The 57,671-nt window shown below is 67.7% G+C and carries 39 protein-coding genes and 2 pseudogenes (1 of these 41 running past the window's edge); 23 read left to right on the top strand and 18 right to left on the bottom strand.

Features of this window, described 5'->3' with window-relative positions; all coding sequences use genetic code 11:
• Positions 1-782, top strand: the 3' portion of a protein-coding gene (gene chrA / locus ACTMTI_RS44480; protein WP_441126877.1) for a chromate efflux transporter. The gene continues 574 nt to the left of window position 1, outside the view; only the last 782 of its 1,356 coding nucleotides appear in the window; the start codon falls outside the window, past its left edge; the stop codon is at positions 780-782.
• A 431-nt stretch (positions 783-1,213) separates the two neighbouring features.
• Positions 1,214-2,308, top strand: a complete 1,095-nt coding sequence (locus ACTMTI_RS44475; RefSeq protein WP_441126876.1) for a YeiH family protein — start codon at positions 1,214-1,216, stop codon at positions 2,306-2,308.
• Positions 2,309-2,357: 49 nt separating this feature from the next.
• On the opposite strand, the gene ACTMTI_RS44470 is transcribed toward ACTMTI_RS44475, so the two are convergent.
• On the bottom strand, positions 2,358-2,744 hold the full coding sequence (locus ACTMTI_RS44470) for a hypothetical protein (protein ID WP_441126875.1): 387 nt from the start codon (positions 2,742-2,744) through the stop codon (positions 2,358-2,360).
• 352 nt (positions 2,745-3,096) lie between these two features.
• On the opposite strand from ACTMTI_RS44470, the gene ACTMTI_RS44465 reads away from it, so the two are divergent.
• The 3 genes from ACTMTI_RS44465 (at position 3,097) to ACTMTI_RS44455 (ending at position 5,506) form a co-directional block, all read left to right on the top strand.
• Positions 3,097-3,837, top strand: a complete 741-nt coding sequence (locus ACTMTI_RS44465; RefSeq protein WP_441126874.1) for a MerR family transcriptional regulator — start codon at positions 3,097-3,099, stop codon at positions 3,835-3,837.
• A gap of 323 nt (positions 3,838-4,160) precedes the next feature.
• Positions 4,161-5,063, top strand: coding sequence for a cation diffusion facilitator family transporter (locus ACTMTI_RS44460; protein WP_441126873.1), 903 nt, complete (start codon positions 4,161-4,163; stop codon positions 5,061-5,063).
• 98 nt (positions 5,064-5,161) lie between these two features.
• Positions 5,162-5,506: a hypothetical protein gene (locus ACTMTI_RS44455; RefSeq protein WP_441126872.1), complete on the top strand. Its 345-nt coding sequence runs from the start codon at positions 5,162-5,164 to the stop codon at positions 5,504-5,506.
• Between the two features lies 1 nt (position 5,507).
• Here ACTMTI_RS44455 and ACTMTI_RS44450 read toward each other — a convergent pair whose 3' ends face one another.
• The 3 genes from ACTMTI_RS44450 to ACTMTI_RS44440 all read right to left on the bottom strand — a co-directional run bounded on the left by ACTMTI_RS44450 (position 5,508) and on the right by ACTMTI_RS44440 (position 8,166).
• Positions 5,508-6,737: an MDR family MFS transporter gene (locus ACTMTI_RS44450; protein ID WP_441126871.1), complete on the bottom strand. Its 1,230-nt coding sequence runs from the start codon at positions 6,735-6,737 to the stop codon at positions 5,508-5,510.
• Positions 6,737-7,774, bottom strand: a complete 1,038-nt coding sequence (locus tag ACTMTI_RS44445) for a PLP-dependent cysteine synthase family protein (protein ID WP_441126869.1) — start codon at positions 7,772-7,774, stop codon at positions 6,737-6,739. The genes ACTMTI_RS44450 and ACTMTI_RS44445 overlap by 1 nt, the downstream gene beginning before the upstream one ends.
• A 71-nt stretch (positions 7,775-7,845) precedes the next feature.
• Positions 7,846-8,166, bottom strand: coding sequence for a hypothetical protein (locus ACTMTI_RS44440; protein ID WP_441126868.1), 321 nt, complete (start codon positions 8,164-8,166; stop codon positions 7,846-7,848).
• 108 nt (positions 8,167-8,274) lie between these two features.
• Here ACTMTI_RS44440 and ACTMTI_RS44435 point away from each other — a divergent pair, with 108 nt between their 5' ends.
• The 4 genes from ACTMTI_RS44435 to ACTMTI_RS44420 all read left to right on the top strand — a co-directional run bounded on the left by ACTMTI_RS44435 (position 8,275) and on the right by ACTMTI_RS44420 (position 12,400).
• Positions 8,275-8,409 (top strand): hypothetical protein, encoded by a 135-nt coding sequence (locus tag ACTMTI_RS44435; protein WP_441126867.1) that lies wholly within the window; start codon positions 8,275-8,277, stop codon positions 8,407-8,409.
• Positions 8,410-8,793: 384 nt separating this feature from the next.
• Complete coding sequence (locus ACTMTI_RS44430) at positions 8,794-9,306, top strand: TetR/AcrR family transcriptional regulator (protein ID WP_441126866.1); 513 nt, start codon at positions 8,794-8,796, stop codon at positions 9,304-9,306.
• A gap of 116 nt (positions 9,307-9,422) precedes the next feature.
• Complete coding sequence (locus tag ACTMTI_RS44425; protein ID WP_441126865.1) at positions 9,423-10,100, top strand: ABC transporter ATP-binding protein; 678 nt, start codon at positions 9,423-9,425, stop codon at positions 10,098-10,100.
• Positions 10,101-10,153: 53 nt separating this feature from the next.
• Entirely contained in the window at positions 10,154-12,400 is a 2,247-nt protein-coding gene (locus tag ACTMTI_RS44420) for an FtsX-like permease family protein (protein ID WP_441126864.1), read from the top strand.
• 130 nt (positions 12,401-12,530) lie between these two features.
• Here ACTMTI_RS44420 and ACTMTI_RS44415 read toward each other — a convergent pair whose 3' ends face one another.
• The 3 genes from ACTMTI_RS44415 to ACTMTI_RS44405 form a co-directional block, all read right to left on the bottom strand.
• Entirely contained in the window at positions 12,531-12,785 is a 255-nt protein-coding gene (locus ACTMTI_RS44415; RefSeq protein WP_441126862.1) for a hypothetical protein, read from the bottom strand.
• Between the two features lie 1,403 nt (positions 12,786-14,188).
• A complete protein-coding gene (locus tag ACTMTI_RS44410) occupies positions 14,189-14,416 on the bottom strand; it encodes a hypothetical protein (protein ID WP_441126861.1) in 228 nt (75 codons plus the stop codon).
• A gap of 89 nt (positions 14,417-14,505) precedes the next feature.
• On the bottom strand, positions 14,506-17,640 hold the full coding sequence (locus ACTMTI_RS44405; RefSeq protein ID WP_441126860.1) for a DEAD/DEAH box helicase: 3,135 nt from the start codon (positions 17,638-17,640) through the stop codon (positions 14,506-14,508).
• A gap of 540 nt (positions 17,641-18,180) precedes the next feature.
• Here ACTMTI_RS44405 and ACTMTI_RS44400 point away from each other — a divergent pair.
• Positions 18,181-18,684 carry a hypothetical protein gene (locus ACTMTI_RS44400; protein ID WP_441126859.1) on the top strand — a complete coding sequence of 168 codons (504 nt, stop codon included), beginning with the start codon at positions 18,181-18,183 and terminating at the stop codon, positions 18,682-18,684.
• A gap of 190 nt (positions 18,685-18,874) precedes the next feature.
• Here ACTMTI_RS44400 and ACTMTI_RS44395 read toward each other — a convergent pair whose 3' ends face one another.
• Positions 18,875-20,371, bottom strand: coding sequence for a cellulase family glycosylhydrolase (locus ACTMTI_RS44395; RefSeq protein WP_441126858.1), 1,497 nt, complete (start codon positions 20,369-20,371; stop codon positions 18,875-18,877).
• A gap of 304 nt (positions 20,372-20,675) precedes the next feature.
• On the opposite strand from ACTMTI_RS44395, the gene ACTMTI_RS44390 reads away from it, so the two are divergent.
• On the top strand, positions 20,676-21,851 hold the full coding sequence (locus ACTMTI_RS44390; protein ID WP_441126857.1) for an ROK family protein: 1,176 nt from the start codon (positions 20,676-20,678) through the stop codon (positions 21,849-21,851).
• A gap of 471 nt (positions 21,852-22,322) precedes the next feature.
• Here the strand turns inward: ACTMTI_RS44390 and ACTMTI_RS44385 are convergent, their stop codons facing one another.
• The gene (locus ACTMTI_RS44385) at positions 22,323-22,733 is read right to left on the bottom strand and encodes a hypothetical protein (protein ID WP_441126856.1); all 411 of its coding nucleotides are present in this window, start codon (positions 22,731-22,733) and stop codon (positions 22,323-22,325) included.
• 256 nt (positions 22,734-22,989) lie between these two features.
• Positions 22,990-25,518: an FG-GAP-like repeat-containing protein gene (locus ACTMTI_RS44380; RefSeq protein ID WP_441126855.1), complete on the bottom strand. Its 2,529-nt coding sequence runs from the start codon at positions 25,516-25,518 to the stop codon at positions 22,990-22,992.
• A 239-nt stretch (positions 25,519-25,757) separates the two neighbouring features.
• On the opposite strand from ACTMTI_RS44380, the gene ACTMTI_RS44375 reads away from it, so the two are divergent.
• From ACTMTI_RS44375 to istB, 6 genes and pseudogenes are all read left to right on the top strand, one after another.
• The gene (locus ACTMTI_RS44375; RefSeq protein ID WP_441126854.1) at positions 25,758-29,693 is read left to right on the top strand and encodes a hypothetical protein; all 3,936 of its coding nucleotides are present in this window, start codon (positions 25,758-25,760) and stop codon (positions 29,691-29,693) included.
• A 32-nt stretch (positions 29,694-29,725) separates the two neighbouring features.
• Positions 29,726-30,211 carry a hypothetical protein gene (locus ACTMTI_RS44370; RefSeq protein WP_441126853.1) on the top strand — a complete coding sequence of 162 codons (486 nt, stop codon included), beginning with the start codon at positions 29,726-29,728 and terminating at the stop codon, positions 30,209-30,211.
• A 513-nt stretch (positions 30,212-30,724) separates the two neighbouring features.
• The gene (locus tag ACTMTI_RS44365) at positions 30,725-30,856 is read left to right on the top strand and encodes a hypothetical protein (RefSeq protein ID WP_441126852.1); all 132 of its coding nucleotides are present in this window, start codon (positions 30,725-30,727) and stop codon (positions 30,854-30,856) included.
• Positions 30,857-31,248: 392 nt separating this feature from the next.
• Positions 31,249-35,049 carry an NACHT and WD repeat domain-containing protein gene (locus ACTMTI_RS44360; protein ID WP_441126851.1) on the top strand — a complete coding sequence of 1,267 codons (3,801 nt, stop codon included), beginning with the start codon at positions 31,249-31,251 and terminating at the stop codon, positions 35,047-35,049.
• Positions 35,050-35,629: 580 nt separating this feature from the next.
• Positions 35,630-37,255, top strand: a pseudogene (gene istA, locus ACTMTI_RS44355) (IS21 family transposase).
• Entirely contained in the window at positions 37,252-38,034 is a 783-nt protein-coding gene (istB, locus tag ACTMTI_RS44350) for an IS21-like element helper ATPase IstB (RefSeq protein ID WP_441126850.1), read from the top strand. The pseudogene istA and the gene istB overlap by 4 nt, the downstream one beginning before the upstream one ends.
• 28 nt (positions 38,035-38,062) lie before the next feature.
• Here istB and ACTMTI_RS44345 read toward each other — a convergent pair whose 3' ends face one another.
• A complete protein-coding gene (locus tag ACTMTI_RS44345) occupies positions 38,063-38,857 on the bottom strand; it encodes an integrase (protein WP_441126849.1) in 795 nt (264 codons plus the stop codon).
• 221 nt (positions 38,858-39,078) lie between these two features.
• On the bottom strand, positions 39,079-46,266 hold the full coding sequence (locus ACTMTI_RS44340) for a CHAT domain-containing protein (RefSeq protein WP_441126848.1): 7,188 nt from the start codon (positions 46,264-46,266) through the stop codon (positions 39,079-39,081).
• 82 nt (positions 46,267-46,348) lie between these two features.
• Between ACTMTI_RS44340 and ACTMTI_RS44335 the strand changes: the two genes are divergently transcribed.
• Together ACTMTI_RS44335 and ACTMTI_RS44330 are read left to right on the top strand one after the other, a co-directional pair.
• On the top strand, positions 46,349-46,747 hold the full coding sequence (locus tag ACTMTI_RS44335; RefSeq protein ID WP_441126847.1) for a hypothetical protein: 399 nt from the start codon (positions 46,349-46,351) through the stop codon (positions 46,745-46,747).
• Position 46,748: 1 nt separating this feature from the next.
• Positions 46,749-47,708 (top strand): hypothetical protein, encoded by a 960-nt coding sequence (locus tag ACTMTI_RS44330; protein WP_441126845.1) that lies wholly within the window; start codon positions 46,749-46,751, stop codon positions 47,706-47,708.
• 376 nt (positions 47,709-48,084) lie between these two features.
• On the opposite strand, the gene ACTMTI_RS44325 is transcribed toward ACTMTI_RS44330, so the two are convergent.
• A complete protein-coding gene (locus ACTMTI_RS44325; protein WP_441126844.1) occupies positions 48,085-49,374 on the bottom strand; it encodes a hypothetical protein in 1,290 nt (429 codons plus the stop codon).
• Positions 49,375-49,551: 177 nt separating this feature from the next.
• Here ACTMTI_RS44325 and ACTMTI_RS44320 point away from each other — a divergent pair.
• Positions 49,552-49,713: pseudogene (locus ACTMTI_RS44320) on the top strand (IS5/IS1182 family transposase); the annotation flags it as partial.
• A gap of 326 nt (positions 49,714-50,039) precedes the next feature.
• A complete protein-coding gene (locus ACTMTI_RS44315) occupies positions 50,040-52,916 on the top strand; it encodes a hypothetical protein (protein WP_441126843.1) in 2,877 nt (958 codons plus the stop codon).
• 213 nt (positions 52,917-53,129) lie between these two features.
• Here ACTMTI_RS44315 and ACTMTI_RS44310 read toward each other — a convergent pair whose 3' ends face one another.
• Together ACTMTI_RS44310 and ACTMTI_RS44305 are read right to left on the bottom strand one after the other, a co-directional pair.
• Positions 53,130-53,339 (bottom strand): hypothetical protein, encoded by a 210-nt coding sequence (locus tag ACTMTI_RS44310; RefSeq protein WP_441126842.1) that lies wholly within the window; start codon positions 53,337-53,339, stop codon positions 53,130-53,132.
• Positions 53,336-53,740, bottom strand: coding sequence for a DUF4259 domain-containing protein (locus tag ACTMTI_RS44305; RefSeq protein WP_441126841.1), 405 nt, complete (start codon positions 53,738-53,740; stop codon positions 53,336-53,338). Before ACTMTI_RS44305 ends, ACTMTI_RS44310 begins: the two co-directional genes overlap by 4 nt.
• Before the next feature lie 126 nt (positions 53,741-53,866).
• Here ACTMTI_RS44305 and ACTMTI_RS44300 point away from each other — a divergent pair, with 126 nt between their 5' ends.
• Positions 53,867-54,304 (top strand): Appr-1-p processing protein, encoded by a 438-nt coding sequence (locus ACTMTI_RS44300; protein WP_441126840.1) that lies wholly within the window; start codon positions 53,867-53,869, stop codon positions 54,302-54,304.
• A 54-nt stretch (positions 54,305-54,358) separates the two neighbouring features.
• Here the strand turns inward: ACTMTI_RS44300 and ACTMTI_RS44295 are convergent, their stop codons facing one another.
• Complete coding sequence (locus tag ACTMTI_RS44295; protein WP_441126839.1) at positions 54,359-54,772, bottom strand: RNA-binding S4 domain-containing protein; 414 nt, start codon at positions 54,770-54,772, stop codon at positions 54,359-54,361.
• Positions 54,773-55,354: 582 nt separating this feature from the next.
• Between ACTMTI_RS44295 and ACTMTI_RS44290 the strand changes: the two genes are divergently transcribed.
• Positions 55,355-55,918: a DUF2637 domain-containing protein gene (locus ACTMTI_RS44290; RefSeq protein ID WP_441126838.1), complete on the top strand. Its 564-nt coding sequence runs from the start codon at positions 55,355-55,357 to the stop codon at positions 55,916-55,918.
• A gap of 87 nt (positions 55,919-56,005) precedes the next feature.
• Here the strand turns inward: ACTMTI_RS44290 and ACTMTI_RS44285 are convergent, their stop codons facing one another.
• Positions 56,006-57,178: an IS701 family transposase gene (locus ACTMTI_RS44285; RefSeq protein ID WP_441126837.1), complete on the bottom strand. Its 1,173-nt coding sequence runs from the start codon at positions 57,176-57,178 to the stop codon at positions 56,006-56,008.
• Positions 57,179-57,279: 101 nt separating this feature from the next.
• Positions 57,280-57,618 carry an integrase core domain-containing protein gene (locus ACTMTI_RS44280; RefSeq protein ID WP_441126836.1) on the bottom strand — a complete coding sequence of 113 codons (339 nt, stop codon included), beginning with the start codon at positions 57,616-57,618 and terminating at the stop codon, positions 57,280-57,282.
• Positions 57,619-57,671: the final 53 nt, after the last annotated feature.

Genomic DNA, 57,671 nt, shown 5'->3' with positions numbered 1-57,671 from the left:
ACGGGCACGGTGGCGACGGCGGCCCGGCCCCGCTGATTCCCGATGACGCCCTGCACCACGCCCAGCCCAGCTGGCGCTCCGCCGGCAAGATCCTTGCGGTGGGGCTGGTCGCCTGGTGGCTGCCGGTGGCCGCGGTCGCGCTGCTGCTCGGCACCGACAGCGTCTTCACCACCCAGGGCCTGTTCTTCTCCGGCACCGCCCTGGTGACCTTCGGCGGCGCGTACGCCGTGCTCGCCTTCGTCGCCCAGCGCGCTGTGGAAACCTACGCCTGGCTCACCCCCGGCGAGATGGTCCGCGGGCTGGCTTTGGCTGAGACCACCCCCGGCCCGCTCATCATGGTGGTGCAGTTCGTCGCCTTCCTCGGCGCCTACCGCGACCCCGGCGTCCTGACCCCATGGGCCGGCGCGCTGCTCGGAGCCCTGCTGACCACCTGGGTCACCTTCGTCCCCTGCTTCCTGTTCATCTTCCTCGGCGCCCCCTACGTCGAGCGGCTGCGCCACAACACCGCCATCAGCGCCGCCCTGACCGGCATCACCGCCGCCGTCGTCGGCGTCATCGCCAACCTCGCCCTCTACTTCGCCGAGCACACCCTCTTCGGCTCCACCTTCACCTGGGACTGGGGCCCGTTCAGCATCCAGCTCCCCGAACTGGGCACGGTCAGCCCCATCGCCCTCGCGATCACCGTGGCCGCGCTCGTCATGACCTTCGTCCTGAAATGGCCGATGCTGCGCATCCTGGGCATCTGCGCTCTGCTGGGCATGGGCACCGTCCTGCTGCCGTGAGCCATGGCCGAGATCGGCCGTGTCCTCATGCGCTGCCGACCTCGGCCTGGACCCCGGTAGACCATGTGCTGACGGCGATCGGCAGTTCTGCTCGCGGTCAGCGCGGCCATCGGCATGGTGCTGTATCTGCCCTCCATCGACAAGTGGCTGGCCTCTCGCGCTTGCCGACAGACAACGCCGACGACTCCAACGTCATGGTGTGATCACCGTCGACCGTTATGCCACATTCCATGGTTTCCCTATTGCTTTCATCGGGATTTTCGCGGAGGATCCACACAAAGACGTGATGTCGCAGAAAGGCATCCCATGAGCGCGCACGAACCCCCCGAGAGCCGCACTGCGTTCAACGAGGACTGGGCCGCTACCATTCTCGGCCTGGTCTTACTCGTCCTCGTCCTCACTGGCGTCATTCCGCCTGGGCTGGTGCCGTGATGACCGCCGAGACCTCCACCGCGCCCCGGACGTGGCAGTGGAACGCACTCGGCGTCCTGACCGTCCTGCTGCTCGCCGCCGCCACGAGGTTCTTGGAGCAGGGCGTCCCGTCCTGGTTCGAGGGGAACGCGCTGGCCAAGGCCATCGAGTTCCCGGTGTATGCGATCGCGCTCGGCCTGCTCGGCAACGCCGTCCTGACCGCCACGGGGCTGCGGGATCGGCTGGCCGGCGGCTTCCGCACCGAGTTCTTCATCAAGACGGGACTGGTCCTGCTGGGCGCGTCGATCAACCTCAAAGTGATCGTGACCGCCGCCGGGCCGGCCATCGTCCAAGGCATCGTGCTGATCAGCACGGTGTTCCTGTTCACCTGGTGGCTGGGCGGCAAACTCGGGCTGGACGACAAGCTGCGCGCCTTGCTGTCGGCCGCCGTGTCGATCTGCGGGGTCAGCGCCGCCATCGCCGCGGCCGGGGCCGTGCAGGCCAAGCGCGAGCAGCTCGCCTACAGCGCCAGCCTGGTGATCGCCTTCGCGCTGCCGTCCATCTTCATCCTGCCGGCGCTGGCCTCCCTGCTCGGATTGAGCCCTGAGGTGGCCGGCGCGTGGATCGGCGGCAACATCGACACGACGGCCGCGGTGACCGCGGCGGGCACGATCGTCGGCGAGGACGCCCTGGCCATCGCGACCATCGTCAAGGTCACCCAGAACGCGCTCATCGGCGTCGTCGTGGTGGCGCTGACCGCCTGGTTCGCCTTCCGGATCGAGCGGCGGCCCGACGCGCCCCGTCCCGGCCTGGCCGAGCTGTGGCGGCGCTTCCCGAAGTTCGTGCTCGGGTTCGTGGCCGCCTCGGTGCTCGCGACCTGGTACCTGACCACGGTCTCCGCGGCGCACGGCAAGGAGGTCATCGGGGCCGCCAATGACCTGCGCACCTGGTTCCTCATCCTCGCCTTCGTGAGCATCGGCCTGGAGTTCCGCGTCTCGTCGCTGCGGGAGGCGGGCTGGCGGCCGATCGGCGTGTTCGCCGTGGCGACAGTGGTCAACGTGCTGGTCGCACTCGCCCTGGCAATCGCATTGTTCTCGGGGTTCTCCGCAGCCTGATTGGCCGACGGTGGGCACCCGAGCAGCTTGCGCAGGCCGGATGGTTCTGTCACACGGGGAGTAGGAACAGGCTGAGCGGTGTGCTCACCACGGTCAGGGCGACCGCCAGGATCAGGATCCGCACCGACCATGACGTGCGGGACGGCACCGTAAGGCGGACGATGCGGGCGTCGAGGTCGTGACCGGTTCCGCTGAGCGTGCCGGGCGGTGAGGCGAGGCGATCGCAGGTGCGGAAGCGGTGGAGCGCGGTGGCCAAGGTCAGGTGGTCGTTCTCATGGGCGGCTCGGTCGTCGGCGCGCATCTCAACCAGCAGCGCGACCGCGTCCAGCATGGCGCGGACGTGGCGGCTGGCGGGGAAGGCGCGATGGAGGGCGGCGAACGGCAGGACCACCAAGTCGTGGCGCTCGCGGGCGTGCGCGCGCTCGTGGGCCAGCACTGCGCGCCGGCTGACAGGGCCACCAGTGAGAGCCCCGTCGCACCCAGCCCGACCGCGACCACCACCCGCGGCGACAGCCGATCCAGCAGCAGCGCCCCACCCCACCGGGAGATCAGCGCCGCCACCACGAAGACCGCAAGCGCGACGGGAGCGAGCTCGGGACCGGCGAACACGGCGAGGAACGCCAGCGCGTACGCACCTAGCTGGTTGAGGATCCGCACCCACAACAACGCCTTGGCCGATCTCGGCGCCCTTTGCTCCCATCGTCGAAGTGAACACCTCAGGGTGCCATGTGCCGAGGGCTTGTACCTGACGCGACGTCACGGCATAGCGTCCTCGACAGGTGATCGATATGACCGAACAACGCTGGAAGATCGGCGAGCTGGCCGCCGCGACCGGACTGACGGTGCGGACATTGCACCACTTCCACCAGATTGGGCTGCTGTGCCCGGCCGAACGCTCGGCCGCCGGCCATCGCCTCTACATCGGCGATGACGTACACCGCCTGTACCGCATCCTGGCGCTGCGCGAGCTGGGGCTGCCGCTCGGCGAGATCGCGGACTCCCTGGACGGCGACGGCGCCGATCTGCGGGCGGCCATCGAGCGGCAACTCGACCAGGCGGAACGCCGGCTGGCCGTGCACCGCACACTGCACCGGCGACTGCAGAACCTGGCCCAGGTCCTGCGCGAGGCCCGCGAGCCGACGATCGATCAGCTCATCCAAACGATGGAGGCGATGATGCAGGCCAAACACTTCACGGCTGAGCAGTTCACCCGGCTCAGGCAACGGCACGAGGACGTCGGCGAAGAGGGGTTCGCCCGCTGGCGACAGCGGATGGCGGTCCTGGCCGAACGAGCTGCCGACCACGCCGAGCGCGCCACCGACCCTGCCGATCCGAGGGTCCAGGAGCTCGCAGAGGAGTGGCACGCGACAGTCACGGAGATGACCGGAGACGACAGAGGCGTGCTGTCCGCCCTCTACGCCAAGATCGACCGTAAGGGACCTGAAGCGGCAACGAAAGGAATCCTCACCGCCCCGGCATGGGAGTACCTGAAGCGCGCCTTCGCCGTCGGCTTCAGGGGAACGGGATGAGCGTCCGCCAAGCCCTCGACTCGTCTGGAGCAGGAGTTGCACCTGCGAGTGGTTGGTACATGATCCGTTGTCGCGTGCGTACATGACTACATATACTGCGCAGCCTGGTCTTTGTGCGGATAAGGAGTGATATGTCCAACCAGCAGGACCAACCCCAGCACGAACACGGACACGGTCATGGGCATGGACACGGTCATGGTCATGGACACGGGCATGGGTCCGATGCGGCGGGTAAGGCCGGTCGGTTGCGTGGTCTGCTTGCCCGCGCAGGACATGCCTTCACTCCGCACAGCCACGACAGCGCCGACAAGACGGACGCCGCGTTGGAATCCAGTAGCCGCGGCATGCGGGTCCTGGCGATCTCGTTCGCGATGTTGATGGTGACGGCGCTGGCCCAATCGGTCGTCGTGGCGTTCTCGGGATCGGTGGCCCTGCTGGGCGACACCTTGCACAATTTCGCCGACGCCCTGACGGCGGTGCCGCTGGCCATCGCGTTCTGGATCGGCAGACGGGCGGCGACGCGGCGCTTCACCTACGGCTATGGCCGCGCCGAGGATCTGGCCGGGATCGTGATCGTGGTCATCATCGCCGCGTCGGCTGGCCTCGCCGGGTACGAAGCCGTCAAGCGGCTGATCGACCCGCAGGATGTAGCGGCTCTGGGCTGGGTTGCGGCGGCGGGCCTGGTCGGGTTCGCAGGCAACGAGTGGGTGGCCCGCTACCGGATCAAAGTCGGGCGCGAGATCGGCTCGGCAGCACTGGTGGCGGACGGCCTGCACGCCCGCACCGACGGCTTCACCTCACTCGCGGTGCTGCTCGGCGCCGGCGGCGCGGCGCTGGGCTTCCCCATCGCCGACCCCATCATCGGATTGCTGATCACTTTGGCCATCTGCTTCGTCCTGCGCGACGCCGCCCGCGAGATCTACCACCGCCTGATGGACGCCGTCGATCCGGCGCTCGTGGACCAGGCCGAGCACATCCTGCGCGCCACCCCGGGTGTACTGAACGTGGGTGCGGTACGGCTGCGCTGGGTCGGCCACGCCCTCCACGCCGAGGTCGACATCATGGTCAGCCACGAAGAGACCCTGGTCGGCGCCCACGCGATAGCGGTGGAGGCCGAGCACCGGCTCATCCACGACCTTCCCCGCCTACGCGCGGCCACCGTGCACACCGACCCGGCGATCATCGAAGGGGTCGATCACCACGCGGTACTGGCGACACATCGCTGACCGAAGACGCGGCGGCAACCCGGCCGGCGGCGGCCTGGCGTTGCATGGTGAGCGCGACGACCACGCAGGCCAACGCGACCACGGCGACAATGCCCGCCGTGACGGCTCCGATCCGCTGGCTGGCGACCAGGTCCGTGGCCAGCGGTGGCGCCGTGAGGAAGAACCAGTCCTCCGCCATGATCGGCCCGATGAGCAACAGCAGCCCGCAGGCCTCGATGGCGGAGAAGGTGGACGTCGTCGAGAACGGCGAGTTCAACGAGCTCATGGTGGAGGCCTTCGCCAACGACGAGCGCTTTCGCAGGATGGATGGCAGCGTGGAAACCGTGAGCATCGTTTCCCCGGCGGAGGCCGAGGTCGTCTACTCCCTTTCTCGCAACGACATGGTCGTGCTGCCGGGCGGGCAGGTCCGGGCGGTGCTCCAGGACGGCGTCTGGAAGATCTAGTTCAAGACCGTGTGCTCGTGGACGAAATACGGCGCGGACGTGCCCAAAGCCGGCACGTGCCAGCCTCCGGGTCGCGGTCGAGCAGCCGCACGGCCAGCGCGCCCACCGCTCCCGTGAAGGCGAGCGCGCCCCAGGCCCAGACCGGCCCGAGGTCGAGCAGCCGGCCCACCGCCAGGTTGCCGGCGGCGACGCCGATGCCGGCGACCGTGTTGTAGAAGCCGTAGTGGGTGGCCACCCGGTGACCGCCCGACAGGGTCACGACGGTGTCCATCTCGAACGGGTAGGTGAGCACCGTCCCCAGCGTGAGCAGCACCGTGCAGGCCAGCACGGCCTCGAGGGGCGCCGCCGCTCCCACGATCCCGTACGGGATCAGCGGCACGAAGGCGAGCGCCATCAGCGCGAGGCCGCGCACGATGGCCTGCGCGGCCGTCCACCGCCCGCGCGCCCAGTCGGTGATGCGCACCTGCCCGAGCAGGGCCACCAGCGCCGACACGGCGAACAGCGCGCTGACCGCACCGTCGTCGCCCAACTCCAGCGGCAGCGCCAGATAGATCTGGAACGACAGCACGTACGAGCCGACCATGGCCAGCGCGAACATCACGAATGGCCGGTTGGTCACGACGCTGCGCCAGTCCGCCAGCACTCCGGTGCTTTCTGGTGTCTCGTTGCGGCACGGCGGCAGGGCGGACAGCTGCACCACGGTGAGGACGGCGAAGACGGCCGCGGCCACCACGCAGACCAGCCGGAAATCGACCGCGAGCAGCGCCACGCCGATCAGCGGGCCGAGCAGGATCCCTGCCTGGTAGAAGACATTGAACAACGCGAACGCCTCCACCCTGCGCTCACCCGCGCCGTGCGCGACGTAGGCGCGGACCGCCGGGTTGAACAGCGCCCCGGCGAACCCGGTCATGGCCGAGGCGACGAGCAGCGCGGGCAGGGCGTCCACGAACCCCAGCAGGCCGAAGCCCGCCGTGCGCAGCAGGCAGCCGGCGATGATGACAGGCCGGTAGCCGAGGCGGTCGGCGAGTGTCCCGCCCAGCAGGAACAGGCCCTGCTGGCTGAGATTGCGCATCCCCAGCACCAGCCCCACGGTCCAGGCGGCCAGGTGCAGCCCGCCGGACAGGTGGCCGGCGAGGTAGGGCATCAGCATGTAGAAGCCGATGTTGATGGCGAGTTGGTTGACCATGAGCAGTTGGACGCTGCGGTCGAAGGAGCGGAAGCGGTGCCACATCAGCGCATCACCATGCGGGTCCACCCGGTGACCTCGGCCTCGCCGGGGTGCTTGATCTCGTCGGGTTCGCCGGCAGGTGGCCGGTCGAGCAGCTGGTGTTCGGCGCAGTAGGCGTCGTCGAAGACGGTCGTGTAGTAGCGGGCGGGACCGTCTGGGAAGATCGCGGCTATGCGGGTGCCGGACGGGCTGGTCCTGGCGTACCAGGAGGCCACGACGGTGACCGCCCCGACGCTCCACCCACCCGTCGCGTAGTGCGTCTGGGCGAGGGTGCGGCTGGCCCACACCGCCTCGTGCGGTGCCACCCAGTGCACCTCGTCGAAGGCGTCATGGGCGACGTTACGCGGATGAATGCTGCTGCCCAGCCCTCTCATCAGCCGGGGCCGCGCCGGCTGCCCGAAGATCGTGGAGCCGACCGAGTCCACTCCGACCAGGCGCAACGCCGGGTGATGAAGGCGCAGACGCCTGGCGATCCCGGCTGAATGCCCGCCGGTGCCGACACTGCACACCAGCACGTCGATCCGGCCGAGCTTCGCGACCAGCTCGTCGGCCAGGCCAGCGTAGGCCTCGACGTTGTCCGGGTTGTTGTACTGGTCCGGGCAGCAGGCGCCGGGGTCGTCCGCGAGCAGGCGGGCGACCCGGTCCAGGCGGGCCTGCTGCCAGCCGCCACGCGGGTGAGGATCGGCGACGGTCTCGACCCGGACGCCGTACGACACGAGCAGGGTTTCGATGATCGCTTCCATGCCGGGGTCGGTGACCACGGTGACCGGATGGCCGTAGGCGATGCCGGCCAGCGCCAGCCCGAGGCCGAAGGTTCCCGACGTGGACTCGACGATCGCCGCGCCGGGAGCGAGCTCTCCACGGGCCCTGGCCTGTTGCACGATGTGCAGGGCGGCGCGATCTTTCAGCCCGCCGGGATTGGCGCCTTCGAGTTTGGCCCAGAAACCATGGCCGCGCGGGGCGAACGGCTCCCCGATCCAGCAAAGAGGAGTGTGCCCCACCAGGTGCGTCATGGTGAGTTCGGTAACGAAAGGAGACATGGTGAACGCTCATTTCGGCGCATGCTGCGCCAGGTCGCTGACTGCAGAGGACGGTGACGTACACGTCCTCGTCAGCAGCGGCACACCTCGAGCGTTCGGGTGAGCGTGGCCCGCCCGCGGTGGTCACGCGGCGGCGCACGCCCTGTCGGGACAGGAGCGAGATCCCGCTCGGCATCCCTGGGCTGGATCGCCACGGCAGCCCACTGGCTTTGACGATGTGGGGCGCCGCTCACGAGGGAGGTCACGAACAGATGGGAATGCGCCTCCTCGCCCTGATCATCATGCTCTGGTTCGCTGTGGCTCGCGGCCATGAGCATGTCCGCGCCCACATGGTCGGAGATCTGAATGGCGTGAGACCACAGATGCGCGACCGTGAGCAGCCCGAGCAGCACAATGAACCACGCGTACTTGCGTGGCCATGAGGGAAGCCGTCGCGACTGTATGAACATGATTGACTACATATAGTAACGAGAGCATTTCGGGCGCTCTCCTGCGGCCCCTTGTTCCTTCTGCGCGCACGGCGGCAGGATGGCCAGGTGAAGCCTTGGGTGAAGGGCGTCGGGATGGCACTGTTCTATGTGCTCGCCGCCGTGGCGCTCATATGGGTGCTCAGCGTGTTGGTCAATGAGCTGTGAGTGCGGGGAAGGCGTCCGACGAGCCGGCATCCATGCTCAGCCCGGCGACGAAGAGATGGTGGAATCCGGGCCGACCGTTCACGACGCTGATTTCCGACGCGGGTTCCCGACCTGCCCACCTGCGGCTTCACCCGCACCAGTCCGGGTGTCGTCCGAGATCCAGATAGGGGAGTGCCCGGTCAGCGGTCGGGCGTGAGGATGGGCTTGACGTCCAGGATCGGAGTCGCGTCGAGGGCTTTGAGGTTGCGGACGTGGATGCGCGGGCCGGCGATGGACAGGATGCGGATTGGTACTGAATACAGTGTTCGGAATCTGGAGGGCTCGGTGCCGGCAGCCGCGGACCGCAGGGTGAGGCGGACCAGGGAACTCGTCCGCCGCGCCCTCGTGGAGCTGATCCTGGAAAAGGGCTACGACCGGATCACCGTGCAGGACATCATCGACCGCGCAGACATTGGCCGCTCGACCTTCTACGCGCACTACACCGACAAGGACGATCTGCTGCTCGGCAACCTGGAGGAGTTGGCGGCGGCGTTCGAGGAGCACATGGAGCGCCACTTCGCCAGTCGTGCCGAGCCGAATCCGGTGCTGGCCGCGTTCCAGCACGCCGACCGGCAGCGGGACCTGTACAAGGCGCTGGCCGGCAAGCGGGGCGCTGAGGTGATGCGGGCGGGGCTGCGCCGCAGGATCAAGGAAGTCATGGCACGGCGGATGCCAGAGTTCCTGCCGCACCGGGACGGCGCGGTGCCGGTGGAGGTCACCATGGAATTTCTGCTGACTTCGTTGCTCGGCCTGCTGGTGTGGTGGCTCGACAACGACGTGCCCTACACGGCCGAGGAGATGGCCGAGATGTACATGCGTCTCATCGTGCCCGGTGTGCAGGCCGCCTACGGAATCTGAACAATTCCGCTGATCTGTTCATTACCGCACTGAACTGCGGTTTCGTCGATTGACCCGGCCTGTCCATACCAAACATCGTGTTCTGTAACTGACTCGATGTTCCGATAGGAGGCTCGGTGCCCGTCATCGACGTACGCGAGGTCACCAAGACCTACGACACCCCACAGGGCCCGTTCATCGCACTCCGTGGCGTGTCGCTGCAGACCGGCCCCGGCGAGTTCCTGGCCGTGGTCGGCCGGTCCGGCAGCGGCAAGTCCACCCTGATCAACATGATCACCGGGATCGACCGGCCGACCAGCGGCGAGGTGCACGTGGCCGGGGCTGCCGTACATGAATTGGACCAGCGTGCGCTGGCCGTCTGGCGGGGCCGCAACGTAGGCGTGGTGTTCCAGTTCTTCCAACTGTTGCCCACGTTGACCGTCGCGGAGAACGTCATGCTGCCGATGGACTTCTGCGACACCTATCCGCGCGCCGAGCGTCGCCCCAGGGCGATAGAGCTGCTGGAGCGGGTCGGCATCGCCGAGCAGGCCGACAAACTGCCCGCCGCGCTGTCCGGCGGCCAGCAGCAGCGCGCCGCCATCGCCCGCGCGCTGGCCAACGACCCGCCGCTGCTGGTGGCCGACGAGCCGACCGGCAACCTGGACTCGGCGACCGCGATCGCGGTGCTGGAGCTGTTCTCCGCCATCGCCGCCGGAGGCACCACCGTGGTCATGGTCACGCACGGCAGCGAGGCGGCCCCGTACATCACCTCTACCGTGGAGCTGGCCGATGGGGCGGTGAGCACGCATGTCTAGGCCACGCTGGCGCAAGCTGCGCCGCGACGTGGCGCTGGCCTGGGGACGTGGTCATGATGGTCGTGGCCATCGCGACCGGGGTGACCGGGATCGGCGCGGTGCTCAGCGCGAACGCCATCGCCTCCAGCCAGATCACCCGTAACTACCTCGGCACCGCGCCGGCCGCAGCCACCCTGGAGCTGGACCGGGTCGACGCCGCGCTTGTCGAGCAGGTGCGCGCCCGCCCCGGCATCGTCGACGCCCAGGCCAGGGCCACCGTTACCGCCAGGATGCGGATGGGACCGGATGAGTGGCGAGGGCTGGTGCTGTTCGTCGTCCCCGATTTCGACCGCCTGCGCATCGCCACCTTCACCCGCGAGTCCGGCGCCTGGCCGCCGCCGTCCGGCACCATGCTCATCGAGCGATCCGCCCGCGACATGGTGCCGTCCGGCCCTGTCGAGGTACGCCTGCCCGGCGGCGAAAGCCGCTCCCTCACCGTCTCCGGCACGGTGCACGACCCCGCGCTGGCTCCCGCTTGGCAGGAGCGCGCGGGCTACGGCTACATCACCCCGCAGACGTTCGCCACGCTGGGAGGCGGCACGCTCGATGAGCTGAAGCTTCGCACCCAGGCCACCACCCAGGACGGCATCACACGAACCAGTCGCGACCTGGCGGCCTGGCTGCGCGCCCAAGGGCGTCAGGTGCACGAGATCCAAGTGCCGCCCCCGGGCAGGCACCCGCACGAGTCCCAGATGCAGGCGCTCATGCTGATGCTGCTCATCTTCGCCGTGCTCGGCCTCGTCCTGGCCGCGATCCTGGTGGCCACCGTGATCGGCGGCATGCTGGTCCAGCAGATCCGCCAGATCGGCGTGATGAAGGCCATCGGCGCCCGCACCGGCCAGATCACCGGCCTGTACGCCGTCCAGGTGCTGCTGCTCGGACTGGCCGCCGCCGCGCTCGGCATCCCTGTTGGCACGCTGGCCGGCCGCGCCTACGCCGACGTCATCGCCGACCTGCTCAACCTGACCCTGCACAGCCGTGCCGTCCCACTATGGGTGTACGCCACCCAGCTCGCGGCGGCCGTCCTGGTGCCGCTCCTGGTGGCGGCCGTGCCGATCCGCCGGGCCGCCCGCCTCACCGTACGCGAGGCGATCAGCGACTACGGCGTCCGCCCGGAAACGGTCTCGGCCCGGCTGACCGGGCTCAGCCGCACCCTCCTCATGGCCCTGCGCAACGCCTTCCGCCGGCGGGCGCGGCTCGCGCTCACCCTCGGCCTGCTGTCAACGGGCGGCGCGCTGTTCCTGTCCGGCCTGAACGTGGCCGCCGCCTGGCAACGCACCGTCGAGGACGGCATGGCCGCACGCCACTACGACATGGAGGTCCGACTCGCCGCCGCCGACCCCGCCCTCGTCGAACGCATCCGCGCCACACCCGGCGTCACCCGCGTGGAGACCTGGGGACGCGCCCCGACCACTGCCGGCGACGTGGTTTCCACCTACCCCGACGGCGGCCACGGCAGCTTCAGCCTGCGCGGCGTGCCCGACGACTCCACCCTCCTGGACCTGCCCATCACCTCAGGCAGATGGCTGCGCCCCGGCGACACGAACGCGGTCGTCCTGAACTCGATGGCCGCCAACCCGCTCCCGAACGCGAAACCCGGCGACACGATCACCCTCAACCTCGACGGCCGCGCCACCACCTGGCGAATCATCGGCACCGTACGCGAGATCGGCTCCCCGGCAGCCGCCTACACCACCGAGACCGCCCTCGAACAACACGCCGGCCCAGCCCGCGACCTGCGCATCGCCACCTCCGACACCGCAGCCGTACAACGCGCGCTCCGCGAGGCCCGCATCGAGAGCGCGACCCTGACCACCACCGAGCTCCGCGAGGCGATCGACAGCCACATCTTTGTGCTGATCGGCGCGTTGATCGCCCTGGCCGTGCTGATGGCCATCGTCGGCGTGCTCGGCCTGGCCGCCGCCACCGGCACCAGCGTGGTGGAGCGCACCCGCGAGTTCGCCGTCATGCAGGCCATCGGCGCCACCCCGCGAACGGTCCTCAAAGTCGTGCTCGGCGAGACCGTCTTCATCGGCCTGCTCAGCTGGTTGGCCGCCGCCCTGCTCGCGCTCCCGCTGAGCTGGGCCATCGGCAACCTGCTCGGCGACCTCGCCTTCCGTACCCCACTGCCGCTCACCCTCTCTTCCCTGGCCCTCGCCCTCTGGGCCTTTGCCGCCGTCGCCGGATCAGCCCTGGCCGGAGCGGCCCCCGCCCGCCGAGCCGCCCGCCTGACCATCCGCCAGGCCCTCGCCTACGTCTGAGGAATCCCGATGCGCAAGACACTGCTCATCCTGCTCGTGGTCACCGTCGTGATCACCGGCCTGGCCATGGCCGCCCACCAGCTGGACTTCACCGGCCTGATCCGGCAACTGCACGGCGGCTGATCCGGCATCATGCCCGCGGCACCGAGATGAGCGCGGCGACAACCCTCCGAAGATCATTGTCTGGGTCCGAACTGGGCGGAGGCTGCGTCGTGAACAGGTGGTGCGCGGTGGCCACAAGCGCGAGCGCTCCGGTGTCGGCATCAAGGGCGAGCCTTCCCCGCTCCCGCTCCGATTCCGAAGCGGCCGGCAAGTAGGCGCCGAACGCGAGGGCGGCTTGCGCCAGGTTGCCGGCCACCGTGCCCTCACCGACGCGCGAGCCCAACTGCGTGACGGTGCCCGCGGTCTGGCGGGCGCCGTCGGCGATGAACTCGGCCAGGTGATCGCGAAGATCCCCGACTCGGTGACTGTAGAGAAGGGGACCTGCCGGGAAGTGCCGTGAAATGCGTAGTGGTGAAGGCCGAGGTGTACGTTCCCGTTCAATGACTCACGGGGTCGATCGTCTGGGATAAAGAATCTTATGGCTGCCGCCTCGACCTTCCCTGGCTACGTGCACCAAGTCGTCGGCGGCATGTTTGTCATCCCCGTCGCATCCGCCCAGAAGAAGCGCCAACCTGCAGCAGCATCCATCACATTCAAGGTGTTCCAACGGGGGCAGTGACCCGGGAAAACACGACCAAGATCATCCCGACCATATCCCCGGATCATGGTCCTACGGCTGCATGCGGGTGCCCTTGGCAACCTTCGAGGGGCCTGGAAAGCAAAAGATTTGCGGCCGAGAAGTCGCAGGTCAGAGCGCGAGAAGCCTGGTGGTATCGGAGTGGTGTCTTATCGTGCCGCTCGGTTTGTGCTCGTCCGTTCGGCGCTGAGTGCTAGGGGTCCGGCACCGCCTGACATCAGAGGGATGCGCGCTCAGGGGAGCACAGTGATTAGTATTGCCCACTTGGCCCCGCGCGGTGCCCGAATCGTGAGTTCGCGAACTTTTGGTGGCTTTCGCGGATAATTATCAATTGTATACATGGTATGGCCGGCTTTGCATGGACGCACCAGGTGCGGGCCGGCGTCGTTTACTGTCTCGACCACCAACTTCCCTTCCGGTCCCACGCAATCCATGGCGACTGTGTAGTAAGTGCCGAGTTTTACCTTTGCGGGCCAGTAAGCCTGTTCTCCCTTCTCGTCGGTGTGATAGAGCACAACCTTTCCCTTTACCATTTTCCTCAAGTCCATTAGAGGCCGCATTGTGTAGGGAGAGCGACTGGCCGAAGCAAGTGGAGAGGAGGGTTTCGTAGTGTGGGGCCGATCTTGCTCCGTCCGGCCCTGTGCCGAGCAACCCGGCAGGAGCGTTATAACCAAGACAACGACCGCTGACCTGCGCATCACTTGCCTTATCTCAATAATAGATGGGGATTGCGTCGATGACCTGCGTGGGACGGCCGAAGTCATCTCGGGCATGAAGATCCTATAGCCTGATGCAGAGGACCTCCAGAAGGCGTGGCAAAGTGCATCAATAGGACCTTCGTGGTCGCATGTGAGATCCCTCGGAGCTACCTGGAGCCGCGGCCAGGGCCGGACGCACTTGATGTACTGTACCGAGCAGCCAGTAAAGCTGCGGCCTAAGTGTCTAGATTGAGACAGGGTCATAATATGGAAACGGCCGGGCCGTGTCATCGCCCGGCCCGGCCGCACCCTACCTAGATGTTTAAGGTTACGTGTCATTATGGTCGAGCCTCATCGGTTCAACCACTTACTCTTTAGGGTAAAGATGCGCTGGTCATCATCCCCCTTGAAGGCTTTGATGTTGAAGGCGCCGGTGGACATCAGTCGGAACTTCTCAAGCTCACAAGCCGTTGTCCCTCCACTCAAACACTCTCCCAGCACGGCGTTGCGATAGGGCGCCAGACGCATCGCGAGGAGGCGACCGGACTCGTCGATGTGGAACATTCCGTCGCTGTTCATGGCCATCCTCCAGCCAGTCGGTCTATCGCCCCGCACGTATGGGATGTCATGGGAACACCTGAGCTCCGGGGCATTACCCGATGGCGTTCTCAGTGGTCCGGGTACGCCGGGGACTCTGGCGGCAGCACGAGTTTCGGAAGATCGCGGGCGAGTACGTTGAAGTAACGCTGCGTCGACCACGACGTCCGATCGCCGATCACGTAGAGGCGCCGTTTGGCGCGGCTGATCGCCACGTTCAGCAGGTTCGGACGCTTGGCCGCCCAGGCTTTGGCGCCTGGCCGTTGCGGATCGCCGCCCAGGACCAGGATGACCACCTTGGCCTCCTTTCCCTGGGCTGTGTGCACGGTCCCCGCCTCCACGCCTGGAAACCGCCGCGCGACCTGCTGCATCCCGCGTACAACATCGCGGAACGGGCTGATCACGAAGATGTCCTTCGGGGCGACCCTGTCGCGGGCGAGGCGGGCCAGGATGCGTTCCAGCGCGGCCCCCTCCTCGGGGATCCAGTGCCCGCTGAAGCCGGCTCCGACCACGTCGATCCACACACTCTCCGGCAGCTCGATCGACGATTCAGCGATCTTGCCGCAGACCATGAGCCCGTCGTAGGCGATGGTGTTGGAGATGCCGAACATGGGCTCGTCGCAGCGCCGGTGGACGCGCAGCGGGGCTCCGACCCAGACGGGAGTGTCCTCTCCGGGCAGATACGTGCCGTACGCGTTCGTATGATCGGCCAGCTGCTGAACCGAGGTGCGTCCCGGCAGCCAGTGCTCCTCCTGGACGCCGAACGTACGCCGCAGTGCCTGCTGGGCGGCGAACGGCAGCGTCACCACCGGCTCCAGTTGCAGAGGATCCCCAACGGCCACCACCCGCCGTGACCGCCAGATCGCGCCCGCCGCGAGCTGTGGTGCGGCCTGGCCGGCCTCGTCGATGAACAACCAGCCCAGCGCCTCCTGCGTCAGGTGCGAGAACACGCGATCGAAGGAGGCGAAGGTGGTGGAGACGACCGGGACCAGGAAGAACAGGCTCTGCCACGCTGCTCGTACGGCCTCCTCCGGCACGTCGGCGGGCACCTCCCCGGTGACGACGTCCATGGCCGCCTGCAGGCTTCTGCGCATCCGCGTCGCCTCGGTCCGGAGGAACGCCTGGTGCAGGCGAAGGGCCTCCACGAACAGGTCGGTGCGGGCGTGGTTCCAGGCCTCGTCGGTCCACAGCGTCTGACTTTCCCGGTGCTCCTCATCGGTCCACCAGCGCTCGTCCGGGAAGAACCGCCCGAGCCGCTCCTGCTGGACGGCCAGCCGGGACCGGAGCTCGGCCAGCCGGGAGCGGGCGGTGTGCAACTCGGCACGCCGGGAGTCCAGCTCATGGGCGATCTGTGCGGCGGCCTGGCGGAGTCCTGCCAGCCGCGCGGTCGCGGTGCCGAGCGCGTGCTCAGCGCTCTGGACGTCACCTGCCAGGGCTCGGTCCTGCGCATGCCACTCCCGGGAGGCCTTTCCGAGGGTGAAGAGCGCGGTGACCAGGCTGGGCTGGAACTGTTGATGCTCCTGGCGGCTGCGCTTGCGTGTGGTGATCTCCTGCCGTGCCGACTCCTCGAGACGCTTGGCATCGTCGAACTCGCTGCGCAGAGCGGTGAGGCGATCTTCTGCAGCGGTGATCTGCTCGGTCGCCCGTACGATGATGCGCTGCTGTACGGGCATGTCACGCAAGGCGTCGTGGGCGGTGGCCCGTTCCCGCCGGAGAGCCTGGACGCGTTCGTAGGCGAGGGTGAACGACTCGACGGCCGTCGCCCATGAGTCCGTCACGGTGTTCTGCCAGGCTTCGAAGCTCATCCGCAGCCCGGGTTCGTCGGCGGTGCCGTACCAGGCCCTGCTGACAAACTCCATGCGATAGGACTTCCGGCCCAGCTTGGCGGCCACCAGGCCCCATGCGGGCTCGCCGAGCACCCGGCTCGCCACGTCGTCGAAGTAGGTGGCCTCGCCTCGCCAGAGGGCGTCGATCGCTTTCTCTCCGGGGATCTCGGTCGTGACGTTCTCCACAGCCCCGTTGTTGGCCGAGGTGACCACCATCTCGAAGCCCGTGAGCTCTTCGCGCCACAGACTCACCACCCGCCGGAAGTCACCCGTCTGCCAGCGCATCTCCCCGGTGAACGCGGCCTCGGTGCTGGGCAGCCTGGACAGGCGCAGCGCGCGCTCCACGACGTTGGCCGCGATCAGATCCCTGAGCATCGTGGTCTTGCCAGTGCCCGGAGGCCCGTTGACGGCGAACAATCCCGCCCCCGGGGCCAGCTCGGACATGATCGTGTTGACCGCGAACTGCTGGCTCAGCGCGAGCGGTAGACCCGGCCCCTGAGGCCAACGTCCCGCAGGGACCTGTTCGGGTGCCACGTGGTCGAAAACCACCTGCGGCTCCTTGCGCAGGTCTGTACGGGACGGCTCTGGAATCCGCAGATAGGCGTCCAAGGCAGCGCCATAGGCGCCTGCCCGCACCGCTGAGGCCACGCGTTCGAGATCGTTGACGATGAAGCTGTTCAGGAAGTCGGTGCTGCCGTCATCGTCGTGCTCGCGCCGACGCGAAACCTGTACGCACTTGACGAGCAGACCGTCGGGGATCAGGACTTCCTCCACACCGAACCGGTCGGCCGTGAGCTCCATGAGCGCCCGCAAGTCGTCCTGTCTGAGAGGGCGACCGACAGAGACGTCTTCGTTCCGCAGTTCGGCGGCTCGCTTGTCATGTTCCAGGGCGGCGACGAGTTCCTCGCCGGCGGCCCCCACGCGTCCGGCCGCCACGTCGAAGCCCATGAGCCAGGCCGGATCCCGAGGGCCGGGGGACACCGTGCGACCTGCCGCCCAGGCGGCACTGGAAAACTCCCACGCTCCCAGCAACGGCCGCCCTTCATCCGTGACCAGCATGGCGAAGAGCGCGCTCGTCCCCTGCGGTGCGCGGTCGAAGTTCTCCGGATCGGGCCCGAACACGTTCTCGAGCAGGACCCGCACGCGCTCGAGCTGGAAGACGCCGCCGTAGACGATGTACCGCCACGTCATGGTCGGCTTGATGCGCCTGCGCTGGAGAGGATGACCGGCCTCCCAGGGGAGCAGGGCGCCGGCCTGCACCTGGAACACCGGCTCCCGCTCGTCCCGAGGATCGACCCTTGGCAGACTCGGCGGGCTGAACAACTCGCAGGCCCGCCAGAACTCCATGACACGCGCGCGGCTGTCGTTCAGATGGCTCACGGCACTCCTTGCTGAGGGACTGCACGACTTCGTCCGGTTCGACCTCGTCAGGTCTCGGGACTGGAGCTCTCAGGGCGACCACAGGTTAACGGGACGCCCTGAGAGACGTGGGCAGGATCGCGATGTTGGTCGGCAAGCAGGGATCTACGCGGCCAGCACACCGTCAGCGGCCGGGATGCTCACCACCTCAACCTCGATGCCGTACATCCGCACCACCCTGGCCGCGTTCGCGAGCGCCACTCACGCCGGCGTACGGCCGAGGCTGTCAGGCTCGCCGCCCGTTCAGGTCGTTCGATCTTGGCTCCGCCTCCGGGCGCTCCACATGGACCTGCGGCTTTACCCTCGGCAGGCCTCCGGCACAAGCAGCACCTCACGCTGATGGTCCGCTTCTCTCACAAGATCGAAAAGGTGTGCGCGGGAACGCATCCACCAGCCCTTCGTCGAGGTCTGGCATGCGCTGTTATCGTGTGTACCGAGAGTTCATTGCATGATGAATTAGGTGGGACGAACAGGGGAGCGGACCCCCTCAAGGAGGACTTCGTGCATTCGGTACGCCAGCCCGCCATCGGCGCTCCGGCTCGCCGATACCGCCTGCACGCCGGCGCGGTGCTTGTGTTGATCGCCTGGTGGGGGTTCGGCAATCTCTACGAGGCAGTCGTGGTGATGCCGTGGCTGTGGCGCCTGCCGCCCGGGTCACTCCCCGGCGAATTTCAGCCGGGCAGTCCCGTGCTCTATTTCGTGCCGGCCGGCGTCGCTCTGCTCGCGCTCGCCTGGACGCTGGTCATTCGCGTCTACCGGGATCCGTACCGCCCTGGACGTGCTGTGCTGCGCGCCAGTGCCCTCATCACGATCGCGGCCGCCGGCACCGGGATCCTGGTCAGTGCTGTTAACCCGACGTTCCGCGATCCTGCGGCGAGCGTGTCCGATGTGCACGCCGCGATCGTGATGTGGGAGGCAGGCAATGCGGTGCGCCTCGTCCTCGCGGCTGCCGCGGCCGTCAGCCTCCTCCGTTGGCGGGCGTCTGCACCGGATCCAGGACGATAGGCCGAGGGCCCTCGTCAATGATGAGACGGTACCGAGTTCCGCTGAACAGAACTGCGTCAACGACGTGGTGCCGCTGGCCGTGCGTACCTGGTAGCGGAACCCGTTCGTAGACTATTTCGACAGCCCTGGCATTGGACATCCGGTCGGGGTGGCGTGGTACGTGGCTTTGGGCAGCCGCCTGGGGGGTTGGTTACGGGGTTGTGTAGGGGTTCTGGGTGAGCAAGTGGGCCTTGTAGCCTTCGCCGACGCCGAGTTCGGGGGTACCGTTCCAGTCCTTGATAAGGACGCCGCCGGTGCTGCAGCCCCACGGGTTCCAGGTCCATGCCAGGTGGGACAGGCCGCGTGCGGTGGCCCAGTCCATCAGCGTGTCCATGTAGTCGTAGCCGCAGTTGTCCTGGCCAAACTCGCCGATCACTACAGGTACCTGCTGGGCGAGCGGGGCGATTTGGGTGTCCCAGCAGGACGCGGTGGCGCAGGCGTTGAAGCTGTACGCGTGCCAGGACGCGGCGATGTTGTTCAGCGGGTCGTTCGGCTTGTATGTCAGCCACTCCCGCATGTCGTTGGCCCACTCCAGGCCGCCCACCATGAGGACGTTGGTCGCGCCGGTTGCCCGGACCGCGTCGACCAGGTCCTGCATGCCGGCCACCTCATAGGGAATGCCGGCGCAGGTGCCGCCGTCGCGCAGGCACTGCCAGCCCAAGGTCTTGTTCCAGTCGCTGCCGATCTCCGGGTACGGCTCGTTGAACAGATCGAAGACGACAGAGTCGTTGCCTTTGAAGGTGTTCGCGACGCCGGTCCAGAACTGGGGGGCGTACTGCGCGTCCGGCATCGGCTTCTGGCACGTCGCGGTGGCGTCCTTGCAGTGCCAGTCCGGCCCGTTGCTGTAGGCGCCGGAGGTCCAGTGCAGGTCGAGGATCGGGGTGATGCCGTTGGCGACCAGCAGGTTGACGTAGGCCTTCACGCCCTGCTGGTAGGTGGCGCCGCTGGGCGAGCCGTTGACGCCGAGCCAGCATTCTTCGTTCAACGGCAGGCGCACCGCGTGGATGTTCCAGCTCTTCATGGCATCGACCGAGGCTTGGTCGACCGGGCCGGCGTCCCATTGGCCTTTGCCTTGCACGCAGGCGTATTCGCCGCTTGAGCGGTCCACGCCGAGCAGACGGTAAGGCTTGCCGTCCGACGTGACGATCTTGTTGCCGGACACTCGCAGGCGTGGTGCTGGACCACTGGGGTCGGGGGAGGGACTGGTGGTTGTGGTGGGGGTCGGCGTGGTCACCGAGCCGGTGCAGATTGTGCCGTTGAGCGCGAACGAGGTCGGTACCGGGTTGGCGCCCTTCCATGCTCCGGAGAAGCCGATGGAAGTGGACGCGCCGGTGTCCAGTGACCCGTTCCAATTCAGGCTGGCGGCGGATACTTGAGCCCCGGACTGCGTCCAGGTGGCGCTCCAGCCCTGGGTGACCTTCTGGTCGGCGTTGGGGAAGTCGAACGTTAAGGTCCACCCCCTGACGGCGGAGCCGAGGTTGGTGATGGCCACGTTGGCGGTGAATCCGCTGGGCCACTGGCTCTGGACGGTGTACGTGACGGAGCAGCCAGTGGCGGCAGCCGACGAGGGGAGCGTGGTCGCTGCCATGCTGCCTAGTGCCAGGACTCCGACGGCGCCGAACGTGAGCAGCGCATGACGATGTTTCATCTGATCCCTCTGTTCGAGATAGATGCGGACAGCTGCTCAGCATGCTTAGTTAGCAAAGTTATGAAAGTCAATCGCGAAGGGATATCCAGGAAGAACGGCGCCTGGAGGTCGGGATAGGACCCCAGCTCAAGGGCTTGGCGGCGGAGCTGCTCGTCCGGCGGGCCGCTGAAAATAAGGTAGCTTTTGTACATCAGGTGTGGGAGGTGGCACGGTGACGAGCCCCATCTGGGCAACTCGGACGAAGACCCGCGGAATGGTGCTCGACTTGATCCGGGCGGCGCGGGCGATCAGCCGGGTGGAGCTCGTGGGGGCGACCGGTTTGACGGCACCGACGATCTCCGAGGTCGTGCGTGAGCTCATGGTCGACGGTCTGGTCGTCGAGGCGGGGCTGGGGGCGTCGACGGGTGGCAAGCGACCGATGCTCGTCCAGCTCAATCCTTCGGCCCGCTACAGCGTCGGGGTGCAGCTGGAACGCAATACGTGCGTGATCGTTGTGGTCGATCTGGCCGGCCGGCAGATCGCGAGGATGTCGTTCAGCGGAGTGTCGTCGATGCCGCCGGAGCGCGGTCTGTCGTCGGTGGCCACGCAGGTAAACGCGCTGCTCGACACGGCGGCCGTCGATCGTGACAAGGTGCTGGGAGTTGGCTTGGTCAGCTATGGGCCGCAGGATCGGCGGACTGGTGTGTTGCTGACCCCGCAGCCCACCGAGGAGTGGTTCGGTTACCCGATCGCGGACCGTCTCGCCGAGAGCCTCGGTCTGCCGGTCCTGTTGGACAACGACGCGGCGGCGGCCGCGATCGGTGAGTACTGGATGGGTGCGGTAGAGCCACGCAGCACCTACGGCTGCATCTACATGGCCACCGGGATCGGCGGTGGCGTGGTGATCGCAGGAGAGGTATATCGCGGCAGCTCTTCGAACAGCGTGGAGATCGGCCACATCTCCATCGACGTCAACGGGGACGAGTGTCCTTGTGGCAACCGCGGTTGCCTGGAGAACTACGCCGGCCCGGCCGCGTTGGTCAGGCAGGCGCTGACGACGCCCGGGCTTGGCCAGCGGCTGGCGCTCGATCCGACCGGTGACGACTTCCTCACGGAGTTCACGCGGCTCGCAGCCGCGGCGAACGCCGGCGATCCGGCCGCCCGAGGCCTGGTCGAACGGTCGGCCCGCTATCTGGGTTATGCCGCGGTCACCATGACCACCCTGTTCGACCTCGACACAGTCGTCCTCGCCGGGCCGAGTTTCGCGGTCGCCGGTTCGATCTACCAGTCGGTGATCCAGGAGGAGGTGGACCGCCGCACCTTCGCGCGGCGGGCTCACCGGGTGCGGGTCGTGCCATCGGTCAGCGGGTCGGACGCCGCGGCGATCGGTGGGGCGGTCCTCGTCCTGCAAAGCGAGTTGACTCTCGGCCACGGCCGTCCGACAGACAGCGCCCAACCACTGTCCCCCGAGGGCGAGGCGGCGGACGCAACCGTCGTGTGACGTCGCCCGAGGCTCGGACGAACGCATCTGTACCGATGAGGCGATCGACTTCAGCCCGCAGCGTTGACTTAATTAAGTCTGCTACGTAAGAAGACTCGCCTGCCGGCCCCCGGCCCAGGTGCCGGGCCGGCAGGCGGCTTCCGGCGAGAAGGTCGGGCACCGGCCCGCCCACGGCAGCCAGGTGCCACCCCGTCGTGGCACCCTCTCCTCGTATCCGACTTACCTTCCGCTACCTTTTCGCCTGGTGCTCCTTATGACCGTCTCCACCAAGAGCGTCAACGCCCAGTTCCGTTCATCACGAGCTTCCGGGGAGCTTGCCCGCTCATCTCGCTGTGCTTGCTCGCGTACTGCCTCCAGCTGATCCGCCGATAGGCACCCGCACCACAGGCTGCCCTCTCTGACGAAGGAGCCTTGACCATTACTGATCTTCTGTCTGTAGTTGATCACTTCCGCACCCATCACTGCAATTGACTAGCCGCGGTTAGCGTTGAGCCTGCTCCCCTCGGCGTCGAACACCTCGCGATCTCCCAGGGGACGCTGGAGAACGACCTCTACGTCTTGCAGGGTGGCCCCCCCGAAACCACGGTTGCGCGACTCCCAGAAGGGAAGCGTCACGGGGCACACGTCACGCAGCAAGATCTTCACGTGGATCCGATCCGGCGACTCGTCGGCCTTCGCAGAAGCCACGGCGGTGCAGAGCTTCCCGTCCTTGCCCGCGTCACCGAAAATCGTCACGATCAGCGCCCTGGATTCGGGTGACGCTTGGACTTGGTGAATGGTGGCCAGGGAATCAGGCTGCCGGTACTCGGCACAGGCGGTGAGCAGCAGGACCAGAGCTGCCGTGATCAGCGCCCGGCGTGTTCCGGTCCTGCTGCTTCTCATATCGCCTAGTGCTTTCTCATCTCGTATCCGGAAGCGCGGACAGCGTTCGCGATATCGGTGAAGTCGTGGACGCACGGCCGATCGGCGCTCGGCGTGTACTCCAGCGTGTTGGCGCCGCTGGTGATTCCCTTGGCGATGACGCCACCATTACCGAAGTCATAGACGGCGCCGCCGGAGTCGCCTCCGGGAGTTGCCCGGGCCGTACAACAGATCGGTGGGCTGTACGCCGACGGTCCAGCCCACCGAATTGCGCGTGTCAGCCGATGGCGTTGATCGTCCAGCCGACCCCGATCTGGGAGCGGCTGCCGAAGCGACCGTTGCCATTGCCGGGATAGACCCACAGATTGCCACTGCCGTCGAGGGCGACCAGGTCGGTCTTGCCGTCACCGCTCAGATCCATGGCCGCGACCTTGTAATTGCTCCAGCCGGTGCCGGATTGGGTACGGCCGGCAAGAGTGACACCGTTCTGGCTCGTGTTGGCATAGAACCAGAGCTCGCCCGAGGTGTCGATCGCCATGACATCGGCGCGGTTGTCGCCGCTGAAATCGGCGGGGAAGATGCGGAAGGCGGTCCAGCCGCTATTGCCGATCGGTGTCTTGCCGCCCCCGTCGGGATAGTAGTACAGCGCGCCGTTGCTGTTGTTGACGCCGAACAGATCGGCGCGCGGCGTGCCGTTGGCGTTGCCTGCGGCGTGGACGTAGTTGGCCCAGCCGGTGCCGATCTGCTGCCTGGCGCCGGAGACCAGCTGTCCGCTCCGGTTGGGATACATCCACAGGACGCCGTCGGAGTCCTTCATGACGACGTCGGCCAGGCCGTCGGCGTCCCAGTCGGTGACGACCCATTTCAGGGAACCCCACCCGCTGCCGATCTTTACCCGGTTGCTGACGCTGACGGTGGTCAGTCCCGAGCCGCCCTGGTTCGGATACATCCACAGGTCACCGGCTCCGTCGGTGATGATGACATCGTTACGACCGTCCCCGTCGAAGTCGTGATTGTTCAGCGCGGGCGCATGCGAAAGCCGGTTCCAGGTCTGGAGAGTGGACAGGACGCCCTTGAAGTGGCCGCCGAGGCTTGCGGCGCCGGTCTTGTGCGCGCCTGCGCGCAGTGCGCCGGCGGCTTTCCACTTCACCGTGTGCCTCACGCTGGCGACGTTCCGTCCGTTGACCCAGAGGATCACGACGCCGGTGGCGGCCTTGTAGGTCACGGCGACCTGTGACCAGACACCTGCCGGAGCACTGCCCGCGGGTGCGATGGCGGTGTCCCAGACGGGACTGGCCACGTCGGATCGGCTCATGGCGAAGCGCCAGGATCCGTTCTCAGCCCAGAGTTTGAAGCCGGCGGTGTTGGCACCGTCCTGGGACAGAACGGTGCCACCGGCGGCAGGTTTGGCCCAGGCGCTGAGGCTGAAGTCGGCATCGGTGACGACGGCGGGGCCACCGGCCGAAAGGGTTCCGGTGGTGCCGTTGAGTTCGACGGCCGGGCTGAAGGTGTCGCCGGTCTTCCAGGTCGCGCCGGCGGTGGCGGTCAACGGGAGACCGGTTCCGGTGAAGGCGCTGTCGGCGCCGGCGCTGACAGCGGTGCCCGGAGTGGCTGTGGCGGGCAGGTCGGCCAGGGGCCAGGTGTGGTCCGCCGTGGTGGTGGTGATGGCGTTGACCCAGGTCGCGAGATCGTCAGCGCGGGCGGCGGTGAGGGCGCTGCCGTTCCCGGCGGTGTCGGGGCATCCGGCCTGGCCTGCCTGACTGAGCACGGCGGCGAGCTTGCCGCCGTTGAGGACGGGCGCCCCGGCCATCCCGCTGCACACGAGCGGGCCGGCCGCGGCGGTCAGCGTTGTAGGGGTGGCGGCGGTGAAGGTGATCTGCGCGCTCTGCTGCCGGTCGGTGGTCCAATCAGTGGCCGTCACGGCGGCGCGGCTGTGGCCGACGGTGGACAGCTCGACACCGGTGGGAGCGGCGGCTGCCAGCGGGATCGGGGTGATCCCTTCGATCGGGGCGGCCAGCCGGGCGAGGACCACGTCGCGGCCGGGACGCGGGCTCAGCCAGTCGACCTTGGTGGCGGCCTTTCCGGGGAACGCGACATAGGTCGCGCCGGCCGGCGGGCCCTCGGCCAGCTGGGGCTGGTTCGGATCGGTGGCCAAGCAGCTTGCGGCGCCGAGCGCCCAGCGTGGTGCGACCAGCGTCACGGTGCACTCACGGCCGACGGTGGCGAGCTTGCCGACCGCCGTGTGCTCGCCGGTGCCCGGCGCGGGGCCGGTGCCGGCACGTAGTTGCAGCAGCATGGTCGGCGACGCATTCGGGTCCGCGCCCAGACCCACTTGAGTGCTGCCGTCCGGATCCACGTCGACGGTGAGCTGTTCGCCGTCGTCGCTGCGCAGCTGCGCGGTCACCCGGTGACCGGTGCCCTCACGCTGGCCATCGCCGCGAATCTCGAACACGCCCGGAACTTCGAGGTTCAGCACGCCGGAGGATGCGGTCACCTTGAAGCAGACCCGGCCGATTCCGTCAGCGCCGATGGCCTCGTCAGTGGTCCAGACCTTCAGCAGGCCGATGTCACCCTGTGCCGGCGTGGCGCAGTCGGCTAGCAGGATGTGGCCGTCGCCGGAGACCAGCCTGACGTTCTGAGCCGCCAGGATCTCCGCCGCACCGGGGTAAGGGTAGACGCCGTTGTCCACCAGCGACGGAGGCGAGATCGCGGATGCGCCGGCCGGCGCCGGCCCGACAGCTACGGATAAGGACGCAGCCATCGCTGCGACGACGCCCAGCGTCGCCCAGCGTGGTGGAGAACTCATGATCACAAACCTCCGGTGACGCCCCCGACCCGTTCAATCTGCGGGTACGAAACGAGGCTAGAGACGCCCGGTATGTCGGCGGTATATCCGCCCCTCTCCGGGGTTGCCCGGCATTCGAGCATCGTGTGACACTCCGCAGTGCTGAATGGACGGTGATCGGTTTCGCCTCTTCAGCGCTCCCTGGTGTGCGAAGGCTCGAGCGGTGACGGAGGCTGAACGTGCGTGCGTGGATACCGGTCATGAAGGGACAAGCGCGCCCTGGTGCGGTGCGTCGGCAGGCGATGATCGCGGTACTCGTGGTCATGACTCTGCTGGCCAACCTGCTGCGGGTGACGCCGGCACATGCCGAGCAGTCGGTCGCCGCTGATCGCTCCCACGTGGTGGCGGCCTGGCAAGAGGGCGGCCCGCAGGTCCGATTAGCGGCTGAGGCGGCGCTGCTGGGCTCGGACGAGCAGGTCAGCGCGTTCCTGGCCGAAGGATGGCGCCAGGCCCAGCATCTCGACCAGCGGGACAACCTCGCGAACGTCATCAGCAACGGTGGTCCTGCCTTGCGCGCGAAGGCTCAGGCCGCCCTGGACGCCGACGCAGCAGGTGATCAGAGCGCGATCACCACGTTCCTGGACAGCGGATGGCAGGGCCCGTCGGACATCGACGCGCGGGTGTCGGTGAACCAGCTGATGAGCGCCGGCGGCGAACAGGTCAAGCAGGCGGCGCAGGCCGTACTGGACTCCGGAGACACTCAGGCGCTGCGGGAATTCCTGGAGTCCGGCTGGCAGACGCAGTGGAACACCGACCAGCGGCTGCGGATCAACCAGGCCATTGCCACCGGTGGCCCGCACGTCCGTGCCGAAGGCCAGGAGGCGCTGGACGCGGGTACGCCAGAAGCGCTGGAGGCGTTCCTCGCCTATGGCTGGGCAGTGGCGTCGGCGCGGGACGACGAGACCGCGACGCTGCAAGACCTGCTCGGCCAGGCGCAGGCGGCCGGTGCGCTGGCGGCGCAGGAGACCGCCAACGCCACTGGCGAGGCTGACCGCGCCAGGGACGCCGCAGCCGCGGCGCGCCGGTCCGCGGCGGAGGCCGCTGCCGCGACCGAGGCTGCGCGCAACAACATGGCTGAAGCGAAGGCGCAGGCCAAGCGGGCGGCGACTGCGGCGCAGAAGGCGGCCGAGGCGGCGCAGGTGGCCGTTCAGGCCGCGGCGGCGGCGAACCGGGCGGCACGAGCCGCCGCCACCGCGGCGGCACGGGCGGCGCAGATGGCGTCGAAGGCCAATCAGAAAGCTGCCGTAGCTTATCGGGCGGCTGCCGAGGCGTCCGTGGATGCCAACAGGGCCGATATCGCACGACAGGCGGCGCAGGAAGCCAACGGGATCGCCCAGGATACGCGAGACCTCGCCGCCCAGGCGGGAGCGGCAGCCAGGGCGATAGAAAACGGCAACAAGGCCATCGAATCCGCCATCTCTGCAGCCGAGCATGCCCTGGCGGCAGCGGTCGCCAATGACGAGGCGGTCCGGTATGCCAACGCGGCCGGCGCGGAGGCCCAGGAGGCGGTTGCCGCGGCGGCGAGGGCGCGGGCCAACGCCGAGCGGGCCGTCCGGGCGGCACGGGCGGCCGAGAATTATCTCCGGGTAGCCATCGACGCTGCGTACAAGGCGCAAAACGCCGCCATCAAGGCGGCAGCCAACGCCGAGGCAGCAGCAGCCGCGGCCCTCGAGGCCGCGGAGCACGCCGGAGAGGCCGCGGGGGCGGCGGAACGGGCCACCCTGCATGCCAAGAACGCCACCACGGCCGCGGAGCACGCAGTAGAAACCGCAGACCAGGCAGTCGCGGTGTTCGATGCGGCGCGCGCCGCCGACGCCGAGCGCCTGGCGGTGGCCCGGGATGAGGGGTTGGAGACCGTCCGGGCCGCCAACGCCGAGTATGAGGCGCAGCAACGTGTCGCCGACTGGGACGTCGACCAAGCCGCCAAACGCGATGCCGAGACCAACCAGCTCATCGCCGTGGCGCTGGACCCAGCCACCGAGCCTGCCGCCGCGGTGGCGGCGGCCCGCAGGGTCGCGCTCAACCTGGCCGGCGGCCAGGGCGCCTGGACCAAACAGGCGGCGCTGGCCGCGCTGGGCGGCGCCGACCGTCTCGTGCTGGAGTTCGTACGCACCGGCATCACCGACGCCGCGGCACAGGACAACCGTCTTGCGGTGACGAACCTGGCGGCGTCCGAGAACGCCGCTTTGGCGACAGCGGCCAAGAACGCGCTGGCCGGCAGCGACCAGACGGTCGCGACCTTCTTGCGTACACAGAACTATCCCGGCCGCTACAGCGCAGACCGGATGAAGGTCAACCAGATCCTGTCTGCGGCCAAAGCGGCCGGCGATGTCGTGCTGGCGCAGCGGGCACAGCAAGCCCTCGACACCGACACGCTGCAGGCGTTACGCGACTTCCTTGACACCGGCCAATACACCGCGGCGGTCATCGGTGAACGGGTGCTGGTCAACCAGATCCTGGCCAGCCCGGACAGCGGACCGGAGGTGAAGGCCGCCGCGCAGATCGCCTTGGACGGACCCGCTCCGGGCCTGCGGCAGTTCCTCGACACCGGCCAGTTCACGGCGGCAGAGCGGGACCACGAAAGCGCGATCCACCTCGCTGTGGTCGCCGGTCTGCTCAAGAAGATCAACGAGGTCGCCGAGACGGCCGTGCAGCAGGCGCTGGAAGCGCAGGCCGTGGCCGCCCGCGCCCGCGACAATGCCGCGGAGGCTGCATCCTACGCCCAGCAGGCGATCGACTCGGCGGAGCGGGCCGCCGGCTATGCCCAGCAGGCCCGCGACTACGCCGGCCAAGCTGTTGCCTCGGTGGACAAGGCGGCGGCCGCGGTCAAAACCGCCCGCCAGGCGGCCACCCGGGCCACAGCCTCTGCTCGCAGCGCCATCCGGTCGGCCGGCTGGGCGATCGCCTCCCACCGGACCGCCGTCGGCGCCGCCATCAAGGCCAACCATGCGGCCCACGCCGCCTACAACTCCGCCGTCAGCGCCGGCCTCGATGCTGAGGCTGCTGACGCAGCGGCCAAGGAGGCATACGAGGCCTATCGGTTTGCTTATGGCGTGGAGATGAGCAAATGCGTCAACAATTACACCACCGGAGGCGTCGACGATTGGGAGCAGATACTCGGCGACTCCGAGGGTGAGTGGGCTCGCAACTGCGCCTACAACGTTTATGCGGACCCGGAGGAGCTGCCCACACGGGCATACATCAACTCCGCCCTCTGCGAAGCTGTGTATCCGCAAGGCAGCCAGGATTACCGGAACTGCATTAACTCCACCTTGGACCCCAAGTTCGAAGGAATGCAGCGGCTCATTGTCACCTACCAGGCGTTCAAGTACGGGGCCATCACCTACGCCGTGGGCTGGACGCCTGCGGTGTTGCAGGCCGTTGTCTACTGTGCCGCCAACAAGGTCTGCGGCAGAGTGGCCGGCGCCCTGCTCACCATTGGCGAAGTGAGCATCGAAGTTTACCGCTACATCAAGGGTGACCAATCGCTGGCCAAGACGCTGCTCAACCTTAGCGCGATTGCTATCGAATCTCTGGTCTTCGCCGGGATCGGCAAGCTGCTCAGCGTCGGCTTCCGGGCACTTAAGAACGCCTACACGGCTGCTAGAACGAGCTCGAACGCGGTCTCCGATGTTCAAACAGAACTGAGCCGAATCAAGCAACTTGCCGTCCTCAGGGACGTCCGGGCAATGATTGCCGGCAACTACTCCACCACCAGGAGTACTGCTTTCTTCTGGTCTGGCCGCACCGAGAAAAAACCTGGAGAGTACCTGTCGGCAGGACCTGAGGAAGCCGCTGAAATCGCGAGGAGCATGGGCGGTACCACGCTCGAATCTCTCATGGACAGCCGCGGAATTCCACAGGCTAAGTGGGACCCCGTTGCGGCGGGGTGGGACCCCGATGAGACGGCGTGGGACATCCTTAAGGCCCATGTGGACGACGCGTGGAGCAAGGTGTCCCTTGACTATGCCCGAAATGCCTCCGGCGAGGTCAGAGTGGTTCTCGGAGCTAGTCTGCGGCCTGGCAATGTATGGGAGACCACGGAGTTTCCCGCGCTCAAACGCAACCTCAACGTTACCAAGATAATCGCGATCGATCTGGTCACAGGGAAACCGACGGTGCTCTTCGAGCGATAGCAGCCAAAGGATCGCGTTGGTATCCTGGATCGGTGGATTATGCTATCAGTGAAGAATGGAAAGAACGAATCGTCTACCGGGAAGAGGGCGCCAGCTTCACCTTCGACTGCGCCTGGGGTGTCAAGCCTCACGCCGTCTACGTGCCATCCGCAGAATACTGGCCGGAGGCGACTCCGGCCTGGATGCACGATCGGCGGGACGAGATTCTCGGTCGCATCCGCGATCATCTCGGCGCACGCTACGTCATCAAGGAGTTTGCGAAGAGCGATACGGCCCCCCGGCAATGGGTGACGGTTCTCGGCGCCCGCCACTCGGACGGATCGATTCCCGGCGAGTGGATCGCCGTGCTCATGGATCCCGACGAAACAGCTACACCCCATGCTTCCTGGACGCCCGAGCAGCGTGGTCAGTTCTTCGCTGACCACGCGGGCAGGGTCGGTGGCGGGTCCACTCCGGATGAAGCGGTGGAAGATCTCCGGCAACGGGTGGGCCGGCCAGACTTGCGATGGGGAACCTGAGGCAGAATAACTTAACCAAGATCCTACGCCCGGAAAGCAGCTGTGCTCTCACGGACTACGAGCTCCGTCCCCAACTCCACCCGCTTCTGGTCAGCTTCTCGGCCGTGAACAGTGAACGACCGAGCTTGCAGCTCCTCGCCGTCGATGGCTGGGGGCCGGCAAGCAAAGACCTGGGATACGGTGCCGTGCGGCGCGGCCCCTTCGCATAACGAGCGAGGCTCTCGACGGGCTGGACCAGCTCAACTTGGCCGAGGCTGGCCGCCCATCCGACGGCGAGGTCGTGCCGGTGGCCGAGGAGTTCACGGTCGTCCGCCAGGCGATGATGGAGCTGAGCAGGGTGGACCCGCAGTTGACCGCCTGTCGGCAGGCTCCGGGCCGTCTGTCCTGTACCGGTGAGGGCGCCTCCGGGTCCGCGGGCAGGACTGAGTCCACCTCACTCCACGACGCTAAGCACACTCGGTGACGATCTCCTTTCGGCCTGGCACGCGGACCCCGGCCGCGTAAGGAGACGTCATGCCTCAGCTTCCCGCCCGTCCCGATCTCGGCCAGTTGCGCCGCCAGGCCCAAGAGCTGCTGCGCGCCGCCGAAGCAGGACAGCCCGACGCCACCGCCCAGTTCGCCGCAGTCACGGCGCAGCCCACCTAGAGCGCCGCCCAACTGGCGATCGCCCGTGCTTACGGGTTCACCAGTTGGGCCAAGCTGAAGACCGAAGCGGACCGGCGCGACATCCTCAAGCAGCGTGACCTGACCCGGCTGGCGGCGCTCTCCGGCCGCCGCCACCGCTCCTCGACCGCGTATCCGGCAGCCAGTAGAGCGGGGTCAACAAGGCCAGGTGGACGGCCGCGGCGGCTAACGGCACTCCAGCCGGCGGGCGAGGTGAGGGACGACAACAGGCCGTCGCTACGGGCCGGAGCCGGAGCCAGACAGCGCCACTCGCCCTGCCTTGCCGGCGCTGACCCGTGGCAACGCCGAGCGCGGCCGTGGTGAGGACGCCGCAGCGTTGATCGGTGCGGCGGTGCTCGGCGAGAATGAGGACCATGGGGAAGGGGGACACGGACTCCGCCAGGTTCGGGCCCCGCGTGGGGGAGAGGCAGGGATGGCGCGAGGCGGTCGGTACGGTGCGTAACCAGAATGAGGTGTGCCCGTACCAGGGGCTCGCGCCGTTCGAAAGCGACAAGAGCGAGCTGTTCTTCGGCCGTCGGCGTGCGGTCCGCGACCTGCTGGAGCGGCTCGGGTCCCGGCTGCGGGAGCGCGGCTCCATCCTGCTGGTCTCGGGGGCCTCGGGCGTGGGAAAGTCGTCGCTGCTGCGGGCTGGGCTGATGCCGGCGCTCGCGGAGGGTACGCCGCTGCTGCCCGGGTCACGGGACCGGCCCCGTCTGCTCGTCACGCCGACTTTGGAGCCGTTCCGCGCGCTGGCTGAAGCCTGGGCGCAGGCGTACGGCGGAAGCGCGGAGGATGCTGATGAGCGATTACGAGCGGGTCCCGAGGAGGCCGGTGAGCGATTACGAGTGCGTCCGGACGAGGTCGGCGGGCGATCGAGGGAGCATCTGGAGAGGGCAGGCGACGGAGCGCAGGAGCGTGTAGGGGAGGCCGGCCCGCCGGACGGGCGGTTCGTGCTGGTGGTGGACCAGTTCGAGGAGCTGTTCACCTTGGTGGCCGACGAGCGGGAGCGCCAGGCGTTCGTCCAGACCCTGTACGCCCTGGCCGGAGCCGGCGCCGCGGTGATCATCGGAGTGCGCGCGGACTACTGGGACCGCTGCGCCGCCTACCCTCAGCTCGCCGAGGCCATCCAGGACGGCCAGGTGATCGTCGAGCCGATGACGGAGCCGGACCTGCGGCTGGCCATCGCCGGTCCCGCCGCCGCTGTAGGCCTTGAACTCGAAGCTGGTCTGGTCGAGATCATTCTGCGTGAGCTGCGTGCCGGCGGCGACCAGGCTGGTGGCGTCCAGGCCGGCGGCGGCTTCGAGGCCGCCTCCCTGCCGTTGCTGTCGCAGGCCCTGCTCAACACCTGGGAAAGACGCGAGGACGGCAGGCTGACCATCCGCGGGTACGAGGACTCCGGCCAGGTCCGCTTCTCCGTGCAGCGCACGGCTGACGAACTGCTCGACCGGCTGTCTCCCGCTGATCGTAAGGCCACGCTGCGGATCTTCCGGCGGATGACAATGATCACCTCAGGTGGGCGGCTGGTGCGACGCAGCGCGACCTGGGCCGAGCTCCACGCCGCCGCGGCCGCGGACTCGGAGCAGCGGAGGGCCCGGGTCGGGGAGCTGCTGTCGGCGTTCGCCGGGCTGCGCCTGATCACGCTGCACGAGGATCGCGCGGAGATCGCACACGACGCCCTGCTGCCCGCCTGGCCCACTCTGCGGCAGTGGATCGAACCCGATCTGACCGCGCACGCGGTGTACGACCGGCTCGTCGAGGACGCCGGGCAATGGGCCGAGAACCACCGCGACCCCGCCTTCCTCTACCGCGGGGCCCGGCTGCTGGCCGTACAGGACAGCCGGCCCCGCTGGGACCGCGACCCGGGCAGCTTCCCGCCGCCCGGTCCCGTCGTGAACCGCTTCGTCGTGGCGTCCGTCGGGGCCGTGCGGCGGGCGGGCCGGCGCCGCGCCTTCGTCATGGCCGGTCTGGCCACGCTGTCGGTGCTCGCCCTGCTCGCCGCAGGCATCGCCGTGAACGCGGCGAACAACGCCGACGAGCAGCGCCTGCTGGCGGTCCAGGAGCGGCAACTGGCGGTGTCGCGCCGGCTCGCCATGGAGAGTGAGGTCACCGACGATCCGGTCACGTCCGCGCTGCTGGCCGTGACGGCGTGGCGGCTGGCCGAAACTCCCGAGACGCGTCGGCGCCTGCTCGACGTGGCGGCCCGCGCGGACCGGGGAATCTTCTCCGCGCAGGACAGCTCCGTCGACCAGCTGCTGTTCAGCCCCACCGGTTCGATCATCGCGACCGGCTACAACGGCACCGTCCGGTTGTGGGACCCGGCGACCCACCGTCAGCTCGGCGACCCGATCGTTCATGAGGGGTTGTGCGTCTTCGGGTTCGAGGCGGCCTTCAGCCCCAACGGGAAGGTGCTGGCCACGGCATGCTTTCACGAGGTCGTGTTCTGGGACGTGGTCACCCGCCGGCCGCTCGGACCCCCGCTGGACGTCGTGGACGGAGTACGAGCGATGGCGTTCAGCCTGAGCGGCAGGACCCTCGCGACCGCGACCACGAGCGGCACCGTGCGGTTGTGGGACATCGTCGAGCGCCAGCAGGCGGGAGCCCTCATCGGTCGCGCCGACCACAACTCCGTTCGCAACTCCATCGATCAGGTGGCCTTCAGCCCGGACGGAAAACGGCTGATCAGCGCCGGCGCCGACGACACCGCACGCGTCTGGGACCTCGCCACCCGCCGCCAGATCGGCAAGGCGCTCACCGGGCACGCCGGCGACATCAGCGGCATCTCCCTCAGCCCGGATGGCGGAACACTGGCGACGGTCAGCGTCGCGGACCGGACCGCCCGGTTGTGGAATCTGACCACCTACGAGCAGATCGGTGGCGTCCTGCGGGGAACGGGCAGCGACCTCGGCTTCTACGCGGTGGCCTTCAGCCCGGACGGGACGAGGCTCGCCACCGGTGGCAGAGACGGCTACACGAGGCTGTGGGACACCGCGAGCCGTCAGCAGGTGGGCGACCCGTTGACCAACAGGCGGTTCTGGAACGAGAGGCTGGCGTTCAGCCCTGATGGAAGGACCCTCGCGGCCGCCGACGTGGACGGCCAGGTGTGGCTGTGGGACCCGACGGCGCACCGGCAGCTCGGCGCAGCGATGCCCGGCACGTACGACGTCGCCTTCAGCCTCGGCGGAAAGACCTTGGCCGCCTCCGATCCCGTGGTCGCCATGGGTACCGACCGCAAGGACAGCGCTGTCCGGTTCTTCGACGTGGCCACCCGCCGCGAGGCCGGCCCCCGCCTGCGCCCTGAGGACGATCCGGTGCCCCGCGAATGGGCCGGCGTCCGCGCCATCAGGTTCAGCCGTGAAGGCAGGACGCTCACCACGGCCGGGACCGATGGCGCCATACGGCGGTGGGACGCCGCCACCCGCCGCCAGATCGGCCACGCCGACAGGCTCGGCTCGTTCGGCGAGCTGAGTGCCGACGGCGGGCTCAGCGCCTTCTGGGTGCTGACCGGTAACGATGGTTCTGTCGCGATCTGGGACGTCGTGGGCCGCCGCGAGGCCGGACTTCGCATCGTCGTCAAGGGCCACACCAGCTTCGTGCCCGCGAAGGCGTTCAGCCCTGACGGCTCCATCCTGGCGCTGGCGGGTAGCGACCAGACCGTAAGGCTGTTCGACGTCGCCACCCGCCGTCAAATCGGAGAGCCTCTGCACGGCGCCGCCACGGATCAGCAGAGCGCCCTGGCCTTCAGCGGCGACGGGAAGCTCCTGGCCACCACGGCGGCTGACGGCACCGTGCGGCTGTGGGATGTGGCGAGCCGGCGTCAGAAAGGGGTCATCCTGACCGGTCACACCAACTCCGTCGGCGCGATGGCGTTCAGCCCCGACGGCAGAACCCTCGCCACCGGCTCGGGGGACCGCACCGTGCGGTTGTGGGACGTACCGACCCTCCGACAGGTCGGCCCCGCGCTGACCGGTCACGCGAAGACCGTGGCCGATGTGGCCTTCAGCCCGGACGGGGCCCTGCTCGCCACGGCAAGCGCCGATCTGACCCTGCGGCTGTGGAATGTCGCGGCGCCCGCCGACCCCGCCGCCGCGGTGTGCGCGCAGGCGGGCCGCTCCTTCACCCGCGCCGAGTGGCGGCGCTACGTCGAGGGAGAGGAGTTCCGGCAGGTGTGCCCTTGACCGCTTGTAGATGCCGCTTGAAGCGTTGTGAGTTTCCGCGGCGTTACCAGGTCACGTCCCGTCGGGTCTGCCCCTGTCAGAGGTCCTTGCGGTAGTGAGGAGCTCCATCGCCGGGCGGCCCCGCCACCGGCGCCCCAGCTGTGTGGGCGATCGGCTGGACGTTGACCGGCAAGACTCCGCACAACGCGAAGCCGCGGATCACGTCCAGCGCCGCGATCCGCGAGCGACGTCGCCGTACTTCGGTCAGGACCGGCCACCCACATTGGCGCAAGGCAGGAATCCGGGCGGTATTTCGGCCGGTACGAGAGCCGCCCGGCGACCCGTGCTACCGAGGCTGTGCTAACTGGTTGGGGGCTACGGTGCCGGCCAGCAGGCCCTGGGGATCGGTGATGATGGGCAGTCGTTTCACCGTTTCCTGGTCGAGCAGGCCCACCTGGTTCTGCTCGTGAGAGTTGACCGCAGTTGCTCGCCGGGTGTGACCGCGGCCCTGTTTCGGTGAAGTCGTTGTTCGTGAGTTTTGACCGCACGATGTGTCTTATGGTGACATGCTGGATGCGCTTCGTTATGAAGGAGCGTCCCCATGCCCCCTTCGAAGGTCGAGCTGTACGCCGCGATCCGCCGGGATGTCCGTGCGGGGATGTCGGGCCGTGCGATCGAGAAGAAGTACCGGGTTGGCCGGCGGACGATCGTCAAAGCCATGGCGTCTGCGTGGCCCGAGCCGCGGTAGCAGTTGCCGCCCAGGCCCTCGAAGCTGGACCCGTTCAAGCCGGCGATCGATGAGATCCTGAGAGCGGACCTGGACGCGCCGCGCAAGCAGCGGCACACCGTCACAAGGATCTGGCACCGGCTGATCGACGAGCACGAGATGACGGACGTGTCCTATCCCGTGGTCAGAGCCTATGTCGCCGCACGAAAGCCGCAGATCAGGGCGGAGGCTGGCCGGGGCCCGGCCGAGGTGTTCGTGCGGCAGTCGCACCGCCCTGGCGGCGAGGCGGAGGTCGACTTCGGCGAGGTCGTGGTCCGGCTGGCCGGGGAGGATGTCAAGTGCTTCCTGTTCTGCCTGCGGCTGTCGTTCTCCGGCAAAGCGGTGCACCGGGTCTCCCTGTCGGGCGGGCAGGAGGCGTTCTTCGAGGGCCACGAGCACGCGTTCCGCGTCCTGGGAGGGGTGCCGACCGGGAAGATCCGCTACGACAACCTCAAGTCCGCGGTCGCGCAGGTGATCGGGTTCAGCCGGTCGAGGGTGGAGACTGACCGGTGGACCGCGTTCCGCTCCCACTGGGGCCTGGACGCCTTCTACTGCCGGCCCGGCATCGAAGGCGCGCACGAGAAGGGCGGGGTGGAAGGGCAGATCGGCTGGTTCCGCCGCAACCATCTTGTCCCCGTCCCGGACGTGCCGTCAGTTCAGGCTCTCAACGCGATGATCGACGAGTGGGACGCCGCGGACGAGGCCCGCCGGATCGGCAGCCGGGCGCGGACCGTCGGGGAGTTCCTGGCGATCGAGAGGCCGCTGCTGCGGCCCCTGCCGGCCGAGCCGTTCGAGACTGGACGCTGGTTCACCCCGCGTGTTGACCGGTTCTCACAGGTCACCGTCCGCACCAACAAATACTCCGTGCCGGTCCGGCTGATCGGCCGCAGGGTCCGCGTCCTGCTCCACGCCTCAGACCTCGTCATCTACGACGGGCGCGCCGAGGTCGCCAGACACGAGCGGCTGCCCGGCAAGTCCGGAACCCGCCTCGACCTGGACCACTACCTGGAGGCGCTGGTCCGCAAGCCCGGCGCGCTGCCCGGGTCGACCGCGCTGGAGCAGGCCCGCGCCGCGGGGAAGTTCACCCCGGTCCACGACGCCTGGTGGGCCGCCGCCCGCAAAGCCCACGGCGACGCCGCCGGCACCCGAGCCCTGGTCGAAGTCCTGCTGCTCCACCGGCACATGGACAGCGAGCACGTCGTCGGCGGGCTTGCCGCCGCCCTGCGGGCAGGGGCGCTGACCGCCGACGCGGTCGCGCTGGAGGCCCGCAAGGCAGCCGACGAGACCGCTGGCCAGCCCGTCCGGGGCGCGGACCCGGCTACCCCGCCCGCAGTGGCGTCCCTGACCGCCCGCCGCCTGGACAAGCTGCCACCTGACACTCGCCCGCTGCCGTCGGTCGCCGCCTATGACCAGCTGCTCCGCCGAACCCGAATCGCGCAGGAAGGAAACGCCAGGCCATGACCTCCAAGCCCCGCCGCGGACTGACCGAGCAGGCCGCCGACGCCGCCGTCGACCAGGCATGCCGGATGCTCCGGCTGCCCACCGTCCGCGCCCAGTTCCCCGACCTGGCTGAGGCCGCCGCCCGCGAGCAGATGTCCTACCGTGGCTTCCTCGCCGAGCTGCTCATGGCCGAGTGCGACGACCGCGCCCGCCGCCGCTCCGAACGGCGCATCAAGGCCGCCGGGTTCCCCCGCGAGAAGTCCCTGCGCGCCTTCGACTTCGCCGCCAACCCGAACGTCGACCCCGCCGTCATCAACACCCTCGCCACCTGCGACTGGGTCAAGAAGGGCCTTCCCCTCTGCCTGATCGGGGACTCCGGCACCGGCAAGTCCCACCTGCTCATCGCCCTGGGCACCGAGGCGGCCATGGCCGGCCACCGCGTCCGCTACACCCTGGCCACCAAGCTCGTCAACGAGCTCGTCGAGGCCGCCGACGACAAGCAGCTGACCAAGACCATCAACCGCTACGGCCGCGTCGACCTCCTCTGCGTCGACGAGCTGGGCTACATGGAACTCGATCGGCGCGGCGCCGAGCTCCTCTTCCAGGTCCTCACCGAGAGAGAAGAGAAGGCCAGCGTCGCCATCGCCTCCAACGAATCCTTCAGCGGCTGGACCAAGACCTTCACCGACCCCCGCCTCTGCGCCGCCATCGTCGACCGGCTCACCTTCGGCGGCAACATCATCGAGACCGGCACCGACTCCTACCGCCTCGCCCAGACCCGCGCAGCCCAGCAGAACTGACCACCGGCCCAAGCTCCGCTGACAGCGGTCAGGCCTCGCCGAGGTCGGTGCAGTGTGTGATCGTCGCATCGTCCGCCGCCACTGCATAGCGCGCTTCCGCCTGCCGGACACGACGGATGATTTCGGCAGGTCCGCTAGACGCCAAAACGGCCATGACCTGTGGCCAATCGGCGAGCTGGAACCGGTCCACGATGCGGCTGGCTCCATTGCTGAGCAGAACGGCGCCGGTTAGTCCGGAGATCGGGCAGCTTCCGGTGATCGCCTCGTCTGCCGCCCGCGGGTCGTCCTTGGCCAGCCAGAAGCCGCCCGGCTGGTTGCGGTTGGCGCGCAAGTCTCGCAGGAGTCGGTGGTGCTCGTCGCTACCCTTGGCGGCGGCCTCGATCGCGGGCTGGTACGACCGGCTGATGATTACCTCCCGGGGATCGGATACGACGAACGGCGCATCATCTGCTCTGCCGAGCACGAGGACCGAGTCACCGAGCACCAGGTACTCGAGGAGGCCGTCGGACAGGCGCAGGATGGCTACGGTCGCCGATGGGCTGATGGGGCTGGCCACGTCGCAGGTGTCACGATGATCGTTGGTCACCTGCTCGATGGCCTCGGCGAGCAGCGCCGAAACACTGCGGTCCTGCACGAGTGACAAAAGGCTGAGGAGGCTGCCTCCCAGGCGATTGGCATACCAGGCCACGCCGTGCCGACAGATCGATTCGGTGCCGGGGATGCCAGCGCCGTCAATCAGCACCGCTGCCGTCGGTCCGGCGCAGGTGAAGTCCTCATTCGCGCGGTCAGTCCGTTTTGGAGCGCTCGTCATCGTCACCCGCATGTCCTGCCGCCCCTCCCTCCGATCAAGGCGGAGATGGGGCGTCCGCGGTGGCGCCGAAACGACTCCGACACGCGGACCCGCAGCCGCCAAAGTGCGGTCACTTCTCGCGAACATCGATCATGCTTCCGGCCGCCAAGTGCGGTCAAGACTCACGAGCAAGTGCGGTCAGTTCCCCACGAGCAAAACCACACGTGCCGTGACTCAGCAATGAGGCGAGCGCGTCAGGCGCCGGCGTGCAGGTAGGAGGCCCACAGCGAGGGGGCGGCCCGGAGCCGGTCGCGCATGGCGTGGACGGCATGGTGGAGGGCGTGGGCGGAGCGGCCGGTGTCGAGAGCGCCGGATTCAGTGCGCAGTGCTGTGTAGAAGGCGTCGGCCACGTCCACCGCGATGGCGTCGTTGATTTCCCACAGGGTGCCCACCACGTGCCGGAACCCGGCGAGCTGGAAGGCGGACGCGAGGTGGATGGCTTCGTCGCGGAGGTCGGGGTGGCTGGCGAGCGAGGTGCTGCAGGCGGACAGGTAGGCCAGTTCGGCATGGTCGAGATTGACCGGGGCGAGGCTGGCCACCGTCAGTGGGGCGGCGGCGTGGTCATGGAGCAGTAGCCGGCTGAGAGAGGGCTCGGTGGGGTCGCTCGTGGCGTGGCAGGCGAAGTGCGCGATCGAGCATTCGGAAAGGCCGGAGAGAACCTCGGTTCGGATCGGGGCTCTGTAACCGCGGCCTGCCGGGGGCTGCTGGAGTGGATCGGGCTCGACGAATCGGAGGGCGTTGGGAAGTTTGGCGCTCAGCAGCGCGGCTTCGTCGGCGGCGTACGGAAGCGGGTTCTCGCCGGGGGTGGTGGGCATCGCGACGATCAGGGTTCTGGCGGTCGTGGGAGAGGTGGGCGCCGAGGCCCGGGCATGCCGCAGAGCGTGGACGGTGGGAGTGTAGGAGGAGATGACGTGGTCCATGACCGTGCGGTTGCCCCGCTCTTCGGCCGTCAGGCGGTGGTAGCCGGCGGCGTGGAGGGGCAGCAGGCCCAGCGTCCCGCCGGGGATCCACCACACCCGGGGCCATGGCGTTCCCGGGACGTGCGGCGCATCGTGGCCGAGCGCGTGCAGGACGGGTTCGGCGGCGGCATCCCATAGCCACTCCAGGATCTCGTGGAGGACGGCCTGAGCCTCCATCCGCCGCCTTCCGGTGACCTTCCGATCTCGGGTGACCGCCAGCGCGCGGTGGAAGGTGTTGACCTTGTCGGTCAGGGGACGTACGGCGAGCTCTGGAAGGTGGATGTGGGTGATGCCCTCCGCGGTCAACAGCAGGGCGTCGCTTCGCAGGCGAGAGGTGTTGAACACCACGACCGGTCCCTGCCCCGCCTCCGCGGTGAGTTCCTGAGGCTCCGGAGGGAGCAGGAATGAGGCGAAGCCGTCACACGCGCGGATCTCCCCGACGGTCGCCTCCAGCTCGGAGGCCAGGCGGTGGCGGTCGCTGCCGTCCCGGTGGTCGAGTGGTGTAGCGGTGGCCGCGCTCAGGGGGACGAGGGCGGGGTCGGCGGTGTCGAGCCGGTCTCGCAGCTCGAGGAATCGAGCCGCCAACCGGGGGTGGCGTTGCCGGAGCTCGGTGAGGTCGCTGCGAGTCTCCAGCGTCTGAGTGAGCAGGAGGGCACGACCGGACTCCAGCAGTCGCAGCGCGCGAGCCGCGCTGTTCCGGTCCGGCCCTTCCTGGCTGTCCGTGGCGAGGACCTGGGCCGCGGCGTCGCTGGCGAGGCCGGCGAATCTGCCCAGCGCGTGCTGCTGGTCGCTTCGACGGAGTTGGCGCGGCGCGACCTGCGGCAGCAGGCGTACCGCAGTCTCCAGCAGATCCGCTGAACGATTTGGCTGCGACAGCGCCGCGGCCAGTCTCGCGGCCATCTTCGCCGCGCGGATCCGGATCGACGGCCCGGCCGCGGTCACGTCCACCGCGCCTTCGAGGGCGTCCAATGCCGCGGTCTCGCCCACTCCGGTGCGTCCCAACCGCGTCATCAGCGCAAGGCCGAGACCCTCCAGGAATGTCGCCCGCTCGGGGTGGTCGGCCGGGCTCGTGTCCACCGCCTGCTGCCGGGCTTCGATGGCGGCGTCCAGGTCCGCCTGTTCTCCGGAGCGTTCGAACCGCGCCTCCCGGGCCGCGCCCAAGTTGGACAGGTAGGCGGGCCGGGAGGGGTGGTCGGCCGGGGCGCTGTCCACGGCCTGTTCGAAGGTCTCGATGGCGGCGTCCAGGTCCGCCGGCACCTCGGTGTGCTCGTACCTCTGGAGCAGTACACCACCGAGATTGGACAAGGACATCGCCCGGTCGGGGTGGTTGACCGGGGTGGCGGCGGCGGCCTGCTCGAGAGCCTTGACGGCGGCGTCCAGATCGGCTCGCGCGCCGGTGCGCTCGTACCGTACGGACAGGGCGCCGCCGAGGCCGCTCAGATAGAGCGCCCGCTCGGGGTGGCCGACGGGGGTGGCGTCGGCGGCCTGCCGCCCGATCTCGATGGCGGAGTTGAGGTCCGCCAGCGCGCCGCCATGCTCGAACCGTACCCGCAGCGCGAAGCCGAGGTTGAAGAGGTACATCGCCCGGGTGGGGCGGCCTGCGGGGATGACGTCCACGGCCCGCTCGATGGTTTCGATCGCGGAGTTGAGGTCCGCCAGCGCGCCGGTGCGCCTGAACCGCGCCTGGAGAGCGATGCCGAGGTTGGACAGGGACAGCGCCAGATTGCGGTCGTTGGCTGGAGTGACGTCCGCCACGGCCTGCCGCCCGATCTCGATCGCGGCATCCAGATCCGCCGGCACCGCGGTGCGCTCGAACCGTGCCCAGAGCGCGCCGCTGAGCAGCGACAGATAGCCCGGCCGATCGGGATGGTCGGCGGGCGCGACGGACACGGCCTGCCGCCCCGCCTCGATCGCGGCGTCCAGATCGTCCAGCGCACCTGTGCTTCCGAACCGTGTCGATAGCGCGCTGCCCAGGAGAGACAGGTGCCCCGCGTCGGCAGGATGCCCGGCGGGGGCGGCGGCCAATGCCTGCTCGATCACGTCGATGGCGGCGTCCAGATCGTCCATCACGCCCGTGAACGTGAACCGAGTGCGCAGGGCGGAGCCGAGATCGGCCAGGTAAGCAGCCCGGTGAGGGTGGTCGGCGGTCACGGTGGACACGGCCTGCCGCCCGGCCTGGACGGCGGCGTCCAGATCGTCCAGCGCACCTGTGCGTCCGAACCGGACGCGCAGGGCGGAGCTGAGGTCGGCCAGGTCGGCGGGGTCGCCCGGCTGTCCGGCCGGTGTGGCGGCTATGGCCTGCTGTCTGGCCTCAATAAGGGCGTCCAGGTCTTCAACCGCGTCGGCATGCTCGAATCGCGTCTGCAAAGCGGAGGCGAAGTTGGTCAGATAACCCGGCCTGTCGGGGTGGTCGGCGGGCGCGGTGTCGACGGCTTGCCGCCCCGCCTCGATCGCGGCGTCCAGGTCCTCGGGCATTCCTGTTCGCTCGAAACGGGTCAGCAGGCTGCCACAGAGGTTGGACAGGCTGCCGGCCCGGCTGGGATGGCCGGAGGGAGTGGCATCCATGGCCCGCTGCCCGGCCTGGACGGAGGCGTCCAGATCCCTCACTGCTCCGGTGAGCCCATACCGGGCACGCAATGCGAGGCCGAGGTTGGACAGTGCCTCGGCCCGTACCGTGTGGCCTGCATCGGAGTCGACGGCCTGCTCAGTCGTGGCGATGGCCGCATCCAGATCGGCCGGCGATCGCGTGTGTCCGAACCGCACCAGCAGGGCGCCGCCGAGGTTGGTCAGGTAGCCCGCCCGGGCCGGGTGTCCGGTGGGGGTGGCGGCCACGGCTTGCTCGACCAGGTCCATGGCGGCATCCAGGTCAGACGTCTGACCGGTGCTCTCGAAGCGGAGCCGCAGTGCGTAGCCGAGGTTGGACTGGTACCTTGCCCGGGCGGCGGCATCCGCGGCGTCGTCCACCGCCTGCCTGCCGACCCGAACGGCCGCATCCAGGTCCCCAAGCGCTCCTGTACGCCCGAACCGCGCCAGCAGCGCGCCGCAGAGATTCGACAACATCGACGGCCGGTGGGGATCCCTCGCGTTGACGGCATCCACGGCCTGCTGCCCGGCCTGGACGGACGCATCCAGATCCGCCGTTGATCCGGTGAGTTCGGACCGGACGTGTAGAGCGCGGGCAAGGTTGTAGAGGTACGTGCCAAGGTCCGGGCCGTCGGCAGGGGTGGCATCCGCAGCCTGCCGCCATGCCAGGATCGCGGCGTCCAGGTCCTCCGGCAGGCCGGAGTGCTCGGCCCGTGCCTGAAGGACGGCGCAGAGAGTGGCCAGCATCATCGCTCGGTCGGGGCCGTCGATGTCGGCAGCCTGCCGCCAGAGTTCGATGGCGCTATCCAGATCCGCCGGCCTTTCATCGAGTTCGAACCGCGCAAGCAGGGCGGTGCCGAGGTTGAACCCGATGGCGGCGCGGTTGTCATGATCCGCCGGAGCGACGTGCATGGCCTGTTGTCCGGCCACGATGGCGGCGTCCAGGTCCGCCGGGGCGCCAGTGCGCTCGAATCGTCTTCGCAGGATGGCGCTGAGGTTGGACAGCGCCCCGGCCTGGATGTGGTGGGCGTTCGAGGAGAGATCGAGAGCCTGCTCCGCGGCGTGGACGGCAGCATCCAGATCCGCCGGCACATCCGTGAGTTCGAACCGTTTCAGCAGGGCGCCGCTGAGGTTCATCTGGATGGCGGGCCGGTCGGGGTGATCGGCGGGGGCGATGTCAAGAGCCTGCTCCGCGGCGTAGACGGCAAGGTCCAGATCCGCCGAGGCGCCGGTCTCCTCGAACTGAGTCTGCGACGCGGCGGCGAGGCCGTAGAGGGCCGTTACCTGGTGGGACTCGTCGGACTGCCCGCCCATCTGGGTGGCCGCGTCCAGGTCGGCGGGCTCAGCGAGTTCCAAGCGCAGCGCCAGCGACATCCCCAGGTTTGCCAGAAATGTCGCTCGATCGGGGTGGTCGGCGGGGGCCGCGGCCACGGCACGCTTGAGGGCGTCGATCGAGGCGTCCAGGTCCTCCGCCGCCCCCATACGCTCGAAGCGACGCCTCAGGGCGACACCGAGATTGGACAGGCCGCCGGCGCGTCCGGGGTCGTCCGCCGTGGCGTGCTCCTCGGCCTCCCGCCAGCTGAGGATCACGCCGTCCAGATCGGCTGCGGCGTCGGTGTTCTTGAACCGCGTCCACTGCGCGGTACCGAGGTCGTACAGCAGGCCTGTCCGTTCTGGAGCGTCGGCTCGCAGGGCGACCAGGGTACGGTGCCCGGTCTCGATCGCGGCGTCCAGCTCGGCGCCCGTCCCTTCGAGCTGGAGCCTTCTGCGTACGGCGAAGCTGAGGTTGGCCAGGAAGCTCGCGCGGTCCTGGTGGTCCTCAGGCAGGGCCGCGGCAGCCTGCTGCCCCGCTTCGATGACGGCGTCGAGGTCGGCCGGGTTCCCCGTGCGATCGAACCGGCTGCGCAGGGCGGCACCAAGGTTGGACAGCGCCCCAGGCAGGCCGGGATGCCCGGCGGGGTAGTTCTCCACGGCCTGCTCCAGCGCATCGAGCGCGGCTTCCAGATCCCCGGGGTCCGCGCTGAGCTCGTATCGCGTGAGCAGGAGGGAACCGAGCCCCGCGAGGTGACCTGCTGGCAGCGGATGGGTTGCAGGGGTGAGGCGCAGGGCATGCGCCGTGGCGTCGACGGCCGCGTCCAGATCGGCGCGCACGCCGCCGTGACGATAGCGGCTGTGCAGTGAGCCGCCGAGGTTGGCTAGGTACGGGGCCCGATCCGGGCCGTCCGCTGTGACGTCCACGGCCCGTCGTCCGGCATCGACAGCCGCGTCCAGATCGGCCGGCACGCCCGTACGTTCGAAGCGGCTCCGCAGGGCAAGACCCAGGCTCGACGAATACATGCCCTGGACGTCGCGGCCTTCGGCGGTGGCGACGGCGTGCTCCAAACAGCACACGGCGGCCTCCAGGTCGTCCGCCGCGCCGTCGCGTTCGAAACGGATGTGCAGCGCGACACCGAGATTGAACAGGGCACTCGGCCGGGCGGGGTGGTCGTCGGGAGCGAGAGCGACGGCCTGCCGGCCTGCCTCGACGGCGTCGTCCAAGTCCTCTCTCGCGCCGGTACGGTCGAAGCGGTTGCGCAGCGCGCCGGCGAGGTTCGTCAGCACGGCGACGGCCTCCGGGTCGTCCCTTGGGATGCCCGCGTCGGCTTCGCGGCCGGCGTCGATGGCGATGTCGAGGTGAACCGGCGATCCGGAGGACAGGAAACCGAGGAAAGCGGCCGTCGCGAGTGCCACCTGCATCGAGGTCCGGTACGGGGCGTCCACTGAGGTTCCGGCGACGGATTGGCGGAGTCCCCGGATGGCATCGTCCAGGTCCTCGGAGGCCCCGTTGAGCTCGAACCGGTTGTACTGCAGGAGCGCGAAGTGGAACAGCTGGACGGCCCGATCCGGGTCGTCCAGGGGGGTCGCCGCGAGGGCCTGCTCTTCCGCCTCGAGCGCCGCGTCAAGGTCCGCGGGGTCGCCGGCGAGGTCAAACCGCTGTCGCAGTCCCATGCCGAAGCCGAACAGCCACTCCGCCCGCCCGGGATCGTCGGCCGCCATGGCGGTGACGACCAGCCGCTGCGCTTCAATGAGCGCGTCGAGATCCTCCGGCGCGCCGGTGAGCTCGAACAACGCGGCCCTCACGGTCGCAAGGCTCGGCAGCCAGTGCGGCGGAGTGGCTTCGTCCTCCGGCAGGGAGTCGAGGGCCTGCTGCATCGAGTCGACGGCGCTGTGCAGATCTTCCAGGGCCCCGTTCTGCTGGAATCGGGCCTGCAGGATGTAGCCGAGGTGGAAGTAGTAGTCCGCTGGCTCGAGTTCGCTCTCCGCGGCGGCGTTCACGGCGTCGCGGCACGCCTCGACGGCGGCCTCCAGAGCCTCGTGCTCCCCGGTGACCTCGAACAGGCGATGCAGGGCGATGCCGTATGTGGTCAGGTGATGCGCCCGGTACAGGTCGTCGTGCGGTGTGGCGCTGGCGACGCGCCGCCAGGCGTCGGTGGCCGCCCGGACGACGTCAGGGTCGGGTGCGGCCGCTTGCTCCAGCAGTGCGGTGGCCGCAGGAACCGCGGCCTGTGCGAGGCGGGGAAGGAGCGGTTGGGGAAGCGGTTCGAGACCTGTGAGAAGGCAGTCGGCGAGCAGCGCGATCGCCCTATTGAGGGCCTCCTCGCCCTCCCTCTCGGGCAGGGCCAGATGTTGGTACCAGTACAGCCACCCGAGCGCATACGCGGCGGCGGTCCCGCCGTCCTGGACGTCCGCCAACCGGCCGGCATCGGCGAGTGCGTCCGGCGACAGCGCGTGGGCCGGATCCTGGGTCTCGGCAATGCGCTGGAGATGCGCCTGTACCGCAGCGACCTGCTCCTTGGCCACGAGGTCCCCTCTAACGTACTGAAGGTGACTTTAGCCGGACATCTGCCGCCTCGGCAGGGCTTGCAGCGGATACGGTAACCCGGTGGACGAGAACCAGGGAGCGGCAGGCGCCGATCCGGTGGGCGAGGCGATCGAGTACGTGTGCCAACATCTCGCCGACATCCGCTGGCAGCTGGAGCAGGCGGGCGACACCGGCCCGCTGGACAGGCTGCTCGCCGCGCTGCGCGCGGACGCCGAAGTGGACGGCCTGATCCGTGCACTGCACGAGGCACTCCAGGCTGGCGGCGACGCGCTGGGCGTGTACGGCAACGTACGCAGCGCCATCCCGAAGGCCCTCGGCGACTTTGGCCTCGCCCGCCCGAAGCGCGCTCTCTACCTCTGCCCGGGCCGCCGGTGCGCCCGCTACGCCTGGTTCGATCCGGCCGCCAGCCCGCCAGTGTGCGGCATCGACGGCGAGCCCATGTTGCAGGAGCGGCTGTGAGATGGGCGGACTGCTGGCAGAACTCGGGAAGAAGATCGCGGAGCGCTGGCTGACGCTACTCGTCCTGCCGGGCGCCCTCTACCTGGCGGTCCTGGCCGCCGCGCGGACGCTGGGCCACGCGCATCCCTTTGACGCGGACCGGCTGAGCCGCCGGATCGACCAGTTGGCCGGCGGAGCCCAGTCGGGCTCCGCCGGCCGGACAGCGGCCGTACTGCTTGCCCTGCTGCTGGCCTCGGCGGCCGCCGGGGTGATCGCACAGGCCGCCGGTTCGCTGGCCGAACGGCTGTGGCTGGCAGCCGACTGGGAGCAGTGGCCCGCGCCCGGCCGCCGCCTCGCCCGACTGCTGGTCGTGCGCCGCCGCACTCGCTGGCACGCCGCAAGCGACCGCCACGCCCGGCGGCGCGAGGAGGCCGCCGCCGCCCTGGCCCGCGCTCACCGCGCGGGCGGCAGGCCACCTGAGCCGGGCGACGGCTTGGAAGCCGCGTACGGCTCGCTCGTCCGGATCGCCCATGAACTCCCCGAGCGTCCGACCTGGATGGGCGACCGTCTGGCCGCGGTCGCCACCAGGCTCGAGCGTGACTTCGACCTGGATCTGGCCACAGTGTGGCCGTACTTGTGGCTTTCCGTCCCGGACATCACCCGCACCGAGGTCACCGCCACCCGCGATGCCCTCAGCCGTGCCACCACCCTCGCCGGCTGGGGTCTGCTCTACCTTGCCATCGGCGCCTTGTGGTGGCCGGGGCTGCTGCTCGCCGCCATTATCACTCTCACTGCCTGGCGTCGCGCCCGGACGGCCACGAACGCCTATGCCACGCTGGTGGAAGCCGCTGCCCGGCTCCACACGCCGGAGCTCGCCCGTCACCTCGGCCTCGACCTGTCAGGTCCCCTTACCCGGCAGGCAGGCGCGCAGGTGACCTACCTGCTGCAGACGGGACAGACCACGGCCACGCCGAGCTGCTGACGCCGCGTTCGCTCACACAGCCGTCACCGGGCGTAGCGATGGTGACGCGGGCGCGGCAGAGCTGCGTTCCCGCTCTTCAGATGTGAGTACTCTTACGGGCGATCAGCGTGCCGAGCGGTACAGCGAGGCCCGTTGAGCAGCCTGGCTCGAAGAAAAGATCAACGAAGATTAGCTCAAGTTCCTCCGTAAGGTAACTTGCTGAGATATGTCGGCCGCGCAGCTCTGGTGGTGCGGCCACGGATGCCTCTAATCCCGCTCGACTTCGATGAGCCCCTTTGCCTTCCAGTACGCCCCATGGGCTGTCCTCTTCCGGGATTGAACACGTAAGAATTGCATAAGAACAACGGGCCGCCATTTAGGCAAGGAGCCATACGATTTAAGCGGAGATTTCGTCATTGCCGCACTCTGTGTTTCTTCCCTGAACAAGTGGACTCCTTGAAGCGGTGAATCGCCCCAACGAGTTTCTGTGCTGCCGTAGCGCTAGATCAAAAAGCTCCCTGTCGCTTGCTCTCGCCGGTAGCCAGCCGAACTCGTGGGGAGACAGGTCGATGGATCTGCGATATTGCGGATCAGCAGACTTGGATCGAAAGCCCAGCAGGTCGAGCAGACGGCGACGCGCCTCCTCTAACTCCTTGCTGAGATCAGTCGGTGCGCAACCGGTGAGCCTGTGCTCAGCGGCCCGCATGTTGACCGTTGACGAGGGCCAACCGGTGGTGGTCCACTCGCGCTGACATTCCGGGCAGCGCGTCCACGCTCCGTGCTGTTCACGGCAGCGAATGGCCCTCTGGAAGGAGCGATACGATTTTCCCGCGTCATGCGACAAGCTAGTCAGGAAATCGAAATCGAGAACATCTGAACTCGTCGCGCCGTCGAGCAAGCATGCCGGATCCGGCTCGCTATGACAGTGAAGAAGGAAGCGAAAGAGATCGGAGAATCGTTTCGGTCGACCGACGGGCATGAAAGAAAAAAGTAGTGTTGGATCGCCGATGTACCGATCGTGGACCTCGAAGTTCTTCCGCGCTGGTCGCGGGCGTTCCGATGGGAACGCGACCTGGGCTGAAACATCCGTGAGCCGGTTGCTTCCTCGCTGCCCCTCTCGCCCCGGATCAGGTGAGGTAAGGGGTGGTTGCTTCCCGGCAGATTTCCGCTCCAAAACCGCCGCGTACGCCCGGAGGAGTCCTGGTGGCGCATCATCCATGAGACCCGCGGCGAGCACCGCGATTCGCCTGGCGACATCATCGCGAACCTCGTCCAGAACGCCGTCATCCGCCAGTTGGTGGAGAACCCTGTCCGGACCGCCCGGTCGTTCGATCACTCTCAGGGCCGCGCGCATCCCGTGCGGCACCCTCAGGCCAAAGTCACCCGCCGACCGCCAGACGTCCACTGGGGCAAGCGGCCGGGGCACGGCATGGGCGAACGTATCGGCACGGGGCCACCATGGATCGCCCGTAGTGTTTCCCCCAGCAAGACGCACGCCGGTTCTATGCGCCACGGCTTGCCGACACATCACTGCCAAAATCCGAGTGACCAGGTCATTGACGTCGAACTTGGCACTGAGGGAAGGACGGTGGGCGCGGGCCCGCCGAGCTGTCTCGGCGGGAACCAACGCCTGAATCCGCTTGACCATCGGGCTGCCCAGCGACGAGCCCTCCAGCAGATCGTCCAATTCATCTCGGGCATGCGCCTCGGGCCCGCCAGGTTCTACGCGTGCCCGTGGTGTCCACCGGTCTTCTGCCTGACTCATGACCGTCACCTCTCCGCGTCATTGGAATCTGTCGTGGTCTGCGCGGCCGTGTGTCTCCTGCCGAATTTCTGACGGACCCGCCTCAGCCGGCCTTCGAGCGTCGAACGCAGCCTGGGCTGGCTCATGCTGTATCGCCGTTTAACCCGCGATTATGAAACCCTACCCACCAGTTCCCAGGCCATGATCCACATCGCTTCGATCAACAACCTGACCAAGCGCATAACGGACGAGACCACCCCAACCTGGCGAGGCACCTACTAGGACATAAGCGGCAATCTACTCAAATCAAATGCCCTCTCAGGACACGTCTTGGCCGATCTGGGCTATTTCGACTCCCGGGACGACCTGTTCAAACAGCACGGTCAAACCTTGTGCCTGCCGGTACGCATTCCTGCAGATCTCATCATGAGTCGTCGGGCGGCTTGAGACGCGTCCAGCACACCAAAACGGGCGTTACGCCAATAGTGCACCAAAACGGTCGTCGCGAAAAATCAAGGCCAGCGGAGCGACACAGAAACAGGTGCGGGTACATACGGAGTGAACGGACCATTGCACTTACACGTACACCACTTGCGGAGGAGATCGCCGTGGGGGATCTGGACTGGCGGCGTAAGCCCATGTTGTCACCCCTGGGTGGCTTCTTGACACAGAGGCGTGCGGGCGAAAATGGCAACTACGAAGTAGTGATCACGTGGCCGGACGGCGGGCTGGCGCATTATTGGCGGGACAACTCGTCCGTTCTTGCCCATATCGGGCCGGTACTGGCTTCCGGGGGGCGCCTGTTCGTGGCGTGGAAGGGTTCAGGGGAGTCGGACGACGTAGATCTGAACCTCATCACACCCCTTCTGTTCGCCAATTCGGCGGGTGGATTTGGCATTGAGGGCATTGAGAGCAAGGTCACGCTGGAAGAGACGAGCGAGGCTCCACCGGCGCTGGCATTCCACAACGGGAGGCTGTTCTTGGCGTGGAAGGGTGACGGCAATGACAATCTCAACCTGATGTTCTCGGACGACAACGGCGCAACCTTCAAGGGAAAGATCACCTTTGAAGAGTTCAGCGATAGAGCGCCCACCCTCGCTTCTCATGCCGGGCGCCTGTTCCTTGGGTGGAGGGGTTTGGACAAACAACTGAACGTCGCGAAGGTCACGTTGTTCGCCAATTCGGCGGGCGGCTTCGGCATTGAAGGCATCGAGGGTAAGATCACGCTGGACGAGACCAGTGATATGGCTCCGGCCCTGGCCTCCCACAGTGGCCGACTGTTCCTGGCTTGGGCGGGAAAAGGAAACAGGCAACTGAATCTGAGTTTCTCCGGCGACAACGGCGCTACCTTTCAAGGCAAAAGAACCTTCGATGAGTTCACCCCAATGTATCCGGCCCTTGCCTCTCACGGCGGGCGCCTGTTCATGGCATGGAGAGGTTCGGGAAACGAGAACCTGAGCGTTGCGAAGGTCACATTGTTCGCCAATACGGCGGGCGGTTTTGGCATTGAAGGCATCGAGGGTAAGGTCACGCTGGACGAGAAGAGCCGGTGGGCACCGTCCATGGCCTCCCATCGCAACATGCTGTTCCTCGCCTGGATAGGAGTAGGAGACTCACCCAACATCAATCTGATTTTCTCTGATGACAACGGCACAAGCTTCAAAGGCAAGAAGACCTTCGACCACGCGTTCGTATGGCATGGGCCGATACGGTTCGGTCAAGGTGACTATATCGGCTCGACATTGATTGAGTCCGATTTCCGCTTTATCGCCGATAGCCCCCTCGGCAATCTAGAAGTGCTTGCGTCCCGGCCGAACGGCACGGTGGACCATTACTGGATGGACAACAGCCGGCGCCCGGTATGGAATGGTCCATTCAAGCGCTTCGATAACGTCATCGGCAACCCGAGCATGGCCTACACGGGAGCCGTGCTAAAAGAGGGTCTCCTTGGCTCGAGAGCAACACATGAACCGTTCGACTTTGTGATAGTCACACCCCACGGCTCTCCGATCGCCCCCCGGCAGGCCGCTGGATTCTCCATCCATGATGGAGGGTCTGCCCAGAGGTGGTCCACGAGAATGGTCGGTGAAGAGCTGGAAACGATCGGCTCTGTCAGGCTCGTGGGTGTAGGCCTGGCTCTGACTACCATGTACCCGCATGTGTCAGCTACCGGCTATGCGGATATGCAGTCTTATGGGAGCGTGGTCGTGGCGGGGGTGTCATTTCTTGGCTGGATCCACCTTCACCAACAGGGTCCATTGGGCCACTTGGTCGGGCTTGATTGGCGCCGGCGCACGACGCTCGGCCATGACCTATTCCCGGAACTGGACGGAGAATTCACCGGCATCCCCTGCATTATTCAAGGCGACTACGGATATGAAGAGATCCCCGAGTTCGGCTTTATGGAATTCGGGCACTTCGGAAACCTGGAGCTGGTCGTCCCTAGTATTCGTGGCGGGATTGTCCACTTCTTCAAGGATTGCGGGGAACTCAATAGCTCAAAAGATGTAGATGAGGGCGGCTGGTCTGGTCCGATAAGAATCCCGGGTCCCCAGTATGATGAAGTATCGCTGATTCAGAGCACTTTTGCAGACGGTGACCATGGGAATCTAGAAATGATCGCGCGGCAGCGCGATCAGCGCGGCTTCGATTTCTACTGGCGAGACGGAGCATCGGTCTGGCATGGCCCTGCTTCGGTCGGAGACGGGCCGTCATCGCGGCCGGCTGTGGACCCCCAGACGCGGCTGGCCGGCGTAGGCGACGAACTCATGGACCTCCTCGGCGGGCATCGGGCACGGCTCGATGTGGCGATGGCGTGGTCACTGGCCCGCAAAGGTGTGCGCCTGTATGAGGAGCTGGCCGGGCTGCGGCCGGCGGGTTCCACGGCGCCGGTCGACTATGACAACCTGGCGGCTTTCACCCCCAATGATTTCTGGGCTCGGCCGGGCAACAGTCTGGCCTCCGCGTTGATGGAGCTGTCCAAGAGCCATCGTGACCGGGATGCCATGCGGTCGGCGGCGGCTGCGGCCGTGGCGCGGGTGCGGGTGTATGAGCGGCTGGCCCAACTTGAGCCGGTCGTGCATAAGCCGACGTTCGGTTTCGCTCTGGTCAATGATCTGCTCGGGCATTTCGGCGGAGGGCTTCGTCCGGCGGCGGCGCTGGCTTTTGCGCAGCAGGGTGTGCACCTGTATGAGGAGCTGGCCGGGCTGCGGCCGACCGGTTCCACGGCGCCGGTCGACTACGACAACCTGGCCGCTTTCACCCCCAACGAGCACTGGGGGCGTCCCGGCAACTCGCACCTGGCCACCGCGTTGATGGAACTCGCCACGAGTCACCGTGACCTGGACGACATGGCGACGGCAGCGGTTGTGGCCATCCGCCGGGTGCGGGTGTATGAGCGGCTGGCCCAACTTGAGCCGACAACGTACCAGGCGTCGTTGTCGCAGGCCAAAGCAGATGCGGCCGCCTTCGGCGCGTCCATTTAACGGCTCAACCCCTCCCGGCTCCCGTGTGCGGCGGGGGAGTCTGCATGTTCAGTGCATCACGAATGCATGGGCCGTGCATGGGTTCTGCCTCGCGACCTCCGACGTGCGGACGTTTCACAGGTGTCATGAGTCCGTCGGAGTGCGAAAAGGTCGCCCAGGCGCTGGAGGGTCTGACGCGGCGCGTCGAGCGTTTGGAGCAGCGGGTGGAGGCGTTCAGTCGTTCTCGAGCTCGCTCATGCGACGTTCCAGAGTCTCGAGTCGGCCGGCCAGGCGTTGCAGTTCGGCCATCACCATCCGGAACTCTCGTGATGGTGTGGCGTCTGCTGGTGTCTTGATGACGTAGACGCCGCGGGTGGAGCGGGTGCCGACCAGGCCTTCCTGGGCGAGTTCGCTTTGGGCTTTGCGGACGGTCTCTAACGTCACCGACCCTGAAGCACCGCTCGAAGCTTCTCGATCTCCGAAAGCCACTCAGCCGAGCTGCCGCTTTCATCCCACAGATCCTTCAGCTCCGAATCGTCGGCGAGAACCCGCTCGAGGGCTCGCAAGGCCAGCGCTCGCAAGTCATCCGGCAAATCGGGGATCGGCTGCTCGGGCCCATAAATCGGGTCGGTGGGAGAGCCGCCAGGGCATTGGGCCGCAACGATCGCGGCAGCCGCCACAGCGGGGACTCCCTCGGAGCTATCCAGATAGTCGGCCTCGTCGGCCGCAGCGATCAAGGCCTTCCTGATTGCCGCCACGCGATGACCGATCTCCAGGTCATCAAGATCGCCCGCGAAATCAGCAGCATGATCGTTACCGAACGCAGTAGCGTCCCAAGTCCCCACAACACACCTCCGAAGTCGCGACGAAGGGTATTCGATCTACCTCCCGCCAGACCAACGCAAGACGTTGCGGCCATCCGCTCACCTCGCGCACACGTCCGGCACGTGACAGCCCCTGCCCAGCAGTGCTTGCGGCAGTTCGAGGCTGGTAAATGCAACGACATGGGCGGCTGGGGTAAGGGCTTCGTTCTTGCCCTCTCCCGGCGCTGGCCACAGCCAGAAGCCGACTACCGAGACTGGCACCGCTCCGGTAACGACTTCCACCTGGGCGCAATTCGGCTGGTCCAGGTCGAACCCACGCTATGGGTCGCGAATATGATCGGCCAGCACGGCGTCCGGTCCACCAAGGACGGCCCGCCCATCCGTTACGAGGCCCTGGACCGCTGCCTGTCCGCTCTGCGCGACGAAGCTCTGAACCTCCACGCGAGTATCCACATGCCTCGGATCGGTGCTGGTCTCGCGGGCGGCTCTTGGGACCGGATCGAACCCCTTATCCTCCAGCAGCTAACCGAACGCGATATCACGGTCACGGTCTACGACCTGCCCCAACCGTGTGGGCTCTACTGAGACCAGCCTCACCTAGAGCTGCCATCCAGGCGAAACCCTTCATCGGTTGAGCGATCACTCGGGGCGTGCCCAGCGCCCTTGCCCCTCCGCCGCCGGGAGCCCGAGTAGCTTGTCGATGTTGCGGCGTTCGCGTTTGGTGGGGCGACCCGCGCCACGAGCGCGAACGGCCACCGTCCCGGCCTCCTCGCGGGGAGGAGGTGGAGGGCTCTTTTCGACGTAGCACTCAGCGGCCACGGCGGCGCCGACGCGCTTGGTGATGACGCGGGAGACGACCACAATGCGTTCGTGCCCCTCGTGCCGCAGCCGGACCTCGTCACCGACCTGGAGGACGTGTGCGGGTTTGACCCGCACCCCGTTGACCCGGACGTGACCGCCCCGGCAGGCGTCGGACGCGATCGAACGAGTCCTCGTGAGCCGCACCGACCAGATCCAGCTGTCCACTCGCGCACTCAGCTGCTCACCTGCCACCCCGACACTGTACTGAGACCGCCAAGGCGAAGGCTTATGAGAGGTAGCCGGATCGGGCCTTTGGGCAGCGGGGTGACGCTCGGAGGTACGCACGTATTTGGCGCGATCAACGGCTGTGTTCATCCCAGGCCTAGGCGGTCGTAGCGGGTTACCGGAGGCCCAGATGGCCTGGAATCGCGATCTGACCTGGGGAAACGCGTTCAAGATCATCCCGCATATGTCCCCTGATCATGATCTTACGGCTGCATGCGGGCACCATCGGCTGCCTATCAAGGTCCATAAAGCAAAAGGCCTGCGGCTGAGAAACCGCAGGTCGGGCGCTGAAATGCCTGTTCAGGTGAGTGCCCCCGGCGAGGGACCCAGAAGTAGGGAAGAAATCACGGCATCCCCTGACCAGGAAGTTTTTCCTGGTCACAGGCAGGCGGGGAGTCGGCAGGCGAAGGTCGAGGCCGTCGGTCGGTTGCCGCGGCGGCGGTCGAGGTCGTCCCGATCCAAGGCGAGGCGGTGATCCTGGTGGCTGCTGCAGGAGACCTCGCTGGACTTTCCGAGTCGGGGTCAGGCCGTACGGTGCCATCGCAAGAAGTGATCGATGCGCCCACGTCGGACTCGATCCTGTCGGATCGGTGGATTCGTGGGACGACCACGGCGGCCGTCGTTGTGCTCGCTGCGATTGCGGCTGTGGTGTCGTTTCGGCATATGCGCGAGCTGGCCTTGGCACATGGTGAGGATGAGCTGGCCGCTGCTCTCATCCCGCTGGCGGTGGACGGCACGATCGTGGCGGCCTCGATGTCGCTGTTGCGAGCCAGCCGCTACGGCGCGCGCGGTGGGCTGCTGGCTTGGTCCTTGCTGATCGTCAGCAGTTTGGCCAGCCTGGGAGCGAACGTGGCGGTGGCGGAGCCGACGGTGATCGCTCGGCTGATCGCCGGGTGGCCCGGCCTGGCGCTCATCGGCGCGTACGAAATGCTCATGGGGCAGATCCGGCAGGGCCAATGGGCACGCGGGCAGGGCGAGAAAGGCACGCGGCAAGACCATCAGTCACAGAGCGTTGGGGGCGGCGATGACGCTCAGCCGAAGGTGGCGCGAGAACGGGCTCGTGTCAATCCCCTCAAACAGAGCTTGGTCATGGTCCTCGACCAAGGTCGATGAGGTCACGTGGTTCACGGTGGCAGGCAGGGCATCGCCACAGCATGGCGATCAGCGCGGTCTGGATTCGGGACACGACCTGGTACAGGTTCAGGCCGTGTCCATTCCTTTTGGGTGCAGGCGCTGTTCCAGGCAGAACAGGTGGGCTGCGGAGACGAGGGTCACATGGTGGTGGAATCCGGCGTAGCCACGGCCTTCATAGTCGCCCAGGCCGAGGGCCTGTTCCATCTCGCGGTAGTCGGTCTCGATGGACCAGCGGCTGGTCGCGTGTTTGACCAGGGTGGACAGCGGGGTGTCGGCGGGCAGGTCGGTGATCCAGGCACGAAACTCCTCCGTGTCGTGCTGGTGTCGCCATTGGATCAGCAGCAGGCGGTGCTCGGTGGTGGCGATGTGTCCTCGTTCGATGATCCCGGCGATGTGTACGGGGATGGAGACGAACCATCCGGAACGGGCGGGATGATCCATCGTCTGCGGGCGGTAGGCGAACTGGCGGGCCCGGTGCTGGTTGGCTCGGGCCAGTTGGCTGACTCCGATGGCGGGTCGCCGCTTGGCCCAGGCGGTGATCGGCGCTCCGGTGGCCGGAAGGACCGTCGTGTCGCCGTTGACCGCCACCAGCCAGCGGATCTCGCGCTGGGTGAGTCCGTTGCGGAAGGCGACGTTGGTGCCGTAGTCGCTGTCGGCGATGACCACAGGCGGCCTCAGTCCCCATCCGGCGGCCTCGTCCAGTAACTCCAGTGCGATCTGCTGTTTGGTCCGATGCGCGAGTGCGAGTGGGATGCCGGCCTTGGCCCGGCGTTCAGGATCGTCGGCCCATATCTGGGGGATGAATAATTGCCAGTGCAGCGGGGTGGAGCCGAGGTCGGACACCGCGTGGACCGAGACGGCGACCTGGCACAGGTGCTGCTCGCGTTCCCCGCAGTGCTGCACGATCGCTCCCGCGGTGCCGTGGCCGTAGCGGACGAAGGGGTGGTCGTCGATCAGCCAGGCCACCGGGTCGATCACGGAGACCGCTCGTGCGGCGATACGCCGCATCACGTCGGTGTATTCCCAGGTGGACTGAGCGATGAAGTGGCCAAGATTCTGCCGGGGCAGGCCCAGTCGGCTGGCCATCGGCTCCACCGATTTCCGCTTTCCGTCGAGCATCAGCCCGCGCAGATACTGCTGGCCATAGCTGCGTTGGCTCTGGTAGCCGAGGTACTTGAAGATGTCACGGGTGAAGGCCTCGAGGTCCTCATTCAGCGCCTCGACAGCTTGTAAGTCCATGACCCCACGATGGCCCCGCCGGACAAGGCCGTTCAGCTACACCTGCACCGCTGAACAGGTCGAGGACCATGACCAAGCTCTGTCAAAGCGTGGAGACGGTCCTATGCCACAGCGGTCCTCAGCAGGACCGTTGATGCTTGCCGCTTCTCGATCATCTGACGCTCGAATGTGACAGGCGGCAGCCCGTCATTGGCACTGTGCCTACGCTTGACGTTGTAGAAATCCGCGATCCAGGTCGCGATCTTCAGGCGGGCCTCCGCGCGGGTGCGGAAGCGGTGCCGGTAGACGAACTCGACCTTCAGGGTGCTGTTGAGCGACTCGGCGGCTCCGTTGTCGAGCGCGCACCCGACCCGGCCCATCGACTGCACCACCCCGTGCTTGCGGCATTCTGCCTGGTAGCGGGCAGCTGTGTACTCCTTGGGTTCAAGGGGTCGTCGCAACACTGCTGCTCAGCAGCGAGTTTAGATGATCGCTGAAGGCTTCTGCAGGCGTC

Source organism: Nonomuraea sp. H19, assembly GCF_052068215.1.
In the GTDB taxonomy this organism is placed as follows: domain Bacteria; phylum Actinomycetota; class Actinomycetes; order Streptosporangiales; family Streptosporangiaceae; genus Nonomuraea.
Note: the sequence above shows the minus strand (reverse complement) of the source record. Positions and strands in the feature narration are given on the sequence as shown.

Coding starts and splice junctions, on each gene's coding strand:
- ACTMTI_RS44475 (WP_441126876.1), top strand. CDS start 1,214: ATGACCGCCGAGACCTCCACCGCGCCCCGGACGTGGCAGTGGAACGCA.
- ACTMTI_RS44465 (WP_441126874.1), top strand. CDS start 3,097: ATGACCGAACAACGCTGGAAGATCGGCGAGCTGGCCGCCGCGACCGGA.
- ACTMTI_RS44450 (WP_441126871.1), bottom strand. CDS start 6,737: ATGTGGCACCGCTTCCGCTCCTTCGACCGCAGCGTCCAACTGCTCATG.
- ACTMTI_RS44445 (WP_441126869.1), bottom strand. CDS start 7,774: ATGTCTCCTTTCGTTACCGAACTCACCATGACGCACCTGGTGGGGCAC.
- ACTMTI_RS44420 (WP_441126864.1), top strand. CDS start 10,154: ATGATGGTCGTGGCCATCGCGACCGGGGTGACCGGGATCGGCGCGGTG.
- ACTMTI_RS44410 (WP_441126861.1), bottom strand. CDS start 14,416: ATGAACAGCGACGGAATGTTCCACATCGACGAGTCCGGTCGCCTCCTC.
- ACTMTI_RS44395 (WP_441126858.1), bottom strand. CDS start 20,371: ATGAAACATCGTCATGCGCTGCTCACGTTCGGCGCCGTCGGAGTCCTG.
- ACTMTI_RS44385 (WP_441126856.1), bottom strand. CDS start 22,733: ATGAGAAGCAGCAGGACCGGAACACGCCGGGCGCTGATCACGGCAGCT.
- ACTMTI_RS44380 (WP_441126855.1), bottom strand. CDS start 25,518: ATGAGTTCTCCACCACGCTGGGCGACGCTGGGCGTCGTCGCAGCGATG.
- ACTMTI_RS44375 (WP_441126854.1), top strand. CDS start 25,758: ATGAAGGGACAAGCGCGCCCTGGTGCGGTGCGTCGGCAGGCGATGATC.
- ACTMTI_RS44365 (WP_441126852.1), top strand. CDS start 30,725: ATGCCTCAGCTTCCCGCCCGTCCCGATCTCGGCCAGTTGCGCCGCCAG.
- ACTMTI_RS44360 (WP_441126851.1), top strand. CDS start 31,249: ATGGGGAAGGGGGACACGGACTCCGCCAGGTTCGGGCCCCGCGTGGGG.
- istB (WP_441126850.1), top strand. CDS start 37,252: ATGACCTCCAAGCCCCGCCGCGGACTGACCGAGCAGGCCGCCGACGCC.
- ACTMTI_RS44345 (WP_441126849.1), bottom strand. CDS start 38,857: ATGCGGGTGACGATGACGAGCGCTCCAAAACGGACTGACCGCGCGAAT.
- ACTMTI_RS44330 (WP_441126845.1), top strand. CDS start 46,749: ATGGGCGGACTGCTGGCAGAACTCGGGAAGAAGATCGCGGAGCGCTGG.
- ACTMTI_RS44285 (WP_441126837.1), bottom strand. CDS start 57,178: ATGGACTTACAAGCTGTCGAGGCGCTGAATGAGGACCTCGAGGCCTTC.